Origin of the sequence: Caldibacillus debilis DSM 16016, from assembly GCF_000383875.1 — a bacterium.
GTDB lineage: Bacteria > Bacillota > Bacilli > Bacillales > Caldibacillaceae > Caldibacillus > Caldibacillus debilis.
This window is the reverse complement of record NZ_KB912892.1, coordinates 1-42,261: the sequence shown is the minus strand read 5'-3', so window position 1 is coordinate 42,261 and position 42,261 is coordinate 1. Positions and strand designations below refer to the sequence as shown.

32 protein-coding genes, 2 pseudogenes and 1 riboswitch are annotated in these 42,261 nt (G+C 49.5%); of the genes and pseudogenes, 22 read left to right on the top strand and 12 right to left on the bottom strand.

The genetic code is table 11. From position 1 onward, the window contains the following. Nucleotides 1–289: 289 nt before the first annotated feature. From A3EQ_RS0111645 to A3EQ_RS0111625, 5 genes are read left to right on the top strand one after another with little or no spacing between them, the layout of a single operon-like run. On the top strand, nt 290–832 hold the full coding sequence (locus A3EQ_RS0111645; protein ID WP_020155357.1) for a helix-turn-helix domain-containing protein: 543 nt from the start codon (nt 290–292) through the stop codon (nt 830–832). Nucleotides 833–888: 56 nt separating this feature from the next. Continuing rightward, nucleotides 889–2,001 (top strand): ABC transporter ATP-binding protein, encoded by a 1,113-nt coding sequence (locus A3EQ_RS0111640; RefSeq protein ID WP_020155356.1) that lies wholly within the window; start codon nt 889–891, stop codon nt 1,999–2,001. After that, nucleotides 1,976–2,797: an ABC transporter permease gene (locus A3EQ_RS0111635; protein ID WP_407637032.1), complete on the top strand. Its 822-nt coding sequence runs from the start codon at nt 1,976–1,978 to the stop codon at nt 2,795–2,797. The genes A3EQ_RS0111640 and A3EQ_RS0111635 overlap by 26 nt, the downstream gene beginning before the upstream one ends. A 1-nt stretch (nt 2,798) precedes the next feature. Then, complete coding sequence (locus A3EQ_RS0111630; RefSeq protein WP_020155354.1) at nt 2,799–3,602, top strand: ABC transporter permease; 804 nt, start codon at nt 2,799–2,801, stop codon at nt 3,600–3,602. Then, nucleotides 3,599–4,672, top strand: a complete 1,074-nt coding sequence (locus A3EQ_RS0111625) for an ABC transporter substrate-binding protein (protein ID WP_020155353.1) — start codon at nt 3,599–3,601, stop codon at nt 4,670–4,672. The genes A3EQ_RS0111630 and A3EQ_RS0111625 overlap by 4 nt, the downstream gene beginning before the upstream one ends. A gap of 140 nt (nt 4,673–4,812) precedes the next feature. On the opposite strand, the gene A3EQ_RS21000 is transcribed toward A3EQ_RS0111625, so the two are convergent. Then, nucleotides 4,813–5,451, bottom strand: coding sequence for a hypothetical protein (locus A3EQ_RS21000; protein ID WP_020155352.1), 639 nt, complete (start codon nt 5,449–5,451; stop codon nt 4,813–4,815). Nucleotides 5,452–5,673: 222 nt separating this feature from the next. Between A3EQ_RS21000 and A3EQ_RS0111610 the strand changes: the two genes are divergently transcribed. After that, the gene (locus A3EQ_RS0111610) at nt 5,674–6,594 is read left to right on the top strand and encodes a DUF1002 domain-containing protein (protein ID WP_020155351.1); all 921 of its coding nucleotides are present in this window, start codon (nt 5,674–5,676) and stop codon (nt 6,592–6,594) included. Nucleotides 6,595–6,761: 167 nt separating this feature from the next. On the opposite strand, the gene A3EQ_RS0111605 is transcribed toward A3EQ_RS0111610, so the two are convergent. The 3 genes from A3EQ_RS0111605 to A3EQ_RS0111580 all read right to left on the bottom strand — a co-directional run bounded on the left by A3EQ_RS0111605 (nt 6,762) and on the right by A3EQ_RS0111580 (nt 10,269). Next, nucleotides 6,762–7,760 carry an inorganic phosphate transporter gene (locus A3EQ_RS0111605; RefSeq protein WP_020155350.1) on the bottom strand — a complete coding sequence of 333 codons (999 nt, stop codon included), beginning with the start codon at nt 7,758–7,760 and terminating at the stop codon, nt 6,762–6,764. 73 nt (nt 7,761–7,833) lie between these two features. Further along, entirely contained in the window at nt 7,834–8,454 is a 621-nt protein-coding gene (locus A3EQ_RS0111600) for a DUF47 domain-containing protein (RefSeq protein ID WP_020155349.1), read from the bottom strand. Between the two features lie 756 nt (nt 8,455–9,210). Beyond that, nucleotides 9,211–10,269, bottom strand: a complete 1,059-nt coding sequence (locus A3EQ_RS0111580) for a zinc-dependent alcohol dehydrogenase family protein (protein ID WP_026499915.1) — start codon at nt 10,267–10,269, stop codon at nt 9,211–9,213. 638 nt (nt 10,270–10,907) lie between these two features. Between A3EQ_RS0111580 and A3EQ_RS0111575 the strand changes: the two genes are divergently transcribed. After that, nucleotides 10,908–11,153: a hypothetical protein gene (locus A3EQ_RS0111575; protein WP_020155344.1), complete on the top strand. Its 246-nt coding sequence runs from the start codon at nt 10,908–10,910 to the stop codon at nt 11,151–11,153. 62 nt (nt 11,154–11,215) lie between these two features. Here A3EQ_RS0111575 and murB read toward each other — a convergent pair whose 3' ends face one another. After that, nucleotides 11,216–12,145: a UDP-N-acetylmuramate dehydrogenase gene (gene murB, locus A3EQ_RS0111570; protein ID WP_020155343.1), complete on the bottom strand. Its 930-nt coding sequence runs from the start codon at nt 12,143–12,145 to the stop codon at nt 11,216–11,218. 370 nt (nt 12,146–12,515) lie between these two features. Between murB and A3EQ_RS0111560 the strand changes: the two genes are divergently transcribed. Together A3EQ_RS0111560 and A3EQ_RS0111555 are read left to right on the top strand one after the other, a co-directional pair. Further along, nucleotides 12,516–13,643 (top strand): carbohydrate kinase, encoded by a 1,128-nt coding sequence (locus A3EQ_RS0111560; RefSeq protein WP_040369397.1) that lies wholly within the window; start codon nt 12,516–12,518, stop codon nt 13,641–13,643. A 1-nt stretch (nt 13,644) separates the two neighbouring features. Beyond that, nucleotides 13,645–14,574, top strand: coding sequence for a pseudouridine-5'-phosphate glycosidase (locus tag A3EQ_RS0111555; protein WP_020155340.1), 930 nt, complete (start codon nt 13,645–13,647; stop codon nt 14,572–14,574). Between the two features lie 158 nt (nt 14,575–14,732). Here A3EQ_RS0111555 and A3EQ_RS0111545 read toward each other — a convergent pair whose 3' ends face one another. The 3 genes from A3EQ_RS0111545 to A3EQ_RS0111535 are packed head-to-tail and all read right to left on the bottom strand — an operon-like array spanning nt 14,733 to nt 18,450. After that, a complete protein-coding gene (locus A3EQ_RS0111545) occupies nt 14,733–15,797 on the bottom strand; it encodes a ribonucleotide-diphosphate reductase subunit beta (protein WP_211212066.1) in 1,065 nt (354 codons plus the stop codon). Next, nucleotides 15,680–16,195: a flavodoxin gene (locus tag A3EQ_RS20995; protein ID WP_020155337.1), complete on the bottom strand. Its 516-nt coding sequence runs from the start codon at nt 16,193–16,195 to the stop codon at nt 15,680–15,682. Before A3EQ_RS20995 ends, A3EQ_RS0111545 begins: the two co-directional genes overlap by 118 nt. Next, nucleotides 16,183–18,450, bottom strand: coding sequence for a ribonucleoside-diphosphate reductase subunit alpha (locus A3EQ_RS0111535; protein ID WP_026499914.1), 2,268 nt, complete (start codon nt 18,448–18,450; stop codon nt 16,183–16,185). The genes A3EQ_RS20995 and A3EQ_RS0111535 overlap by 13 nt, the downstream gene beginning before the upstream one ends. 135 nt (nt 18,451–18,585) lie before the next feature. Further along, nucleotides 18,586–18,811, bottom strand: a riboswitch (cobalamin riboswitch). A 290-nt stretch (nt 18,812–19,101) separates the two neighbouring features. Here A3EQ_RS0111535 and A3EQ_RS20990 point away from each other — a divergent pair. Then, nucleotides 19,102–20,151 carry an AI-2E family transporter gene (locus A3EQ_RS20990; protein WP_051091417.1) on the top strand — a complete coding sequence of 350 codons (1,050 nt, stop codon included), beginning with the start codon at nt 19,102–19,104 and terminating at the stop codon, nt 20,149–20,151. A gap of 154 nt (nt 20,152–20,305) precedes the next feature. On the opposite strand, the gene A3EQ_RS0111520 is transcribed toward A3EQ_RS20990, so the two are convergent. Beyond that, on the bottom strand, nt 20,306–21,292 hold the full coding sequence (locus tag A3EQ_RS0111520) for a Gfo/Idh/MocA family protein (protein ID WP_020155333.1): 987 nt from the start codon (nt 21,290–21,292) through the stop codon (nt 20,306–20,308). A gap of 587 nt (nt 21,293–21,879) precedes the next feature. Here A3EQ_RS0111520 and A3EQ_RS0111505 point away from each other — a divergent pair. The 4 genes from A3EQ_RS0111505 to A3EQ_RS0111485 all read left to right on the top strand — a co-directional run bounded on the left by A3EQ_RS0111505 (nt 21,880) and on the right by A3EQ_RS0111485 (nt 27,176). Further along, nucleotides 21,880–23,625 carry a phospho-sugar mutase gene (locus tag A3EQ_RS0111505; protein WP_020155330.1) on the top strand — a complete coding sequence of 582 codons (1,746 nt, stop codon included), beginning with the start codon at nt 21,880–21,882 and terminating at the stop codon, nt 23,623–23,625. Between the two features lie 389 nt (nt 23,626–24,014). After that, a complete protein-coding gene (locus A3EQ_RS0111495; protein ID WP_020155328.1) occupies nt 24,015–24,644 on the top strand; it encodes a TetR/AcrR family transcriptional regulator in 630 nt (209 codons plus the stop codon). 13 nt (nt 24,645–24,657) lie between these two features. Then, entirely contained in the window at nt 24,658–25,569 is a 912-nt protein-coding gene (locus tag A3EQ_RS0111490) for an ABC transporter ATP-binding protein (protein ID WP_020155327.1), read from the top strand. A gap of 2 nt (nt 25,570–25,571) precedes the next feature. After that, nucleotides 25,572–27,176 (top strand): ABC transporter permease, encoded by a 1,605-nt coding sequence (locus A3EQ_RS0111485; RefSeq protein ID WP_020155326.1) that lies wholly within the window; start codon nt 25,572–25,574, stop codon nt 27,174–27,176. A gap of 251 nt (nt 27,177–27,427) precedes the next feature. On the opposite strand, the gene A3EQ_RS0111475 is transcribed toward A3EQ_RS0111485, so the two are convergent. Then, nucleotides 27,428–28,366 (bottom strand): HD domain-containing phosphohydrolase, encoded by a 939-nt coding sequence (locus tag A3EQ_RS0111475; RefSeq protein WP_020155325.1) that lies wholly within the window; start codon nt 28,364–28,366, stop codon nt 27,428–27,430. Between the two features lie 586 nt (nt 28,367–28,952). Between A3EQ_RS0111475 and manA the strand changes: the two genes are divergently transcribed. The 5 genes and pseudogenes from manA to A3EQ_RS23215 all read left to right on the top strand — a co-directional run bounded on the left by manA (nt 28,953) and on the right by A3EQ_RS23215 (nt 36,251). Next, a complete protein-coding gene (gene manA, locus A3EQ_RS0111465) occupies nt 28,953–29,903 on the top strand; it encodes a mannose-6-phosphate isomerase, class I (protein ID WP_020155323.1) in 951 nt (316 codons plus the stop codon). Nucleotides 29,904–30,310: 407 nt separating this feature from the next. Beyond that, a complete protein-coding gene (locus tag A3EQ_RS0111455) occupies nt 30,311–31,192 on the top strand; it encodes an ROK family protein (RefSeq protein ID WP_020155321.1) in 882 nt (293 codons plus the stop codon). A gap of 776 nt (nt 31,193–31,968) precedes the next feature. Further along, the gene (locus A3EQ_RS0111445; RefSeq protein WP_026499913.1) at nt 31,969–32,988 is read left to right on the top strand and encodes a DUF1646 family protein; all 1,020 of its coding nucleotides are present in this window, start codon (nt 31,969–31,971) and stop codon (nt 32,986–32,988) included. A gap of 189 nt (nt 32,989–33,177) precedes the next feature. After that, entirely contained in the window at nt 33,178–34,983 is a 1,806-nt protein-coding gene (locus A3EQ_RS20985; protein WP_020155317.1) for an LTA synthase family protein, read from the top strand. A gap of 189 nt (nt 34,984–35,172) precedes the next feature. Then, nucleotides 35,173–36,251 (top strand): annotated as a pseudogene (locus A3EQ_RS23215) (transposase). An 89-nt stretch (nt 36,252–36,340) separates the two neighbouring features. On the opposite strand, the gene A3EQ_RS21725 reads toward A3EQ_RS23215, so the two are convergent. Next, on the bottom strand, nt 36,341–38,608 hold the full coding sequence (locus A3EQ_RS21725) for an SH3 domain-containing protein (RefSeq protein ID WP_020155315.1): 2,268 nt from the start codon (nt 38,606–38,608) through the stop codon (nt 36,341–36,343). 95 nt (nt 38,609–38,703) lie between these two features. Beyond that, on the bottom strand, nt 38,704–39,744 hold the full coding sequence (locus tag A3EQ_RS0111405; RefSeq protein ID WP_081626227.1) for an acyltransferase family protein: 1,041 nt from the start codon (nt 39,742–39,744) through the stop codon (nt 38,704–38,706). Between the two features lie 483 nt (nt 39,745–40,227). Here A3EQ_RS0111405 and tagD point away from each other — a divergent pair, with 483 nt between their 5' ends. The 3 genes and pseudogenes from tagD to A3EQ_RS20965 all read left to right on the top strand — a co-directional run. Beyond that, nucleotides 40,228–40,623 (top strand): glycerol-3-phosphate cytidylyltransferase, encoded by a 396-nt coding sequence (gene tagD, locus A3EQ_RS0111395; protein ID WP_020155312.1) that lies wholly within the window; start codon nt 40,228–40,230, stop codon nt 40,621–40,623. A 74-nt stretch (nt 40,624–40,697) separates the two neighbouring features. Then, nucleotides 40,698–41,906, top strand: a pseudogene (locus A3EQ_RS20970) (CDP-glycerol glycerophosphotransferase family protein); the annotation flags it as partial. Between the two features lie 140 nt (nt 41,907–42,046). After that, on the top strand, nt 42,047–42,261 hold a 215-nt coding region (locus tag A3EQ_RS20965), incomplete at its 3' end, for a transposase (RefSeq protein ID WP_020155310.1).

The window sequence follows — 42,261 nt, the reverse complement described above, 5'->3', positions numbered from 1 at the left end:
GTTGTGTTATGATGAGAGCGAGCCATGGTATTCCTCCTGTTATGTATGGGTTTGTGTCGACTTCATCATAACGGAATTACCGTGGCTTTTGTATATTTATTTTGTTGCATTTAATTTTACAATGAACCCCGTAAAAAATTTTAAAAAATTCCTGTGAAAGCATTGCATAATCCTGATTTTTATGTATAATTGATTATTGTTAAATATAAAAGTAAACTTAAAGTTTACTTTTATAAAACAATTTTTACTATGTGTTAACCAATACTAAACAAGAAAATGAGGTTATAGGATGCGAATCGGGAAAAAAATCAGGAATTTGCGCCTGAAAAAAGGATTGACCCAGGAGGAATTAGGAGAAAGAACGGATTTGAGCAAGGGCTATATATCCCAAATCGAAAGGGATTTAAGCTCCCCTTCCATTGAGACCTTTTTTTCCATCCTTGAAGTGCTCGGATGCACGCCGAAGGAATTTTTCAGCGAAGATGACGATGAGCAAAAGGTGATCTATCCGGAAGAGGAACAAACGGAATTCGTCGACGAGGAATTGGGGTACAAAATCGTTTGGCTCGTCCCGGAATCCAACGAAAATGAGATGGAACCGGTCATGCTCTATCTCGAACCGAAGGGCCAGTTTAAGAAATTCGAACCGTCCCTGGCCGAGACTTTCGCCTATGTCCTGAAGGGGAAGGTGATGGTAAGGCTGGGAAAGAAGACGTATGTGGCCAAAAAAGGGGAATCCATTTATTTTCATGCATCCGATGAGCACCAAATCGTCAACGCCGTCGATGAGGAATCGGTTCTTCTCCTCGTTGCCACCGAATCGTATTTGTAAACCTCGGTTTATCCGGTATTGGCAAAGTTCAACGTTGAAGAAAGGAGAGACCTGCCGTGGAAGCGAAGAATACCATCATTCGTTTTGAAAATGTGACGAAGCAGTACGATGCCGATGAACCGCCGGTTTTGGATCAGGTCAGCTTCGAAATGGAAAAGGGGAAATTTTACACCCTTTTAGGTCCCTCGGGTTGCGGGAAAACGACGATATTGCGCCTGATCGCAGGTCTTACGGAACCGACCTCAGGAAATATTTACATCGAAGGAAAATTGGTTAACGATTTGCCCGCCAACAAGCGGAAGGTCAATACGGTTTTCCAGGACTATGCCCTGTTTCCGCATCTGAACGTATTCGAAAATGTGGCCTTCGGTTTGCGGATTAAAAAATTGAAGGAAGACGTCATCGAAAAAAAGGTAAAGGAAGCCCTCCGCTTTGTGAATTTGGAAGGTTATGAAAACCGGGAGATCCGGGAGATGTCCGGCGGACAAAAGCAGCGGGTCGCCATCGCCCGCGCGATCGTCAACGAGCCGGAAGTCCTTTTGCTGGATGAGCCGTTATCCGCCCTCGATTTGAAATTGCGGACGGAAATGCAATACGAGCTGCGGGAGCTGCAGCGGAGATTGGGCATCACCTTCGTTTTTGTCACCCATGACCAGGAAGAGGCGCTGGCGATGTCCGATGAAATTTTTGTTATCAACAAGGGCAAGATTCAGCAAAGGGGAACCCCGACGGATATTTACGACGAGCCGATCAACCGCTTTGTCGCCGATTTCATCGGCGAATCGAACATCATCAAGGGAACGATGATCGAAGATTTCCTCGTGGAATTCGCCGGGAAACGATTTCCTTGCGTCGATCGCGGCTTTTTGCCCAATGAACCGGTGGAAGTGGTCATCCGTCCGGAAGATTTGGAAATCACCGCCCCGGATAAGGGAAAACTGAAGGTGCGGGTCGATTCCCAGCTGTTCCGCGGCGTCCATTATGAAATCTGCTGCTATGACGAGAACGGCAACGAGTGGCTGATCCACTCCACGAAAAAAGTGAAGGTCGGGGATGAGATCGGCATCGACTTTGCCCCGGAAGCGATCCACGTGATGCGGATCGGCGAAACGGAGGAAGAATACGGCCGCCGGCTCGAATCCTATGGGGGGGTCACGGGTGGAAACTAGAGGCAGAAATATCTATTTGATCCCTTATGTCTTGTGGATTGCCCTGTTTGTCGTCACGCCGATCATTCTCATCCTGTATTATTCGTTCATTGACATCGACGGGAATTTTACGCTGGCCAATTACAAAAAATATTTCACCCCCGTCTATTTAAAAATGACTTTGAATTCCTTCTGGTATGCCTTTTTGATTACGGCGATTTCCCTGCTCATCGCCTATCCGACGGCCTATTTGCTGACGAAAACGAAGTATAAGCAATTATGGCTGTTGTTGATCATTCTGCCGTCCTGGATCAACCTGCTGTTGAAGGCCTACGCCTTTTTGGGGATCTTTGGGACTTACGGCTTTGCCAACGCCCTGTTGGAAGTGCTGGGCATCGGCCCGAAGCAGCTCCTGTTTACCGATTTCAGCTTTATCTTCGTGTCCGTGTACATTTTTATCCCGTTCATGATCTTGCCGATTTTTAACGCCTTGGACAAACTGAATCCGAGCTTGGTCGATGCCTCCAGGGATCTGGGGGCCTCCCAATGGGAAAGCTTCCGCAAGGTCATTTTTCCGTTGACGATCGACGGCGTGAAATCCGGAATTCAAGTGGTTTTCATTCCCGCCCTGTCCCTCTTCATGCTGACCCGCCTGATCGCCGGAAACCGGGTGATCACCCTCGGTACCGCCGTGGAACAGCATTTTCTTGTCACCCAGGACTGGGGAATGGGCTCCACCATCGCCGTGTTTCTCGTGGTCGTCATGGTGCTGTTCATGATCATCACCGGAAACAGCTCAAGAAAGCGGGGGGTGTAGTATGCTGAAAAAAGCGAAGCTGGCAAACATCTATTTGGCCCTTGTTTTTGTGATCCTGTACGCCCCGATCTTTTACTTGGTGTATTATTCCTTTAACAGCGGCGGAAAGATGTACGATTTCCACAGCTTTACCTTGAAATGGTACAAGGAATTGTTCCAGGACACCCGGCTTTTCATCATCGTCCTGAATACGATCATCATCGCCCTTTTGTCGTCGGCCTTTTCCACCATCATCGGCATCTTCGGAGCCCTTGCCGTGTACTACGCCAAAAGGAATTGGGCGAAACAGGTTTTGCTTTCTTTTAACAATGTCTTGATCGTAAGTCCCGACGTCATCATCGGCGCGTCCTTTTTGATCTTTTTCACGATCCTCGGCATCAAGCTCGGTTTCGTGTCGGTGCTATTGGCCCATATCGCCTTTTCCGTGCCGATCGTCGTCCTCATGATCCTGCCGAAACTGCAGGAAATGAGCGCCACGCTGATCGATGCCGCCCTCGATTTGGGGGCGAGCAAATGGGATGTGTTGACGAAGGTGATTTTTCCCTATATTTCGCCGGGCATTTTGGCGGGCTTTTTCATGGCCTTAACCTATTCTTTGGACGATTTTGCCGTCACCTTCTTTGTTACGGGGAACGGATTTTCCACCTTGTCCGTGGAGATTTATTCCATGGCGAGAAGGGGAATCTCGTTGACGATTAACGCCTTGTCGGCGATCCTGTTCCTGGTTACCGTCCTTTTGGTCATCGGCTACTACTTTATTTCCAACCGGAACATCCGCGCCGCGGGATTGGGGGCCAGAAAATGAAAAAACTGATCCAGTTGTTCGTCACCGTGTTTTTGGTCTCCTTCGTCCTGATGTTCATTGTCCATCGCCTGAACACATCCGAAGGTTTGACTTCCGGGAATACGATCACCGTCTTCAATTGGGGGGATTATATCGACCCCGATTTGATCAAGCGATTTGAAAAGGAAACGGGGATCAAGGTCATTTACGAAACCTTCGATTCCAACGAAGCGATGCTGACCAAGATCGAACAGGGCGGGGTTTCCTACGATGTGGCGGTCCCGTCGGAATACACGATCGAGAAGATGATTCAGGAGGATCTTTTAATCAAGCTCGATCATTCCAAAATCCCCAACCTGTCCAACATCGATCCGCGGTTTATGGACATGGATTTCGATCCGGGCAATCAGTATTCCGTCCCGTATTTTTGGGGAACGGTGGGGATCGTTTATAACAAAAAAATGCTGGACGGCATGACCTTCGAATCTTGGAACGATTTATGGGACAAGCGGCTGAAAAACCAGATCGTGCTCGTTGACGGCGCCCGCGAAGTGATGGGATTCGGGCTGAACAGCCTGAATTATTCCTTAAACGACACGAACAAAGCCCATTTGTTGGAGGCCAAGAAAAAACTGGAAAAATTGCAGCCGAATATTAAGGCCATCGTCGGCGACGAGATCAAGATGCTGATGGTGAATGAGGAAGCCCCCGTCGCCGTGGTCTGGTCGGGGGACGCGGCGGAAATCATGTGGGAAAACGAAAACTTGGATTACGTCGTGCCGAAGGAAGGCTCCAATCTCTGGTTCGACAATTTCGTCATCCCGAAAACGGCCAAAAACCTGGAAGGGGCCCATAAGTTCATCAATTTTATGCTCGATGCGGAAGTGGCCGCGCAAAATACCGAGTATGTCGGCTATGCGACCCCGAATAAGGCGGCCATGGCCCTCTTGCCGGAAGAGACGGTGAAGGATGAAAGATTTTATCCTTCGCCGGAAAAAACGGCAAGACTGGAAGTTTATAAAAATCTCGGCAAACGGATGCTGGCCTATTACAATGAACTGTATTTGGAATTCAAAATGCACACCAAATAGAAAAATCCGGCCGAAAGGCCGGATTTTTTTGGGCCGAAAAGGAAAGTGCGCCGGGCGGCGCCCCGCCGCCTCCTGCCCGGTGGTTCCGGATTATGAGCCGTTTTTTTTTCAATCAGGGCTTATGGCGAATGTTGGTGAAACTAGAGATTCGGGTACGGGAAGAAACTTTTGATTTTTTCGACCAGTCCGCTGACGGAGAGGCGCCTTGGCAAATCATTCCTGATCTCTTCCTTGACCAGAAAGGGGCAATCATACAATCTTCCTTCGTAGATGACTTCAAAATTTTTATTGGTGAAAAAATGATTGGGCGTGATCAATTCCGGGGGCAGATCCCAAAAATAGACGCCGCTTTTCAGGAAGACTTCCGCCACGAACTGGGAACAGAAATAGGCATTTTTTTTCTTGATGGGATAACGGATCAAAACCCCGAACAATCCCGGCAGATTATAAGTGAGTTTTTCCTCGTTTTCCTTAAAATATTGGACGATCTGCCGCATTTTCATAAATTCTTCCTCGGAAACGTAGAATTTTAATAGCGTACAGGTCGTGTCTTCAAAAAAGCGGCCGGCATAGATCTCTTCCTTGATGAATCCGGCGACCCACGGATTATGCAGCTTTTTTCTCGCGAAGCTGTAAACTTCCCGCAGCTGATCGTCGAAAACGATGGAAACATGGTTGTAGGGTGCGTTGGTGAACCATTTGATCGGCTGGGAAACGATGGTTCCCGTGTCTGTCAATAAGATATAGATGGCTTTTTTGTCTTTCGTCATCCGCTCCATACCCCGATCCATCCCCTTGTTCGTGAATTGAGATTTTCCGTTGAATCCGATAATATTAGTTTTATAGAATAGGAGTGCTGAAAATGCCAAAATTCTTGTTGCCGATTTCAACGGATAAAGGGGATTGAAAGTTTCATTAACAAAATCATATCGATAATCCGAAAAAAATGCAAAGTTCTTTTTGGCGAGGCAAGATCGATCCTGGTAAAGGGAGGGATGGAAATGATGAAAAAGGTTTTGCTGGCGGCGTTCGGATGCATTCTTGCCTTCAGTGCGTTTGCGGGAAATGTTTTCGCCGATGACCAACAGGGGGAAACGAAGGCGGTGGATGAAAAGTATGGGCCGCCGATCGTTGTGTACGGGGCGAACTTATCGAAGGAACAAAAGGAAAAGACGAAGCAGCTTTTGCGGGTGGACGAGGAGCCGGAAGTGATCGAGATTACCGTAACGGGGGAGGACATTAAAAAGTATATCAACGGCGACCCGAATTCCCGGATGTATTCTTCGGCGAAAATCACCAGGCTGAAGGAGGGGGAAGGGATCCAAGTGATCCAATTGACCCCGGAAAACATTACCGAAGTGACGGACAGCATGTATGCCAACGCCTTGATTACGGCGGGGGTGAAAGACGCGAAGATCGAAGTGGCTTCCCCGATAAAAGTAACCGGGCATTCGGCCTTGACGGGAATTTTTAAAGCCTATGAAAATACCGGGGAAAAATTGGATACCGTCCGGCTGGAGACGGCCAATGAAGAGCTCAACGTGGTGACCGATCTTGTGAAAAAAGGGGGCGTCGATGAGGAAAAGGCCAGCCAGCTGTTGACGGAGATCAAGCAGGATATCGCCGAAAACAAGCCGGCCTCCAGGGAAGAAGTGGAAAAAATCGTGGAAGATGAACTGAAAAATTTGAAGATCGACCTGACGGATGAACAAAAACGGATGCTGATTGATTTATTCGATAAGATCCGGCAGCTGGACATCGATTATAGCCAGGTGAAGGATCAGCTGGCGGATTTGTCGAAAACGATTAAAAGCAAGCTGGAAGAAGCGGGGGTGGATGAAGGCTTCTTCCGGTCGCTGTGGAATTTTATCAAGGATTTCTTCCGTTCGGTGGTCGATTTCGTGAAAGGATTGTTCGGTTGATTCCGGCCGATGGGGTTTTCCGGCGCGGGATCTCTATTCTTCCCGGGCATCTTGTCAAGACCGGGAAAAGCCGAAAGGATTTTCCGGATGCGGGGCAGCCCATCCGGGGATGGCTGATTAAAAAAACAGCTCCTCCGGCAAAAACGCCGGAGGAGAGCCTTTTTTCTTCAAAGGAACAGATCCAAAATCAAGTAGCAAAATCCTGCCAACAGGGCGGAAATGGGCAGGGTGATAAACCAAGTCAACACCATCCGCTGCGCCGTATCCCACTTCACGCCGCGGATGCGGTGGGAAGCGCCCACGCCGAGGATGGCGGAGGAAATCACGTGGGTGGTGCTGACGGGCAAATGGATGAAGGTGGCGCCGAAGATGACCGTCGCCCCGGTCAAGTCGGCGGCAACCCCGTTCACGGGGCGGATCTTCATGATTTTTGCCCCGACGGTTTTAATGATTTTCCACCCGCCTACCGAGGTGCCCAAACCCATGGCCAGGGCGCAGGAAAATTGTACCCAGTGGGGGACTTCCGGATCACTGATGTAGTTCCCCGCCAGCAAGGCCATTGTGATAATGCCCATGGCCTTTTGGGCGTCGTTGGTCCCGTGGGTATAGGCTTGTAAGGCGGCGGTGAGAATTTGAAAATATCGGAACCGTTTGTTCGTTTTCGGGAGATTGAGGTTTTTGAAAACGACTTTAAAAATCGAATAGATGATATATCCGACAACAAATGCGATAATGGGAGAAAAGATCAAGGACTCGATAATCTTGATGAATCCGGAATAATTGAGAATTCCAAATCCCATGCTCGCGACGGACGCGCCGGCCACGGAGCCGATGAGGGCATGGGAAGAGCTGCTCGGGATTCCGAAATACCAGGTTATCAAATTCCAGGCTATGGCGGCGATAAGGGCGGCCAAAATGACCGTCGATCCGTCCGGCAAGGACATGGGGTCGACGATGTCCTTCGTGATCGTTTTCGCTACGCCGGTAAAACTCATCGCCCCGAGAAAATTCATGATGGCCGCCAGGAGGATGGCCTGTCTCGGTTTTAATGCCTTCGTCGATACGCTCGTTGCGATGGCGTTGGCCGTGTCGTGAAACCCGTTGATAAAATCGAAGGCTAAAGCGAAGATGACGATCAGTATGGTAACCAGCAGTCCTGTCTCCATTCGCTGAACTTCCTTTTCTATTAGTTTGGCATCCTGGTCCGCATGTTTCCGGATGAAACCGCCGAAGCCGGACTCATACGTTCTTCATGACTACCGTTTCCAGCGTATTGGCCACGGCCTGGCAATGATCGGCAACCTCTTCCAAAAGTTCGTAGATTTCCTTGTATTGGATGATTTTCAAGGGATCCTTTTCCGTCAAAAACAAGTCCCTTACCGCTTCCCGGAGCAGCTGGTCGCAGTTGGATTCGTACTCTTTGATTTTTACGGCATGCTCATGGATTTCCGTCAATTTTTTGTTGGCGAGCAATTGGATGCTTTGGTCGATTTCAATGGCGCATTGATTTAAAAGGAAAACAAAATCGGACATGCTTTTTGTCGGTGTGGTAATGTCGTACATGTGGAGCCTTGCGGCCGTTTCCTCGAGCCCGTCCAAGACATCGTCCAGCATCATGGCCAATTGCATGATATCTTCCCGTTCGATCGGCGTGATGAACGTATGGTTCAATTCCCTCGTGATGGTATGGACGAAGGAATCTCCCTTCGCCTCATGTTCTTTCACCCGTTCGGCGAAAAATTTCAAATCGTTCCCGTTTTTGATTTTATAGTCATAAAAAAAAGCGGATGCTTCCTTCAAATTGTTTGAAATGTCGCAAAGCAATTGGGAAAATTTGTCTTTTTTCCGGTGCAACGGCATAGTCTGACCTCCAAAAGCGAATTTCGTCGTCCCAACATTGAATTATAATATAGTTGCACCCAAAAAAAAATAATTTCCTTAATTTTTCACCGTTTTAACACATTAAAGCGCTTCCAAGAATATTTCCGGTTTTTGGAATTTTTGGCGCCGGCATGAAAGAACGCTTGATTTCCGCTTTCCGCAACAAGGATTTCAGAATCCATTATAGCCGGCCGGTCATGAAAAGATGATTACGGGATCATTTTTCAAAGGATGCCGGAATCTTTTTACGGCATCCGTTTTTTGGACAGGAAGGGATCTTTTTTGGGGAAAGGAGGCAAGGGATTTAGATTCGCAGAGCTCGTTCCGTGTCACATATTCGTCTTTTTTGGAAAAGGGGCAAGGGATCCGGAAGGCCGCTTAGATATGAACCCCTTTTCCAGCAGGAGGAGCGGCAGCAAAAAAGGAAGCCGATGAAACGCTTCCTTACAAATAATCTGATCTTTCTGCCGGCTTTCCTGCCGCCGGGAAACCTTTTGCTGTTTTTCCTTAAGCCGTTCCCGTTTTTTGGTTTTCCGGCGGGCGGGTCCGCGGCCATGTTCAAGCCCTAGGAGGCCCATTCAACCTTTACCGGTTGGGGTGCGGCCTTGAAACCGGGGGGGCTCTCCGCCGGGGGTGGCCGAAAAAAACCGGGTCAAAAGACTTGACCCGGTTCGGCTGATTCCTATCTCCAGAATGGAATGGCGGTTTTAGAGGGGGAAGCCCCATTGTTCCTGTTCACTTAAATGAGGTGATGACGTTGAATCCTTTCGTTTTATAATGGGTCATATTGTCGAAGATCCGGTTGACATCGCTCAAGCTGACTTCCTGTTCGACCAGCCGTTTCGGGTTCAGGCGGCCGGAGGAAATCAAGGCTAACAGGCCGCTGTAGTCAGGTTGAGGATTGCCGAGGCTGCCGACAAACTCGATTTCGGATGCCGTAATTAAGTCGACGGGGAGGGAAACGTATCCTCCTTCTGCCGAAGTCGTCAGACCGATCTGGACATGTCTTCCCCCTTTTCGCAGGGACAGCACGGAGTTCAGGACGGTATCCTTGATTCCTAAAGCGTCCAGTCCGACATGTGCCCCGCCCTTTGTAATTTCTTTAATCGCTTCGGGCACGTTTTCCTTTTTGGCATTTACTACCGCAACGGCGCCTTCCTTTTTGGCGTTTTCCAGTTTTTCATCATCGATGTCGACTGCGATGACTTGAGCCCCCAGGGCCGTGGCCACTTGAATGGCGGAAAGCCCGACGCCGCCGGCTCCTTGCACGGCTACCCAGTCCCCGGGTTTCACATTTCCCCTGACGACGCCATGGTAGCCGGTCATGTATCGGCAGCCTGCGGCAGCCGCTGTCAAGCCATCGACATTTTCCGGCAGTTTGATCAGGTTAAAATCCGCATTGGGGATGAGGATATATTCGGCATATCCGCCTTCCAGGCCGGAAACCAGTCCATAGATTTTAAGATTTTCGCATAAATTCGGCCTGCCTTTTTTACAATAATCGCAGCGCCCGCAGCCCCAATGGAAGGGAACGGTTACACGGTCTCCGGGACGGAACGATTTCACATTTTTGCCGACCTCTTCAACGATGCCGCCGAACTCATGCCCGGGCGTGATGGGCAGTTCGGGTGCCAAACCGATCCACGAGAAGTCCCCTTGCCAAGAATGCCAGTCCGTGCGGCAAATCCCGCAGGCTTCAATTCGGATAACTGCATCATCCGGACCAGGTGTGGGTTCAGGAACATCGTGAATTTCCAACGGTTTTTTATGCTCGATAATTTTGGCCGCTTTCATCATTTCTCTCCTCCTTGAATACAATCCTTATTTAAAGGAAGGTCGTTTTTCCGCTGCACCATGCAGCGATGCAGTTTTCAAGGTTTGTTCGCGTCTGCAGCCAGCATCGTTCGGGAAAGAGGATATAAGTAAGCGTTTACATTCCGGACGATAAAAATCCCTTTTCAGCGAATTTCAAGCCGACCGTGTTTCCCGTCTCCTTTTCGATCCCCCTTTCCGGAAAATATTTTGAATATTTGTTTAATTATATACTAGCAATTGAATAAACAACAGTCAATAAATTCTTTCGCTTGAAACGGCTGATCCTGGGAAAATTTGTATGGCGGGAAGGTCTGAGGCGCCTGCAGCCGGAATCATGGCCAAGTTGCCGAGGGATGCAGGACACATATCGGCGAGGTGCGTGGGTGAGACGGGCCGGCTTCATCCGGTGCGCTCCATAGGAGGAGAAGAAAAACGCACGTTCCGGTGGATTTTCAGAAGATGTAAAAAAGATTTTTTTCTTATAAATATTAAGAAAAATAGATTAGGAAAATTATTGAAATCCAAAAGAAAAGGTATAAAATAATAATACGAACTAGGTCTTTAAGCCTATAAATCTCGAATTTTCGATAAATTTTTTATAGAAAGGACCAAATCCGATGATATACAAATTTTATCTGGAACTAAAGAACAATTACGCACCGGCCAACCAATATGCGGTTCCCGCCATGGAAATTCGCAGCGCCTCTCTCCATTCCGCCTGCCAAGAGGCGGAAAAACGGATCGGAGCCAAGTTGACGCACTACGAACCGTTGGAAGAAGGGAACCGTTACCGGGTCTATTTCACGAGGAAAAAATTGTTTAAGAAGGCGGACGAATTCGTCTATTACGTCGAATGCGAATAAGGGAGGAACGTTCATGGAGAGGGCCGGAAGGACGGTTTTCAAAAAAGAAAAAAGAAGAGGGTTTATCCCTCTCCCTCTTTTGGATCTTCCCCGATGATCTTCACTTCCGTTTCCAAGGTGACGTTGAATTTTTCTTTGACCGTCTTTTGCACATGTTCGATCACGCGGATGTAGTCGGAGGCGGTGGCGTTGTCCACATTGACGATGAAACCGGCATGTTTCTTGGATACTTCCGCCCCGCCGATGCGGAATCCTTGAAGGCCCGAGTCCTGGATGAGTTTTCCGGCATAATAGCCCTTCGGGCGTTTGAAAACGCTCCCGCAGGAAGGGTATTCCAGCGGCTGTTTGGCCCGGCGCCTTTCCGTCAAATCATCCATCAGAGCCTTGATTTCCTCGTATTTCCCCGGCTTCAGGCGGAAGACGGCTTCCAAAACGATATCCCCGTTTTTGCTGATGTTGCTGTAGCGATAGGAAAAGCCGAAATCCTCCGCCTTCCGTTTGACGAAATTGCCGTCTTTGTCAATGACGAGGGCATGGTCCAAAACATCTTTGATCTCTCCCCCGTAGGCCCCCGCGTTCATGTAAAGGGCGCCGCCCACCGTCCCGGGGATCCCGCAGGCGAATTCCAATCCGGTCAAACCCGCCTTGAGGGCTTCCTGGGAAGCTTCGATAATGCCCGCTCCGCTTTGGGCGATGAGATAGTTCCCGTCTACGGTGATTTTATTAAACTTGGTAAGGGACATGACGATGCCGCGGATGCCGCCGTCGCGGACGATCAAATTGGATCCGTTGCCGATCAGGGTGAGCGGAATCTGATTGGCTTTGGCGAATTTGATCAATCCCTGCACTTCATCATAGGTTTCCGGCGTCACGAAAAAATCGGCCTTTCCTCCCAGACGGGTGAAGGTATGCCGTTTCAGCCATTCATCCACGCAAATATTTTTTTTATCCACTATGGTAGTCAACCGTTCGTAGATTTCCTTCTTATCCATCAGGATTTCATTCCTTTATCCTTTTTTCGTCGTTGTTGGGATACACTCCTATTATATTACGCCGAATAAATATCTAGCGCAACATACCATGAACATTTTGCGAAGCGCTCTCCCCGGGCGCTCCGGCCGTTTTTGCTTTTAAGCCGCCCGTGTCCGGCCCGGCAGGATGGCGTTTTTTTGATGCGGGGAAAAGCCCGGGCGGCATGTCCCGGATGGACAAAATCGGCGGGCAATCGGGACAAGGCGGGTCTTCCCCTTGCGAAAGGCGGCCGGATCAAAAGAACTTTCCCGTCTTCTTCCAAGCGGGGAATTTTCATGGTATAATTTAAACAAATGTTTATTTAATAAACAAAAGTTTGGTGAACGGTTGATGGCAAATGAAAAGGAAAAGCAGATTCTGGCATTAATCAAAAAAAATCCCTTTATCTCCCAAAATGAAATCGCCCGGGAACTGAAGCTTTCCCGTTCGGCCGTGGCCAATTACATTTCCTCTTTGATGAGAAAAGGGGAGATCGTCGGCAGGGCCTATATCCTGCCACGGGAAAGAAAAATTACTTGCATCGGCGGGGCCAACATTGACCAAAAGATGTATCTTTCCGGGAACATCAAATGGCGGACGTCCAACCCGGTCCGTACGGAAAAATCGTTGGGAGGCGTGGCGAGGAATATCGCGGAAAATCTCGGCAGATTGGGGGCGGCGGTGTCGTTGGTCACCGTCCTCGGCAATGATGAAGCCGGAAAATGGCTGCAGGAATCGACGGGGGCGTGGGCGGATTTAAGCCCCGCGATGAACATTTCCGGGGCCAATACCGGCCACTACACGGCCATCATCGACGGGAGCGGGGAAATGATCGTCGCTCTGGCCGATATGGGGATCTACGACCGGGTCGCCGCCGGCCAGTTGGCGGAACGGTGGAATCACATCGGTTCATCTTCCTTTGTTTTGCTCGATACGAACTTTCCCAAGGATGTGATCCAATATGTGATCACAAGGTGCAGGGAGGAAAAAATCCCCCTGGCGGTCGCGACGGTGTCCGTTCCCAAGGCGGAAAAGCTTCCGGAAGATTTATCCGGAATCAAGCTGTTGATCGTCAACCGGGATGAAGCGGAGGCCGTCGCCAAAACCGAGTTTTCCGAAAAAAATCCGCTCCCCCTTGCCGATGTGCTGTTCCGGCGGGGCCTGGAAAAATTGGTGGTAACCGCCGGAGAGAAGGGAGTCTTTTATTTTGACCGGTCCGGTTTCTGCGGTCATCTCCCGGCGCCGGAGGCGGAAGTCCGGGACGTGACGGGAGCGGGGGATGCGTTGGCGGCCGGAGTCATCTACGGACTGAATGAAGGGAAGGATCTTACGTCGGCCTGCCAAATCGGGCTCGCCTGCTCCTATCTGACGGTTCAGTCGGAAAAAACCGTGGCGGAAGAATTGAACGGGGAACTTTTGGCGGAAACCGTCCGGAACCTTTGGAACGATACGGAATCAAACATGGAAGGGGATTTTTGACATGACAGGAGAACAATATTTGCATTTTTCCGAGGAAGTCAGGGAAGCGAAGGAAAAAGGGAGACCGATCGTCGCCCTGGAATCGACGATCATTTCCCACGGGATGCCATATCCGCAAAATTTGCAAACCGCTTTGGAACTGGAACGGATCATTCGCGAAAACGGGGCGGTGCCTGCCACCATCGCCGTCATCGACGGGAAGATCCGCATCGGCCTGAGCGAAAAGGACATCGAATTTTTGGCGGAACACCGGGGGATTCATAAGGCGAGCCGCCGGGACCTGCCCTATTTGATTTCCACCCGGCAGCACGGGGCGACGACGGTGGCGGCGACGATGATCTGCGCGGCCCTGGCGGGGATCAGGGTGTTCGCCACCGGCGGGATCGGCGGCGTTCACCGGGAAGCCCAGATCACGATGGACATTTCCGCCGACCTGGAGGAATTGGCCAGGACCAATGTGGCCGTCGTATGTTCCGGCGCCAAGTCGATATTGGATCTGGGCCTGACTTTGGAATACTTGGAGACCCGGGGCGTCCCGGTCATCGGCTATCGGACGGACCGTCTGCCGGCCTTTTACACGAGGACGAGCCCCCACAAAGTGGACTTCCGGCTGGATTCCCCCGGAGAGATCGCCGAATTGATCAAAACGAAGTGGGACCTCGGACTGGGGGGCGGCGTGGTCGTCGCCAACCCGGTGCCAGAAGCGGAATCCATGGACGAAGCGATGATCGGGGAGATCATCGAAAGGGCGCTCGCGGAAGCGAAAGAGCGGAAGATCCGGGGCAAGGAGGTCACTCCCTTTTTATTGGGCAGGATCAAAGATTTGACGGGCGGAAAAAGTTTGGCGGCCAATATCGCCCTCGTGAAAAATAACGCGAAGCTTGCCGCGGAAATCAGCGTCGCTTTGCATACGTTGGAAAAGGACCGCTAAGGTATTTCCTTGCCCCGGACTTACGATTCCGGGGAATCCAGGGAAAACGGACCGGCGGTCATAAAACCCGGTAATTGCGGATCCATCGGCTTTTTAGGAGAAGTCTTCATCTATCCCGCAGCCGGCCATACCGGCCGGCCCTTCCCCCGAAATCTCCCCTACAATTCGTCGAACCCGTTCAAGTCCCCGACTTTTATATATTGGCGGGATTTTTGTTCGAAAAAGTCTGTCTTGGTTCCGTCGAAATTATCGACGTAGGCGCGGATCCATTTCATCGGGTTTTCCGTGCGGTTTTCATAAAGATCGCTCAACCCGAGAAGGCGGAGCATTTTATTGGCCCGGTATTGGATGTATCCCTCCATTTCCGTCAAATCGATGCCGTCGATATCTTTCAGGATATACCGGCTCCAGATCGTTTCCTGTTCGACGGCGTGCCGGAATTGGCCGTACACCCAATCGATGAACGTTTCCGTGTTATACTCCGGGTTTTCCGCCAAGGTGGCCCGGAACAATTCGCTGATAAAACGTCCGTGCTGCAGTTCATCCCGGTTGATATAGGAGATCATGGCCGATGTTCCGACCATTTTTTGATGCCTGGCCAAATGATAAAAGAAGGCAAATCCGGAATAGAAGTACAATCCTTCCAGCAGGGAGGAATACACCATGGTTTTCAACACGTTCAAAATCGTGGGATGTTCCGCGAATTCATTATAGACCTTCATGATCCGTTCGTTCCGTTTCAATAAAACGGGATCCCGGCGGCCCGTCTCGAAGGATGCGATCTGCAGATCTAAGGTGGCGACGGAAGAGAGCACATAGGCGTAACTGTGGTTATGTTCGCTTTCCTGATCGGCGATGGTCGCCATGATCGATTTGACCGACGGGTCCGTGGAATAATGGGAAATGCGCATGGCAATATCCGTTTGCGGGCCGTCCAGGGTGGCGAGCAGCCCGATGATTTTTAAAAAGGCATTTTGTTCCCCGGCGGAGAGGCTCGGAAATTGCTTCACATCATGGGTCATATCCACTTCGCTCGCCCGCCAGAACAAAGCGCGGATCTGTTCCCGGTAATCGTAAAAATGGGGGTAGGCGATATCATTCCAATTTAAGATCCCGCTGGCCTTCCCGCCGAAAAGGGCGGTCGATCTGTTCGGATTTTCCGGCTCCAAAACGGTTGCTTTTTTAAGGAGCTTTTCCAATGTTCGATCACTCCCTCCGTCCATTCCGTAACTTTCTTTTCCTGGGCACCCCGGGGGCTTTGTTCGATTTTTAAAGGTTCATAGGTCGATCCGTAAAATTTGGCGAGCTTGTCGCAGGCTTTGCAAAATAACTCGTCGCCGCCGAATTGAGTGTCCCCGGTGCCAAATATGAAGACATTTGCCGGTTTATAGCCGATTTTATAAACAAAATCCTTGACGATTTCCGGAGTGGCCCCCTTTCCCCAGGTAAAGGTGCCGAGAAAGATGAGATCGAAACGGGAAAGGTCGGGGATGTCCCGGTTAAGGCGGTTGATCCGGTATTTCTCGACGGCAAATCCTTCCCGGGCCAACCGGTTTTCGATGATCTCGGCCACTTCTTTCGTATTTCCGCTGAAGCTGGCATAACTGATCAGGACGCGCACCAGGAACACTCCTCGATATCGGATGCCGTGGACCGGACGTAATAGGTGGTTTTTAGTCCCGATTTCCAGGCCTGCAGATGAAGGTCGAGCAAAACCTTTGCCCGGATATTGTGGGGAACGTAAAAATTGAAGGAAACCGATTGGTCAATATGCTTCTGTCTCGCCGCGTTTTGCCGGATGGACCAGCGCTGATCGACGATGTAGGCCGACCGGCGGTAAATGTCATAGGTGCGGTGATCCAGATCGGGAGCCACAACCGGCAGCTTGTAATCCTTCTTTTCCTCGTAATAAAAGGGTTTAAAAACGGGATCGATGCCGCTGGTGGAACCGGCGATGACGGACGTGCTGGATGTGGGGGCGACGGCCATCAAATAGCCGTTGCGGATGCCGTGCTTTTGGGTCATTTTTCGAATTTCCTCCCATTCTTCGGCATTTTCGCCCGTCAAATAACCTCTTTTGGCGAAGTATTCCCCCGTTTGCCACTCACTTCCCTCAAACAGCGGGTACGGCCCTTTTTCTTTCGCCAGTTCGATGCTCGCCCGAATGGCCAAACGGGCGATTTTTTCATACAGTCTGTCCGCCAGTTCAACCGCTTCCTCCGATTCCCAATGGATCCTTTTCAAAGCCAGCAGGTGATGCCAGCCGAAGGTGCCGAGGCCGATCGCCCGATATTTCTTGTTCGTGGCCGCAGCCTGTTTGACGCTGATGGTGTTTAAATCGATCACGTTGTCCAGCATCCGCACCTGGATGGGAATGAGCCGTTCCAGGACTTGATCGGGAACCGCTTTTCCCAAATGGACGGAGGACAGGTTGCAAACCACAAAATCCCCGGCTTTTTTGCGGGTGATGATCACATCCCCGTCCATCGTTTCCTCGTATTGAACCGTAGGCGACATGTTTTGGGCAATCTCCGTGCAAAGATTGCTCGCGTAGATCATCCCGGCGTGCTTGTTCGGATTCATGCGGTTCACTTGATCGCGGTAAAACATGAACGGGGTGCCCGTTTCCAGCTGGGACTTCATGATTCGCGCCATGATTTGAATCGCGGGAATTTTTTGTTTCGATAACCGGTCATCATGGACGCAAGCAAAGTATTTTTCCCGGAAGGAGCCGTTTCCCGGTTCCTCATCATAAAAGTCTTCCAAGGCGAACCCCATGACCCGCTTCACTTCGTGGGGATCAAACAAGTACCAGTCTCCCCGCTTTTCCACCTGTTCCATAAACAGGTCGGGAATGCAGACGCCGGTGAAAATGTCATGGGCCCGCTGCCTTTCATCCCCGTTGTTCAATTTTAAATCCAAAAAGGAAAGGATATCGGCGTGCCAAACATCGAGGTAAACGCATATGGCGCCCTTCCGCCGCCCGAGCTGATCGACGCTCACGGCCGTGTTGTTCAGTTGTTTAATCCATGGGATGACACCGGATGATGCCCCTTTAAAACCTTTGATGGAGCTGCCGCGGCTCCTCACTTTCCCCATATATACCCCGATTCCTCCGCCGTCTTTGGAGAGCCTGGCCGCGTCGGTATTGCTGTTGTAGATGTCGATGAGCGAATCCGCCACCGTATCGATAAAACAGCTGGACAGTTGGCCGTGGGCCAGCCCGGCATTGGCCAATGTGGGAGTGGCGACCGTCATGTAAAGGTTCGATAATGCCCAGTAGGCCTCACGAACGAGGTGGGGGCGCCGTTCCTTCGGTTCATCTTGCATCAAATACAAGGCGATCGTCAGCCATCGCTCTTGGGGGAGTTCATAGATGTTTTTGTCATGGTCGGCGGCCAAATATCTGGTCGCCAAGGTATGTAAACCGGTATAGTCAAAAAGCAGGTCCTTGTCCGGATCGATGATCCGGGAAAGCAGGCGGATCTCCTCTTCCGTATATTTTTCCAGGATGTTTGGAGAATAAATGCCTTTCTCCACCAATGTTTTTTGCAGCCGGTAGTAATCCCCGTATTTTAACTCTTTCGCATATCCCCGGTTTTCACTCGCTTGGCGGTAAAGATCGTCCAAGTATATTCTGGCTGCGGCAAAGCTCCATTGCGGGTTCGCTTCGTCCACATTTTCCAATGCGGTTGCAATGAGCAATCGGGTCAGCCGGTCTTCCGTCAGTTCTTGTCTCTGTGCGATGGTCCGAAAGATTTTTTCCTTGTAAGCCGGAAGGCCGTTCAACGGGGCGCCGTCAAAAGAAGCCGCCCAATCGATCAAGGTTTCCAGCCTGTTTTTGTCAATTCCCTGATTTTTCGCGGTCGTGATCATTCCGGTCACTGCTCCCTCTTCCCCTTTCTGTTAGACATAAAAAAATATCCGCTCGGGGTTGAAAGCGGATAAACGACAGGAAAAGGACGGATCCCATTCGCCATCGTTTCACCTTCCCAACCCCCGAAGAAGTGAAACTTTAGGCAAGCAAGGCAGGTCTCCTGACTCATGCATCATCCTACTTGGGTCCCTTCCCGCATCGAATGGCCGGATTGGTGCGGAGGACGCGTCTTGGAGCGCCGGCCCTTCGATACAGTGGATATGACCCGTTCGTACGCATTTACAGTTGCGGGGACAGTTCCGGATTTTCACCGGATTCCCTTTTAAGCCTTGTTCAGGCACCTTGACTTGCCGATACTCAATATATTGTTTTATCATTCAAGAAAAACACAAAATATAGTGTTTGGGTACATCGTAACATGGGAACCGCAGGTTGTCAATCTTTGCCGGATCATGTTTTTCCGGTTATTGGACAACTTGCAATGAAATTTTTCTTTAGAAGGGCGGTTAAAATGACACCGGATTGCCGGTCATCCGTATTCGTAAATGGGAGTTTTTTTCGCGAAAGACCGTTCATTTTTATCAATACACGGAAGGGAAAATGGCTTAAAATATTGGTATAAGGAATCTTTCATGATGGGAGAGGGCCAGGTGGAATCTGAAGTAAAAAAGATTTTTCAAGGTACCGGATGGAAGCGGGTTATTATTTTTGCCATATTAATCTTTGTTCTTTACCTGTTGCGGGGGATCATCAACATCATTTTATTGACCTTCATTTTTTCCTTTTTGATGAACGGCCTGGAAAGGTTTATTTCCAGACGGGTGCCGCTCAACAGGAAAATTACGATTTTTATATTGTACTCTTTAGCCATTTTCGCTTTAACATACGGGATCGTAAAATATACGCCGGTATTCGTGAACGAAATCACCCAGCTGATCAGACAGCTGACCGATTTTTACTCCAAGCCCCAGGACAATGTCGTCATCAACTTCATCGTCGAACAGATCAAGCGGTATGAAATTACCAATTATATCAGCGTCGGCGTTTCATTTTTGGTCAAATATTTCAGCAATATCGGCACAATCAGCCTGCATGTGCTGCTATCCTTGATTTTAAGCCTGTTCTTTCTGCTGGAAAAGGAAAGGATCATCGCCTTTACCGGCAAGTTCAAGGACAGCAAGATCAGTTCCTTTTACAATGAAATCGAGTATTTCGGGAGGAAATTCATCCGGACCTTCGGCAAGGTGATCGAAGCCCAATTTTTGATCGCCACGGTCAACACCTTCTTGACGGTCTTTTTCCTCTGGCTGATGGATTTTCCGCAATTGTTCGGGCTCGCGATCATGATCTTTTTCCTCGGGCTGATTCCCGTGGCCGGCGTCATCATTTCCCTGATCCCCTTATGTTTTATCGCTTACAGCATCGGCGGCGTCATCAAAGTGGTTTATGTGCTGATCATGATCGCCGTCATCCACGCCATTGAGGCCTATATTTTGAATCCGAAATTTATGTCGGCGAAAACGAATCTCCCCGTTTTTTATACCTTCATCGTTTTGATTTTCGGCGAGCATTTTTTCGGGGTATGGGGGATGATCCTCGGGATCCCGATTTTCGTCTTCATTTTGGATGTGCTGGGGATCAAAACCATCGAGACCCCGGAAAAAGACGGGGCGGAAAAGAAAGAGGAAGTATCTGCTTAAAAAGGGCCGGCGAAACGCCGGCCCGTTCCGTTTCAGTTGCCGGATCCCCGCCCTTTCGGGGCCCGTCCGGACGGCGGAACCTTTCCTGCGGGAGGGGTTCGCCGGGGAAGCGGGCTTTTTTGCCCGGGCAAAGGAGTCACTGGTTTTCGTGAACTTATTTTTGGTCCGCCGGGAAAACGAGGCCGATCTGCCGGCGGATATTTTCCATGATCTTTGCGGTCAGGAGGGAGGTTTCAAAACTGTTCACGGCCGATTCCCGCTTCCCTTCCCGGATCAGCCGGACGAATTCCTTCACCTCATAGACCATGGTATTCTCCTCCTGTTTTCTGCCGATCTCTTCCCTTGTGCCGTCGTTGTAGACGATCGTCGCTTTGGCCGGGGAGGAGATCTTGTCGATGATGATTGTCCCTTTTTCCCCTTGGATTTCCGACGGGATGAAGGAATTGGCGATCTTCGAGTGGATCAGGACGGCTTCCATGTCCCGATAGGATAAAATGACGCTCCCTTCCCCGTCGACGCCGGATTCGAGCATGAAGGCGTTCGCCAGGACCTTCTCCGGTTCGCCGAAAAGAAAGACGGCGGGATACAGGCAATAAACGCCGATATCCATCAGGCTTCCGTTGGAGAAGGCGGGATTAAAGGCGTTTAACAGGATCCCTTCTTTATAGGCGTCATAGCGGGAAGAGTATTGGCAAAAATTAAAAAACGCCCGTCTGATCTTCCCGATTTTCGGCAAGTTTTCTTTTATGCTCAAAAAAGTCGGAATAAAGGTCGTTTTCAGGGCTTCCATGAACAGCACCCGGTTTTCCCTTGCCGTATCGAGCATCCGTTGCGCTTCCCGGAAGTTGGAGGCCAGCGGCTTTTCGCAAAGGACATGTTTCCCGTGCCGCATCATGAGGACGGCCTGTTCGCAATGCAGGGCGTTCGGGCTGGCGATATAAACCGCGTCGAAAGCGTCGCTTTTTGCCATTTGCTCCAAGTCGGTAAAGATGGTGTCCACCCCGTACTTCCCGGCGAATTCCTTCGCCCGCTCCGCCGTGCGGGAATAGACGGCGGCGAGCTGAAAGTCTCCGGCGAGATACCCGGCTTCAATGAATTTATCCGTAATCCAATTCGTTCCGATCACGGCAAATCGGATCATCCAATCTTCCCCTTTCCTTGTTTCGTTTGCGAGATCAATCGTTCTTCCACATGAGCCGGCCGGACTTCCGGCCGGAAGGAGGAAAGCCGAGGGATAAAGCGGATTCCCTTCTTTTACTTTACTACAGCGGGGACAAAAAGTCATGGCAGGGAAGCGGGATCAATGAAAACTTCCGGCTGAAACGGTGGCTTCAATACTTGTGCACATGGGTGCCCGCCGGTGATCATTGAAAACTTCCGAGGCGGCCCCTTTTGTGCAAAACATTTTTCCCGGATCCTGCCATTCGTCCGGGCCGTGAAAGGAAGCCGCCGGATCGGCGGGCATTTCCCGGCCGGCAAAATGCCGGCGGTGTTCCTTCCGCAGGGCAAATCTTTCAAAGGACCTAAAGGGCCGCGGAGCTTTTCCGGCCGGAGCCTCCCCTTCTAGGTCCTGCGCCTTGCCGCCCGGCGCCGCATGCCGGAAGTTTCGCCGCGGCGGAACGGCCCGTTAAAACAGGAAAAATAAGGAACTTTTTTTGGCGCGGATAGGTTTTTCCCGGATCATTTGGTATAATTTTTTCGGAATCAAATTCTTGGGGGAATCAATGCATGGAATGGAAACAAAGAGCGGAGAGATGGCTGCGCTTTGAAAACTTGGATCCGGAATTGAAAAAACAGCTGGAAGAGATGGCGAAAGACGAAAAAAAACTGGAAGACCTTTTTTATAAATACCTGGAATTCGGCACCGGCGGCATGCGCGGGGAGATCGGCCCGGGCACGAACCGGATCAACATTTATACGGTGAGGAAGGCTTCCGAAGGATTGGCGAGATTTTTGCTGGCATCGGGCGGCGAGGAAAAGGCCAAGCAAGGGGTTGTCATCGCCTATGACTCCCGCCGCAAGTCGAGGGAATTTGCCCTGGAAACGGCAAAGACGGTCGGAAAACACGGGATTAAAGCCTATGTTTTCGAGTCCCTCCGTCCGACCCCGGAGCTTTCCTTTGCGGTGCGCTATTTGCATGCCGCTGCCGGGGTGGTGATCACCGCCAGCCATAATCCGCCGGAATACAACGGCTACAAGGTGTACGGGGAAGACGGCGGCCAGCTGACGCCGAAAGCGGCCGACGAACTCATCCGTTACGTGTATGAAGTGGAAGATGAGCTTTCCCTGACGGTGCCGGGCGAACAAGAACTGATCGATCGAGGCCTGCTGCAATTTATCGGCGAAAACATCGACTTGGCCTATATCGAGAAATTGAAAACGATCCAATTGAACCGGGATGTCATTTTAAACGGGGGCAAGGATTTGAAGATCGTTTTCACCCCCCTGCACGGTACCGCCGGTCAATTGGTGCAAACGGGATTAAGGGAGTTCGGCTTTCAAAACGTCTATGTCGTTAAAGAACAGGAGCAGCCGGATCCGGATTTTTCCACGGTCAAATCGCCGAATCCGGAAGAGCATGAAGCCTTCGAAATCGCCATCCGCTACGGGAAAAAATACGATGCGGACCTGATCATGGGGACGGACCCGGACAGCGACCGGCTGGGGATCGTCGTCAAAAACGGCCGGGGAGACTATGTGGTATTGACGGGGAACCAAACGGGGGCCATCCTGCTTTATTATCTTTTGTCCCAGAAACAGGAAAAGGGAATGCTTGTCCGAAACAGCGCGGTGTTGAAGACGATCGTCACCTCCGAACTGGGGCGCGCCATCGCTTCCGATTTCGGCGTGGAAACGATCGATACCCTTACCGGATTCAAATTCATCGGGGAAAAGATCAAGGAATTCAAGGAAACCGGGTCCCACGTGTTCCAATTCGGCTACGAGGAAAGTTACGGCTATCTCATCGGCGATTTTGTCCGCGACAAGGACGCCATCCAGGCGGCGCTGTTTGCGGCGGAGGCGGCCGCCTATTATAAAGCCCAAGGGAAAAGCCTCTACGACGTATTGATGGAGATATACAAAAAGTACGGCTTTTACAAAGAGTCTCTGCGGTCTATCACGTTGAAAGGAAAGGACGGAGCGGAAAAAATCCGGGCGATCATGGATGCCTTCCGGCAAAATCCGCCGGAAGAAGTGAGCGGCATCCCGGTGGCCATAACGGAAGATTATTTAACCCAAAAAAGGGTGGACAAGGCCGCCGGCCAAACCACCCCGATCCATTTGCCGAAATCGAACGTATTGAAATATTATTTGGCGGACGAATCCTGGTTCTGCATCCGGCCTTCCGGAACGGAGCCGAAGTGCAAGTTCTATTTTGCCGTCCGGGGGGATTCCGAGGCGCAAAGTGAAGCCCGGCTCCGGCAGCTGGAAACGAACGTGATGGCGATGGTGGAAAAGATTCTGCAAAAATGACCGAAAGGGCAAAAAGGGCGTCCCGCGGCAACGGGCCTTTCGCCCGTAAGGCTTTTTTCGGAAAGATCCGAGGCATCCGGCCGTGGGCGGGAAGCTTAGGACAAGAAGCATGCTTTCATGGCACGTTCGAAGAAGGTGTCCCATCAGCAAGGGACGCCTTTTTTGTTTGCCGAATATTTTTGAAGGGCCGCTTTTCCCGCCGCCCGCCGACCCGCGAAACGGGGCTTCCGGCGAAAGGGAGCGGTTCCTGAAACCCTTCTTGAGGCGGCGGGGGGTTGGTGGTATAATGAATTCGACCAGATTGGTCGATTTTCAGATTTTTTCAAAAAACTTGAGGGACCAGGCCAGAAAGGCCGGTCCCGATCCAATTTACGAAAGGGAGGATGCCATTGACGGATCCGTTTCAGAAACTCCCCGAGGAAAAGAAACAACGGATCATCCGTGCAGCCTTGAAAGAATTTGCGGATAAAGGATACGAACAGGCGTCGACGAACCGGATCGTGAAGGAAGCGGGAATCGGGAAAGGGATGCTGTTTTATTATTTCAACAGCAAACAGGATCTTTATCTGTATTTGATCGATTACAGTTTTGAAACGGTAAAGGAGCATTATTTGAACCGGATCGATGACTCGATTGAGGATGTGATCGACCGTCTCGGCCATGTCGCCCGGATCAAGTTTGAATTTTTGGTCCGATTCCCGGAAGTGACCCTGTTTTTGGGAAGATTCATTTTGGAGGTCGAACAGGAATGGCCGGAACCGTTTAAGAAAAAGTACGAAGAGATCTACGCGCTGCTTCAAGAGCGGCTTTACCGGCAAAAAAGGATCGACCGGACAAAATTCCGCGACGGCGTCGATCCCGATAAGGCCTTTCAATTGATCAAATGGGCGATGAAAGGCTATGAGCTCGATTTAAGGGAAGCCTTCAGGGGAAAAAAGCTGTCGGAAGTCGATTTGACGCCGTATTGGCAGGAATTCGACGAGTATTTGGCGGTTTTAAAAACATGTTTTTATAAGTGACGGAGGGATTTCCATGAGCATGGTGGAAGTGAAGGGTTTAACGAAAAAATTCGGGAAATTTACCGCCCTTGACCATGTCGATCTCACGATCGAGGAAGGGGAAATCTACGGGTTCATCGGACCGAACGGCGCGGGGAAATCGACGACGATACGGATCATGCTCGGGATGCTGAAACCGACGGAAGGGGAAGTGAAAATCTTCGGCAAAGATGCCTGGAAGGACGCGGTGGAGATTCATAAGCGCATCGCCTATGTCCCCGGGGATGTCAATCTTTGGCCGAATTTAACCGGCGGCGAAGTGATCGATCTGTTGTTGAAGATGAGAGGAAGGGTGGATGCCCGGAAACGGGATGAACTTCTGGAGAGATTTGATCTCGACCCGACGAAGAAATGCCGGACCTATTCCAAGGGAAACCGGCAAAAGGTCGCCCTTGTGGCCGCCTTTGCCTCCGATGCGGATCTCTATATTTTGGATGAGCCCACCTCCGGTTTGGATCCGCTGATGGAGCGCATCTTCCAGGAATGCGTCCGGGAAGTGCGGGATGCTGGAAAAAGCGTGTTTTTGTCCAGCCATATTTTATCGGAAGTGGAAAAGCTGTGCGAAAAGGTGGCCATCATCCGCCAGGGGCGGATCATCGATTCGGGGACGCTGGCCGACCTGCGCCATCTCACCCGCAACCATATGACCGTGGAAACGAAGGAGCCGGTTCACGGCTTGGAGAACCTGAAAGGCGTCCATCATCTCGTCATGGAAAATTTGCGGATCTCCTTCCAAGTCGATACGGAAGAAATGGACGGGGTGATCCGCCATTTGAGCCAGTTCGGGATCCAGAAGCTGGAATGCACCCCGCCCACCTTGGAAGATTTGTTCTTGCGCCATTATGAAGGATCGGAGCGGTCCGCATCCGGAATCGGGGAGGAATGACCATGAAAGGACAACTGGCGAAAGGGACATTCAAGATCACGAAGCTGATCCTCCGCCAAGACCGTTTCAAGATCATCATCTGGCTTGCGGGCATTCTCTTTACGACCTTGGCGACGGCGCTTGCCTATCCGTCCCTTTATAAAACTGATGAAGAAATCCAAGCCATGGCTTTAACGTTGCAAAATCCGGCAATGGTGGCCATGCTGGGACCCGGTTACCCGCCGGAGGACTATAACACGGCTGTAATATTTGGCCATGAAATGCTGTTGTTTACCGTGGTAGCCGTAGCTGTCATGAATATTTTAATGGTGGGAAAGACGATGCGGCAGGACGAAGAAGAGGGCAGGATCGAATTGGTCCGCTCCCTGCCCGTGGGAAGGCTCGCCTATTTGAACGCCGCCGCGTTGGAGGTATTCCTGGTCAACGGCTTGCTGGCCCTGCTGACCGGTTTCGGGCTAGGTGCGCTGGATATTTCCGGGATGGATTGGGAAAGCTCCTTCCTTTACGGATGCGTTCTCGGCGCGTTCGGATTGGCTTTTGCCGCCGTAACCTCCCTGTTCGCCCAGTTCATGGAGACGGCAAGGGCTGCGACAATGTTTTCCTTCGCCTTTTTAATCGTCGCTTACATCATCCGGGCCGCGGGGGACGTGTCGAACGAAACGGTTTCCATGATTTCTCCGCTCGGCTGGGCGGTCCGGACGGAGGTGTTTTACAGCAATGATTGGCGGCCCGTCATTTTTGCATTGGTTTTTGCCGCCGCCGCGGGGGTCCTGGCCTTTTATTTGAATAACATCCGCGACATGGGGACGGGATTTCTCCCGGAAAGAAAAGGCAGGAGCCGCGCTTCCCGCTTTTTGCAAACACTTCCCGGCTTCGTGGTTCGCCTGGAAAGAACGCAGATCATTTCATGGGGAATCGGCGTCTTTTTGTTGGGCGCTTCCTACGGGTCAATCGTGAACGATTTGGAAACCTATTTGCAGGAACTGGATTATTTGCAGGTTTTCTTGAACTCCGATTCCGGAAATTCCTTGCTTGAACAATTCCTGGGGCTGGTGCTGGCGATCCTGTCCTTGATCGGTTCCGTGCCGACGTTAATCGTCCTTTTCAAATTAAAAAGTGAAGAACAGAAAAACCGGATGGAACATTTTTACAGCCGCCCGGTGTCCCGCTATCGCATGATGGCGGCCTTCTTTGGAACGGCCGTCGGCGTTTCCGTTTTGATGCAAGCCATGGCTGCCCTCGGCCTTTGGTCCGCGCTGTATGCGACGATGGAGGAACCCCTGGCCGCGGTGGACCTGTTCCGATCGGCGTTCGTCTATTTGCCGGCGCTGTGGGCATTGGCGGGGGCGGCGGTTCTGATCATCGGGTTCTTTCCGAAGGCGGCGAACCTGCTTTGGTTATATTTGGTCTATTGTTTCTTCGTCCTTTATTTAAAGGATTTATTGGATTTGCCGGAATGGCTGACCCGTTTGTCCGTTTTTGAACATATTCCGGATACGTTGAAGGAAAATATCGACTGGCTTTCCTTGACCGTTCTGACGGCCATTGCGGCTGTGGCGGCGGCAGCGGGGATGATCGGCTACAGACGGAGGGATCTGGCCGGCTGAACATTTTCCGGTGTGCCGGAAGCGCCGGACACCGGAAAGGGGCCGGCACGATTTGCGCGGGATGGGAAAAAGGAAAACTGCCCGGGCCATATGGCTTCCGGGCAGTTTTCCTTATATGAAGTCCCTCTTGGATGCTTCTCAGTTCACCCACGGTGCGGGCGGCTGAGTTTTGTTCACCCACGGAGCAGGGGGCTGATGTCTGTTTACCCACGGTGCAGGCGGTGTCAAAAGCGCGGAAGACAGAAGTTTTTTCATACAAATCCTCCCATCTTTTTTAAATTGGATTCTATAGCTAAAAACGCATCCACAACCCTGGGGTTATAGAGCGTTCCGCTACCTCTCTTAATTTCCTGCACGGCTTCTTCCCAAGTTCGCGCTTTCCGGTAAACCCGGTCCGTGGTCATCGCATCCAACGAGTCGGCGACGGCGACGATGGCGGCGCCGATGGAGATTTCCTCCCCTTTCAGACCGAAGGGATAGCCTTTCCCGTCATAACGTTCGTGATGCTGTTCCACGATGGTTGCCGCCTGCATGAGCATCGGCAGTTTGGAGTCCAGCAAAATGTCCCTGCCGTAAATCGGATGCATCTTGATGATGTCCCATTCTTCCTTTGTGAGTTTTCCGGGTTTTTGCAAGATGGAATCGGGGATTTTCACCTTGCCGATATCATGGAGAAAGGACCCGAGATGGAGGACGTACAATTCTTTTTGCGACAGATTCAGCATCTTTCCGATGCTTAAGGAAAACTCCTTGATCCGTACGCAATGGTCGGCCGTATAACCGTCTTTTTCTTCGACGATGATGCCCAGCTGTTTCAATTGTTCGACAAGATCCGTGTAATTTTTGAAAACGGGCCGTGAAGATACGTAAATGAATTCCGTCGGTTTTTGCGCCTCGAAGATGCACGTTTTCTTAACCGGGGCCAATGACAGGTTGTCACCGGCATGGATTTCCAGCTTTTTTTCGTCCACCGTGACGAGCAAGGAGCCTTTCAGCACATATAAAAATTCCAACCCGTTCCAATCGCTGGAAGAGATAATCGTCCATTTTGTCCCTTGATCCAAGGTGTGTTTGATGACTTCTGTACCGTCATAGGAAGCGAGCAATTGAAACTGTATTCCTTTATAAGAGATATTTTCCAAAGCCTCCCCGTTCTTGTGCAGAACTAATCCGTATTGATTAAATTGCATACATTATCCTCCGCTGACTAGGGTAACCACTCAGATGATATCTGCTCTTTGAATCTATTATATTGAAACTTGTCCTTTTTTCATAGAGTTAAAAGAGGGTTTTTACGTATTTTTTTTCGAAAATTAAAAAAATGAGAAAAAAGTACTAGATCTTCCATTTCAAAAACAAGGAAAAACGGACTATAATTATCCGAAAATTCGACAGGCCGGAAAACAAAACCCGCGCTTTTTTTCCGCCGTTCCGCAGAAATCGGCAAAAATAGGGAAGTCGGTTCCGGAAAAATTTTTTGCTTCGGTTTTTGCAGGCATTTTCATAGATTTCGCCGTAACCCGCCGGGAAAAAGAGCGGAAGCAAATGCGCCGCTCCGGTCTTCGGACGGGTCGCCGGGAGGAGAGCGCCGGGTTTCCGGCCGGAGGGATTGATAGGAAAAGCGGATAAGAGGGGAGATTGGGGAGAAAAAGGGCTTACTTTTCCCGGATTGAAAAGAAATGTATATAAACGAACCTTTCACAAATGGTATAATATTACGGGAATCAGAGGCCGGCAAACTTTTGTCGAAACATCAAGGATTAGGAGAGGATTGGGATGATGGAACCGATATTTTTGCAACCGGTTTTCAAAGAGCGGATATGGGGCGGGACGGCATTAAGGGATCGGTTCGGTTATGCCATCCCCTCGGATCATACCGGGGAATGCTGGGCGATATCCGGCCATCCGCACGGCCAGAGCACGGTGTTAAACGGCGAGTATAAAGGCATGGGATTGGGCGATCTCTGGAAAAAACACCGGAAGGAACTGTTCGGCGACGACCAAAACGAGGTCTTTCCGCTGTTGACCAAGATTTTGGACGCAAACAGCGACTTGAGCGTTCAGGTCCATCCCGATGACGAGTACGCCGGAATCCATGAGAATGGCGAATTGGGAAAAACCGAATGCTGGTACATTATCGATTGCAAACCGGGGGCGGAACTCGTTTACGGCCATCACGCAAAGACGAAGGAAGAGCTGGACTACATGATTAAAAACGGAGAATGGGACAGGCTGCTGCGAAGAGTTCCCATCCGGCCGGGCGATTTTTTGTTTGTGCCAAGCGGCACGATCCACGCCCTCTGTGAAGGGACCCTCGTTTTGGAAACCCAGCAAAGTTCCGATACGACCTACCGGGTGTACGACTATGACCGGACCGACGAAAAGGGAAACAAGCGGGAACTGCATTTGGACAAGGCATTGGATGTGATCACGGTTCCCCACCGGGACCACGATTTGCATTTCGAAAAGGAAGCCCATGAAGGGGCCGCCATCACCTGTTTCATCCGCTCCGAATATTTTTCCGTTTATAAATGGGAGATCTCCGGGGAAGGGGAATTCCCGAAAACGGCGCCCTATCTCCTGGTGAGCGTCATCGGCGGGAGCGGCAGTGTGACGGTCGGGGACAAAAGCTTCCCCTTGAAAAAGGGCGACCATTTCATCTTGCCGAATCCCGTCCAAAGCTTCCGTACGGAAGGAAAGATGGAGTGGATCGTGTCCCATCCTTGACGCGCATGACATTCCCGGTGTTCCGGGGATTTCTCTCCGGCCGCGGCATCGGAACAGATTCCGCGTTGGTTTGGGAGGTATGCGTCCAACGGTTAAGGCGGAATCCGGCTTGCTGCCCGGGCGGAATCCGGCCCTCGCAATAGGGGCCTTTTTGCCTGACGCCGCTTCCTGAATCCTCCATCCGCGGGAAAGCGGGGAGGTGAACCGGGCGGAATTCTTCTGGCGGCCATTCCCGTTTTCGCCCTTGACGAGGGAACGGTTGCCCGAATCACCGAAGGAATGAACGGTTTTTGTACGATCATCCGCGCGCGGTTCTCCGGATGCGGAAAGCCGCGTGCAAATTCCAGGCGGTCCGGCGCCCGGGCCGCCCATAATGAATACATTGAGGAAGAGGAGGAACATTCGCCATGTTGCTCGGATCCATCGAAGCGGGAGGAACCAAATTCGTTTGCGCCATCGGGACGGAGGACGGAAAGATCTTAGACCGGATCACGATACCGACGCGGACGCCGGACGAAACCATCCCGGAAGTCATCGCCTTTTTTCGGAAAGAAAAGATCAGCGCATTGGGCATCGGCTCCTTCGGCCCCATCGACGTGAAGAAAAACAGCCCGACATACGGCCATATTTTGAAGACCCCGAAGATTCCCTGGCAAAACTATCCGTTTTTGCAAACGCTTCAGGACGCTCTGGAGGTGCCTTGCGGATTTACCACCGACGTCAATGCCGCCGTATTGGGGGAATATGTATATGGCGCGGGCAAAGATGCGGATTCATGCCTCTATGTGACCGTGGGAACGGGCATTGGCGCAGGAGCCGTTTTCCGCGGGGAATTGCTGGAAGGGATGTCCCACCCGGAAATGGGGCATATTATCGTCCGCAAGTCGCCGGACGACCCCTTCGAAGGCATATGCCCTTTCCATCGGGACTGTTTGGAGGGGCTTGCCTCCGGTCCGGCCATTGAAAAACGCTGGGGCAGGAAGGGAGCGGAGCTGGCGGACGAGAAGAAGGTGTGGGAGCTGGAGGCCTATTATCTTGCCCAGGCCGTTGTCCAATACACCATGATCCTGATGCCGGAAAAAATCATCATCGGCGGAGGCGTGTCCAATCAGGCAGCCATCTTCCCGCTCATCCGCCGGCATGTCCGGGAGATGATCAACGGATATATCACCGCTCCGGCCGTCGATGAAAAGATTTCCGATTATATCGTAAGTCCCGGTCTGCGGGGCGATTCCGGCATCGTCGGCGGGCTCGTTTTGGCCAAGCGGGCCTTGGAACAAGCCGGTTGAAGGCGAGGGTTACAGGAAGGGAATATTTGCATTCCAAGGGAGCCTTGGAGCAAAGGTTGAAGGCAGGGAAAAGCCGCAGGGCGGATCTTGGCCGGGCCACCAACCCTTGGAACAAACCGATGGAAGGATTGAAGGAAAAGTGCCGTATCGGCCATTTCCCCAAACGCCGCTGCCGCTTTGGGACAAGATGGCTGAAGACAAGGAAGGATGGCGGACCGCCCGGAAGATTTGAATTTCCGGGCGTTTTTTTGCCTTTTTCAGCCGCGGGCCGGGAGGTGCAGGAATCGGAGCCGGCGGCAGGAAAAAATTGTTCATTCTACTGCAAGAACTATGCCGCAGGGGTTTTTGCGGTACGAGACTCCGGATCCGGCCGGAGGAAATTCCCGATTCGGCCGCCCGAAACATGGCGCCCCCGGCGAAGGCCTCATTCGGATCCGGCATCCGACGGGGGAAAATTTTGTTCGGGATCGGCTCCTTCCGCCGGCCAAAAAGCGAAGGCCCCCGTTCACGGGAGCGCCCGCCCATCACCTTTAACAGAAGCGGGGCGCCTCACGAAATCAATTTGCGAATCGCTGAAGGATTCCGCAAATCTGATGTGAAGGAGAAGTGACCATGAGGATTAGACGGAGAAGGCGTTTTTTGGTATGGTTGAATTAACAGGGAATGAAACGGCCGTTCTCCCGCTTGTTTCTTTGGGAAACGGGGTTTTCTTTTTCATTCCGCGAATCAGCCCTTTCCGAAAACGGAAGAAAGGTTTTTATGGAGATGAGGAAAAGATGATGATCGGCTTGATGATCATTTTATTGCTTGTGCTCGTCCTGCCTTTTACGGTTCACAAAGTGGAGGCGAATCTGGAAATATTTTTGTTCGTCATGGGGATCATTTCCGTTTTTGTCAGCGATGCATTTTCCGAAGAACTGCTCCGGAAAGCCCTCGAAGATCCGGTCCATATTACGGCCGCCGTTCTCGTTTCCGGGCTGCTCTTTAAATGGTTCCGTTCCCCTTTGGAAAAAGCCATTTTATTCGTACAACAAAAATTGCCCTCCGGCGTTTTTATCGCCCTTGTCGTTATCGTTTTGGGGCTGGTCGCTAGCGTGATCACCGCCATCATCGCCGCCCTGGTGCTCGTATTGGTTGCCAGCGTGGTGCGCTACGACCGAAAATCCGAAATCCTGTTCACCATCTTTGCCTGTTTTTCCATCGGCCTCGGCGCGGCGTTGACTCCGATCGGGGAGCCGCTGTCGACGATCACCGTCAGCAAATTGGATGCGGAGTTTTTTTATTTGATCGATTTGGTCGGCATGTTTGTCATTCCCGCGGTTGTCTTGTACGGCATTTTGGCGGCGGTTCTCATCCGCCCGGCCGAATCTGCCGATGGGCTGGATGCCGGCCCCCTGTCGGAAAGCTATAAGGCCATCTTCCTGCGGACGGCAAAAATCTATTTGTTTGTCGCGGGGCTGACGCTGCTCGGCGCCGGCTTTGAGCCGTTTATTAAAGAATATTTGGTGGGACTGAATCCTCTGATCCTGTATTGGATAAACATCATTTCCGCCACTTTGGATAACGCCACCTTGGCCGCCGCGGAAATCAGCCCGCTGATGGAGGACCGGACGATCCAATCCATTTTGCTGGGGCTGATCATCAGCGGAGGCATGCTGATCCCCGGAAATATTCCGAACATCGTCGCCGCCGGGAGACTGAATATCACCAGCAGGGAGTGGGCCAGATACGGCGTCCCCATCGGGATCCTGTCGATGATCGTTTGCTTTGTTATATTAGTTTTTATATACTATTAAAGTGTAAACCGGTGAAACGGAAAAATTTGGTTCCGGTCGTCCGGTTCGGGAGATGCCGGTCTGGTCTTCTCAGTCGGGTTGTCGTTTCTTCTTTAAATTTAGAGAAACGGCAATTTTTATCAAGGGAACAACTTCTTTTCGAAATGCCCGAGGATCAAAGGAAAATCTGGAAAACCGGAGGATACACGTATGAAGGGGAAAATTGAAACGGCCTTGCAGCAAATCCACTTTCCTCCCGAATGGTTGTCCATCCTATTAGCCGTTTGCATATTTTTAAAGTTTATTATGGTTCATCTGTTGAACGGGCTCGTTTTTACCCAAGGGGCTTTCCTGGTTACCTTTGGCACCATTTTGGCGATTTACGGGATCTTTTCTTTTTTTACGCTGCAAGCGCGAAAGATCGGCCTGTATATTGTCGATTTTTGCCTGTCCGTTTTTTTGCTTGCCGAAACGCTGTACATGAGCTATTTCCATACTCCCCTGAAATTTTTCACTTTATATCAGGTCACGAACTTGAACGGGCTGGGCGGAAGCGTCTTGTATTTGCTGCATCCGTTGCACATCCTATTTTTTCTTGACCTTCTGCTTCTTTTTAAACCGGTTTTTATGCAAAGGCATTCAGGGCCAGGAAATATCAAACTCGCCGCCCTGCTCCTTCTCGGAGGATGTCTCTTTGCAGCGGCCAAACCGGTTAAAGTCGTCTGGATCGACAATATGCCCTTCCGCACGATGGACGCCTTGGATGCGGTGAAGGCCTACGGCATCGTCGGGCATCACGTGATCGACCTTTACAATGTGATCACCGATTGGCAAACCAAAGAATTGAGCGAACAGGAGAAGAAACAGATTCAAACGTGGTTTGCCGAAAAAAACCGGGAGGAAAAAAACGAAGGGCAATCCCCTTATTTCGGCATCGGAAAGAATAAAAATCTCATTTTTATACAGGTCGAGTCCTTTCAAGCCTTCGTGCTGAACCAAAAGGTGAACGGCCAGGAAATCACCCCCTTCCTGAACAGGATCGTCAAAGACGGCATGTATTTTTCCAACATCTATCCGCAGACGGTCGAAGGGAACAGTTCCGACGCCGAACTACTGACACAGACGTCCCTGTATCCGGTGAAACAGGGGGCGACCTTCTTCCGCTTTCCCAACAACACTTACCATTCGTTGGCCAAACTGCTCCGGGAGAAAGGCTATCATACCTTCGCCATCCACGGGGATGAAGAAACCTTTTGGAACCGGAACATGGTATACCCCCATTTGGGATTCGAAAAATTTTACGCCATCGATGATTTGAAACAGGATGACATCATCGGGATGGGCCTTTCCGACAAATCGACGTTCCGCCAGTCGCTGCCGATTTTGGAAAAGGCCGATCAGCCTTTTTATTCCTTGATTATTACCTTGACCAGCCACGTCCCCTTCACCATACCGGAGGAAGAACAGTCGCTTTCGCTGCCGAAGGAACTGGAGAATACGCCGATCGGCAATTATTTGCAATCGATCCGCTACATGGACGAGTCCATCGCCCTTTTCATAAAAGGATTGGAGGAAAGAGGGCTGTTGGATGATTCCCTCATCGTCATCTACGGCGATCATGACGGACTTTTCCAAAAGGACAAAGGGGAAGTGGAAAAGTGGCTGAAAAGGGAGATCAGCGATGAGGAATGGGTCCGTTCCTTTATGCAGATTCCTTTCATCATCTATCATCCGGGCATGGAACCGAAGGTCATCGACACCATCGGCGGCCAAATCGACATCCTGCCGACGGTCGCCGATCTCATGGGGATCGAAAAGGAAAAGACCTATTATATGATGGGCAAAAACTTGTTATTGCAAGAGGACGGCAAGGCCGTCATCCCGAAAGGCGACTACGCCGACGAAGGGATTTTGATCACGCGGGACAAGATCACCCCGCTGCCGGAAAATTACCCGGATTTAACCGTCGCCGACCTGGTCATTCGGAGCGATTATTTTAAAGATAAAAAGAAATAAGACTGAAAGGGTGGCCAACCCGTTTTTGGCTCGCCCTTTTTTAGTGGACGGATGAGGCAAAGCGGCAGAAAAGAAAACCTCTATACGATTTGTTGGGGTTTAGAAACAATTCAAAAAATAAGACACGTGGGCTCCGATTTCTTTTATACTGGATTTGGTCAACCAACAAAGAAAGGAGCCACGTGTCAATTGAATCGTAACCTATTTCTCCCCGGTTTGAAAGATGTGAAAATCAACAAAGTGGAAACCTGTGAACATTCGATTCACCTGTCGAAATGCCTGTGAAGCCTCACCGTTACCCCCGCTGCGATACGGAAGGGAGAAAAATCCACGACTACCGCATTCAAAAGATCCGGCATTTCAAATGGTTTGAGCGGCCGACGGTCATTTTTTACAGGAAAAGAAGATATGCCTGCCAAACATGCGGAAAACGGTTTGCGGAAGAAAATCCGTTCGTTGAGCGGTATCAGCGGTTTTCCAAAGAGTGGAACCAGGCCGTGAATGTGCGAAGCATTCATGCCAAAACGTTCAAAGACCTGGCTTTCCAGTTCGGAGCCTCGGTTTCGACGGTGATCCGGAGTTTTGATGCGGTGGCAAAAAAGGAATTGCAAGGTCATTCCGAATTGCCGAAAGTCATTGCCATCGATGAATAGAAAGGGGATACGCGCGCCGGGAAGTACCAGGTGATCATCGCCGACGGCCAGACGGGAGAACCGCAGGATTTTGCCAAATCGGAAGAAGAAAACCATCAGCCGTTACCTGTATGCGTAATTGGGCGCTGGATCGGGTGAGAAGGAACGAACAGGCCGTATGGAGTGATTATGACCGGAAGAAATGCAAGCGGATGAGGCGGATCTTTTACAAAAAGAAGGAGGAACTAAATGCAAAGGAACGCTGGTATTTAAATCGATACCTCCATAAGTCGGAGACGCTGAAGAAAGCCTATGAACTGAAGGAGGCCTTTTGCCGTTGGCTGGAGCTGGCCAAAGAAAATGGGGCGGAAGGCATCTCCTTCAAACCAAGGAAGAATTGCATCAATTTTATCAACGTGTCGAAGAGTCAGGGATTGAAGCGTTTCAATACTGTGTTCGGACTTTGAGGAATTGGGAAATGGAAATCCTGAACAGTTGAATGGCTTTTTGGAAGGGATCAACAACCATACGAAAGTGATGAAGCGAAATGCGTATGGCGTCAGGAACTTCGAGCGGGCAAGGGCCAAGATCCTGCTTACATACAAGTATAAAAGAATCGGGGTCCATGTGGGGTAAGGCCGTAGGCCTCCACCCCAACAATTGACAAAGGACCAAAAGAAAATGGAAAAAGCTGCAGTCCATTTGGACTGCAGCTTTTTTGGCGGTTATTTGCTTATTTCTGCGTATTTTTCCGAAATCCAACCGGTATGTTTGGTGCCGGGGAGATAGATATGGTACCAACCGTTTAATTTAACCGGGTTGCCTGTGTTGTCGACAACGGCTTTGACGATTTCGTCCTTTTTCAGCGAGCCGATCTTCCGATGGCCCGTACCGGGGCCGTTGCGGATGATTAACGTCCCTTCTTTGATATTCACTTGCACTTTGACCGATTTGGGTTCGATAAATTGTAAATATTCCCCGTTAACCCATCCTTTTTTGCCGTTATAAATCACGCGGTACCATCGGTAGGCGTAAGCATCTTTACGACCCGGGTCAAAAGCCACATCCGTGTTATAGCCGACTACCGTGACTTCGGTACCGTTGGTAATGGATTCGATCACAGTTCCCTTGGCTAAGTACGGCAGGCTGCGGAAGTTTACATTTCCGTTTATGATTTTCGCTTTTACCGGTTTCGGGTAAGTAAGGACGATGTCCGCGGGCACAGGCTTTCCTTCGGGGATGTCCCTTCCGTAGTCCGGCGGTTTTGGCCCATTGGCTGCCACCGGTTTTTGATTATTGTAATAAGAAGCGTCATAGGGCTTCATGTCGGCCATCAGGCTGGCGATCCCGATTTTCCATTTGGGGTCCGTAGCATATTTTTTATTCATGCCGATCAAATGGTACCCGTTAAAATTGGGGCCGTTTGCCATGAGGTAATTGTTTTTCACCTGATAAGCGACGAAGTTGATGCCTTCTTTCACGTTCGGGAAATAATAACCGCAAGTAAACGGGCACAAATCATATGCCCCGTATCCATAAAGGTTATTTTTGTAGGACGTTAAATTAGAACCGCCCCAGCCGGTTTCCCAAATGGCGTGGGCAACCAAATATGAAGCGTTTATCCCATATTTTTTTCCCGCGTCTACAAAGTCTTGCGCAAACTGTTTTAATTGGCTGCCGGAATGTCCTTTCCTGTCAAAGAAATTCCGGATGTCCTGAGCGGTGATGTTGGCTGGTTTTCTTAAATCCAACGTTAAGTATGGGATCGCGTTTTCGGGAGTTTGAAGCAGATATTTTCCTTCCACGTAGCCGGATTTTCCGGAATAACTGATTTTGAACCATCCGTTGGATGTTTTATGGGTGGGCCAGACGATCCGGTCGCCGGGTACCGTGGTTAAGCTTTGGTTCTTTTGGTCCGGCAAGGGATACAGGTAGGTCGTGGAATTTACAAAATAAGCTTCGCCTGAAATTTTGGTTTCCGTAAATTTCAGATTATATTTGGAAAAATCCTTTGTTGGCACGAAACCCGTTTTCCCGTCGAATGCGGCTTTGTACCAGGAACCGACCGACTGATTCGAACTGATGACAGTACCTTTTGAAATTTTTACGAGTTTCTGAGTCTGGTATCCAGGATTTTGGTATAAATAGGTGTCATTTTGAGCCGAATAAAAGGTTGTAGAGAAGTTGGAAGGGTTGACCTTTTTAACGTCTCCCGAATAGATGTACAACGTTTTTCCGTTGTGAGAAACTTGATAGAATGTTTGCCCGATGCTGTTGATGACTTTTTTCGTCGAGTAGAATCCATTGTCTTTCGGTACGGAAGCGGCCTTGCTTTTCGTATTCGGCCCCGAATAAAGATTGGCCGTTTTTGTCGTAAAATAATAGGTTCCGGCCGTGTTGATATATTGGTTGTATTCCTTTAAATAACTGCTGCTGACCCAGCCGGTTTTCGTATAGGATTTCCCTTTCGATGTGTAAGTGTAGGAAACTTTCAGCCAGCTGCCGCTTTTTTCCGTAGCGCTGACCGTTTTTCCTTTCGGAATGGTAAAGATCACCTTATATTTCGTCCCCGGTCCGGTCCGCATATTGAGATTGGCGGTCGTTTGATAGACGGTTTTGGTGATCTTTGTTGTTCCCGATGCCGAACCGCTTGAACCGGATGACGACGCCTTTTTCAAATAGGACCCGGACACCCATCCGGTCTTTGTGTATTTTTTGCCCTTGGAAGTATATGAATAGGAAACTTTGTACCAGTTTCCGGATTTCTCCGTTGCGGTTACCTGTTTCCCCTTAGGGATGGTCAATATCACTTTGTACTTTGTCCCCGGCCCGGTTCGTAAATTGAGATTTGCCGTCGTCAGGTAAGGAACCTTGTTCAGTTTTACCGTTCCCGCCGCTTCCACCGTCCAATGATTTCCCGGCAGTGCCGGCATTGCGGTTGCCGAAAAGAACAGGATGGCGGAAACGGCGGCGATTTTCCAAAATCGGATCAATCGTTCACCCCCCCTACCTTTCTATTCGTCTGAAAAACTTTTTTCTCAAGTGGTAAATCATGCCAGTTCGAGGCTTGTTTATTGGCCCCGGCGCCTCATTTCGTTTTAAATAAAAACTGCAAATCAGGTTTTATGAAAGGCACGGTCAATTTCCGCACGAGCCGGTGGGAGGAAAAACCGCAAATGAGGAAGGAAAGGATGCAGGAAACCAGGATCAGCAGCCAGGCGTTCGCATATACCGTTTCGGGAACGGTAAGACGGAACACCCGGACGAAAAAGGTATGCAGCAGGTAGATGTTTAAAGAGAAAAGACCGAATGTATGGAAAAGAAACAGTTTTTTCTTTTCCGGCGTCAATAAGAGGATGGTAAGGGAAACGGCTCCGGATAAACCATAGAAAAGCAGCTGATAGAAGGCGCCTTTATAAAAGGGCCAGGAAAAATGCCGGTACGATTGATCCAAAAGCAAAAGATCCGTGATCTTCGGATATTCGGCCGTAAGATAGACCATTCCCGCCAAGAAGCTCAGGAGTACAAGGAGCGGGAGGCTCAACACCCCCTTTTGGCGTTTCCGCAACTTTTCTTTCAGCCGGTTCAACAGATTTTTTTGCGCTAAATAATAGCCGATCAGGAAATACGGGTAAAAATTGGCCAATTTCCGGAGAGCGAACCAGCCGGTCACATCCGCGGAATAGCTCAGCAAAAAAGCGAAGACGATTGCATAAACCAAAGGATAACGGAGGCGGGTAATATAAGGGGTGATCATATACCAAAAAATCATTCCGAGCAAATACCACATCGTCCAATAGGGGTCGAACACTTCAAACAGCCGGTGTCCCGGATCGATCACGACCGGCTTCCTTTCCTCGATGAAATTCACAAACATGCCGTTGATCAAATGCCAGAGGAAAAAGAGAAAAAGAAATTGTATGACTTTTTTGTATTTCCCGTCGCGGTAAAAATAGCCGCTGATCATCACAAACAGGGGCATATGGAATACATAAATCACATTATATATATACAGCACCGGTTCGTTTCCCGGGATTTTCTTGAAGGTGGAAATCAAATGGCCGAATACGACCAGAAAGATCATGATTCCCTTGACGTTATCAAACCAAGGGATTCGATTGGAATTCATTGGAAAACCTCCCGCCGATTCTTGGATGTTCAATTATTAGAATATAAGAACCGGGGAAAAAAGAAAGCGGGAGAAGGAATTGTAAAGGGAAAGAAAAGGCAATGAAACAAAGGAAAATAATAAATTACTATTCAGATGAAATGCAATAAAGGTTTTATGAAAGTAATCTTTAAAATACAATTGAAAAACTTTTTTAAAACAAGAACTAGAAAAATTATCAAGGGCGTAATTCTTCTTGCTATTTGTGTTCTGAAATTGTTATAGTATAAATAAAGTTTCGAAGGCAATAACATGGAGTGCTTGGGAAAAGATGATGAACGGAAGATTTTAACAAAAAGCGGATGCGCACTTTATTGATACCATTTGAAAATTCCTAAATTTTGGCTTTATAATTATTATTAAAGCTACATGGTTGTTTAATGTCTTAGAAACGACTTTTATTAAATGTAATTCTTTCTTACCATTTTTAATGGGGGTGAACCCATGAAAAAGGTGATTACTTATGGAACATATGATCTATTACATTGGGGCCATATTAATCTCTTAAAAAGGGCTCGTGAACTTGGAGATTACCTGATTGTAGCTTTATCGACCGACGAGTTTAATGCGATAAAAGGAAAAAAGGCATATTACAGTTACGAACACCGAAAGTTGATTTTAGAATCTATTCGCTATGTTGATGAAGTAATTCCTGAAAGATCATGGGATCAAAAGATTCAAGACATTATTGAACACAATGTGGATATATTTGTTATGGGCGATGACTGGAAAGGGAAATTTGATTTTCTTAAAGATTATTGCGAAGTAATATATTTACCAAGAACAATTGGCATTTCCACAACGAAAATTAAAAAAGATTTGAAAGTACAAAATGGATAAAAATTGTTGTAGCCGGTAACAAATGGCCATTTTACGGCCTCACTATGCGGAACCGGCTTTCTTTAGTTTAAACTGAAAGGATAGCTTCAAAGATGGAAGAGCGTAAAGGGATTAAAGCAGTTTTAAAAAGTATTGCTTTTATATTATATAAATATACGTTTTTAGCAGCTTCTTATTTGCCGGTAAAAAAGAAGTTAATCATGTTTGAAAGTTTTTTAGGTAAACAGTATAGTTGTAATCCCAGGGCCATTTATGAATATATGAAAGAGCACCGCAAGGAATATATTATGTATTGGAGTGTAGATAAACGATACACACAATATTTTAAAGAAAATAATATACCCCATGTCGAAAGGTTTTCGCTAAAATGGCTTTTTTATATGGCGAGAGCTGAATTTTGGGTGACAAACAGCAGGTTGCCGCTGTGGCTTCCAAAACCAAAACATACAACCTATATACAGACATGGCATGGAACACCGTTAAAAAAATTGGCTTTGGACATGAATGAAGTGCATATGCCCGGTACGAATACAGAAAAATATAAACGGAATTTTATAAAAGAATCATCAAAATGGGATTATTTAATATCTCCGAATGCTTATTCCACGGAAATTTTTCGACGGGCTTTCCGATTTCAAAAAAGGATCATCGAAAGCGGCTACCCAAGAAATGATTTTTTATATAATTACAATCCCGAAGATGTCGAAAAGATAAAAAGAAACCTTAAGCTTCCGGCGGATAAAAAAGTCATATTATATGCGCCTACTTGGCGGGATAATCAATATTACCGAGTGGGAAAATACAAATTCCAACTACAATTGGATCTGGAGAAGATGCAAAAGGCGTTGGGAGAAGAGTATGTATTATTGCTAAGGATGCATTATTTGGTCGCGGAATCCTTTGATCTGGAGGATTATAAGGGTTTTGCTTTCGATGTTTCCCATGTCAATGATATTCGCGAACTTTATGTCATTTCCGACATTCTTATAACCGACTATTCATCAGTATTTTTTGATTATGCCAATTTAAGGAGACCCATTCTATTTTATGTATATGATATTAATGAATATCGGGATGTGCTGAGGGGATTTTACTTTGATATTGAAAAAGAGTCGCCCGGGCCATTAGTTTTTTCTACAGGAGAAATAATAGACAAAATAAATGAACTTAGGAATAGGAATTATCATTCACCCGAATCATTTGACAGATTTTATCAAAAATTTTGCTATTTGGAAGATGGGAATGCTACAAGACGAGTAGTTGAAGAAATTTTTCAATGTTAAGAAACCGTAATTGTCATGTACAAAAATTTTTAAAAATGCTCGGAGATGACGTATAATAAAGTTCGCAAAATAGAAAGAGGAAAAGCCATCGGTCACTCCGAATAGGTAAGTGTCCAGCAAACCAAAAGGAGTTGAAACCGATGGCTTACCAGAATTCTACCTTATCTTTCGAACAAATGCTACTCCAGTTTATGTCTGAACAAGACCCCATGTTGTCCATGCTTCAATGGCTTTGTGAGCAATTGATGGAAGCTGAGGTATCGGCAAAAATTAAAGCGCAAAAGTCAGAACGGACAGATTCACGTCAAGGGTATCGATCAGGTTATCGAGTCCGACGCTTTGACACAAGAATGGG

Coding starts and splice junctions, on each gene's coding strand:
- A3EQ_RS0111645 (WP_020155357.1), top strand. CDS start 290: ATGCGAATCGGGAAAAAAATCAGGAATTTGCGCCTGAAAAAAGGATTG.
- A3EQ_RS0111635 (WP_407637032.1), top strand. CDS start 1,976: ATGGGGGGGTCACGGGTGGAAACTAGAGGCAGAAATATCTATTTGATC.
- A3EQ_RS0111630 (WP_020155354.1), top strand. CDS start 2,799: ATGCTGAAAAAAGCGAAGCTGGCAAACATCTATTTGGCCCTTGTTTTT.
- A3EQ_RS0111625 (WP_020155353.1), top strand. CDS start 3,599: ATGAAAAAACTGATCCAGTTGTTCGTCACCGTGTTTTTGGTCTCCTTC.
- A3EQ_RS21000 (WP_020155352.1), bottom strand. CDS start 5,451: ATGGAGCGGATGACGAAAGACAAAAAAGCCATCTATATCTTATTGACA.
- A3EQ_RS0111610 (WP_020155351.1), top strand. CDS start 5,674: ATGATGAAAAAGGTTTTGCTGGCGGCGTTCGGATGCATTCTTGCCTTC.
- A3EQ_RS0111605 (WP_020155350.1), bottom strand. CDS start 7,760: ATGGAGACAGGACTGCTGGTTACCATACTGATCGTCATCTTCGCTTTA.
- A3EQ_RS0111600 (WP_020155349.1), bottom strand. CDS start 8,454: ATGCCGTTGCACCGGAAAAAAGACAAATTTTCCCAATTGCTTTGCGAC.
- A3EQ_RS0111580 (WP_026499915.1), bottom strand. CDS start 10,269: ATGAAAGCGGCCAAAATTATCGAGCATAAAAAACCGTTGGAAATTCAC.
- A3EQ_RS0111575 (WP_020155344.1), top strand. CDS start 10,908: ATGATATACAAATTTTATCTGGAACTAAAGAACAATTACGCACCGGCC.
- murB (WP_020155343.1), bottom strand. CDS start 12,145: ATGGATAAGAAGGAAATCTACGAACGGTTGACTACCATAGTGGATAAA.
- A3EQ_RS0111560 (WP_040369397.1), top strand. CDS start 12,516: ATGGCAAATGAAAAGGAAAAGCAGATTCTGGCATTAATCAAAAAAAAT.
- A3EQ_RS0111555 (WP_020155340.1), top strand. CDS start 13,645: ATGACAGGAGAACAATATTTGCATTTTTCCGAGGAAGTCAGGGAAGCG.
- A3EQ_RS0111545 (WP_211212066.1), bottom strand. CDS start 15,797: ATGGACGGAGGGAGTGATCGAACATTGGAAAAGCTCCTTAAAAAAGCA.
- A3EQ_RS0111535 (WP_026499914.1), bottom strand. CDS start 18,450: ATGATCACGACCGCGAAAAATCAGGGAATTGACAAAAACAGGCTGGAA.
- A3EQ_RS0111520 (WP_020155333.1), bottom strand. CDS start 21,292: ATGATCCGATTTGCCGTGATCGGAACGAATTGGATTACGGATAAATTC.
- A3EQ_RS0111505 (WP_020155330.1), top strand. CDS start 21,880: ATGGAATGGAAACAAAGAGCGGAGAGATGGCTGCGCTTTGAAAACTTG.
- A3EQ_RS0111490 (WP_020155327.1), top strand. CDS start 24,658: ATGAGCATGGTGGAAGTGAAGGGTTTAACGAAAAAATTCGGGAAATTT.
- A3EQ_RS0111485 (WP_020155326.1), top strand. CDS start 25,572: ATGAAAGGACAACTGGCGAAAGGGACATTCAAGATCACGAAGCTGATC.
- A3EQ_RS0111475 (WP_020155325.1), bottom strand. CDS start 28,366: ATGCAATTTAATCAATACGGATTAGTTCTGCACAAGAACGGGGAGGCT.
- manA (WP_020155323.1), top strand. CDS start 28,953: ATGATGGAACCGATATTTTTGCAACCGGTTTTCAAAGAGCGGATATGG.
- A3EQ_RS0111455 (WP_020155321.1), top strand. CDS start 30,311: ATGTTGCTCGGATCCATCGAAGCGGGAGGAACCAAATTCGTTTGCGCC.
- A3EQ_RS0111445 (WP_026499913.1), top strand. CDS start 31,969: ATGATGATCGGCTTGATGATCATTTTATTGCTTGTGCTCGTCCTGCCT.
- A3EQ_RS20985 (WP_020155317.1), top strand. CDS start 33,178: ATGAAGGGGAAAATTGAAACGGCCTTGCAGCAAATCCACTTTCCTCCC.
- A3EQ_RS0111405 (WP_081626227.1), bottom strand. CDS start 39,744: ATGAATTCCAATCGAATCCCTTGGTTTGATAACGTCAAGGGAATCATG.
- tagD (WP_020155312.1), top strand. CDS start 40,228: ATGAAAAAGGTGATTACTTATGGAACATATGATCTATTACATTGGGGC.